The sequence below is a fragment of the Escherichia sp. E4736 genome (genome assembly GCF_005781225.1).
Classification (GTDB): Bacteria; Pseudomonadota; Gammaproteobacteria; order Enterobacterales; family Enterobacteriaceae; genus Escherichia.
This window is the reverse complement of record NZ_VATT01000006.1, coordinates 57672-115342: the sequence shown is the minus strand read 5'-3', so window position 1 is coordinate 115342 and position 57671 is coordinate 57672. Positions and strand designations below refer to the sequence as shown.

The 57671-nt window shown below is 54.5% G+C and carries 53 protein-coding genes and 1 pseudogene (2 of these 54 cut by a window edge); 20 read left to right on the top strand and 34 right to left on the bottom strand.

Annotation, left to right across the window (positions count from 1 at the left end; all coding sequences use genetic code 11):
• On the top strand, positions 1-1146 hold the 3' portion of the coding sequence (locus FEK46_RS04640) for an EAL domain-containing protein (protein ID WP_135408649.1). It extends 441 nt beyond the left edge of the window; 1146 of the gene's 1587 nt are visible here — the last part of the coding sequence; its start codon lies off the left edge, out of view; it ends in the stop codon at positions 1144-1146.
• A 2-nt stretch (positions 1147-1148) separates the two neighbouring features.
• Here the strand turns inward: FEK46_RS04640 and soxS are convergent, their stop codons facing one another.
• Positions 1149-1472: a superoxide response transcriptional regulator SoxS gene (soxS, locus tag FEK46_RS04635; RefSeq protein ID WP_000019357.1), complete on the bottom strand. Its 324-nt coding sequence runs from the start codon at positions 1470-1472 to the stop codon at positions 1149-1151.
• 85 nt (positions 1473-1557) lie between these two features.
• Here soxS and soxR point away from each other — a divergent pair, with 85 nt between their 5' ends.
• The 3 genes from soxR to FEK46_RS04620 all read left to right on the top strand — a co-directional run bounded on the left by soxR (position 1558) and on the right by FEK46_RS04620 (position 5715).
• Positions 1558-2022: a redox-sensitive transcriptional activator SoxR gene (soxR, locus tag FEK46_RS04630; RefSeq protein ID WP_000412432.1), complete on the top strand. Its 465-nt coding sequence runs from the start codon at positions 1558-1560 to the stop codon at positions 2020-2022.
• 544 nt (positions 2023-2566) lie between these two features.
• Positions 2567-3916: a guanine/hypoxanthine transporter GhxP gene (gene ghxP, locus FEK46_RS04625; RefSeq protein WP_130205830.1), complete on the top strand. Its 1350-nt coding sequence runs from the start codon at positions 2567-2569 to the stop codon at positions 3914-3916.
• A gap of 149 nt (positions 3917-4065) precedes the next feature.
• Positions 4066-5715, top strand: coding sequence for a Na+/H+ antiporter (locus FEK46_RS04620; RefSeq protein ID WP_130205832.1), 1650 nt, complete (start codon positions 4066-4068; stop codon positions 5713-5715).
• 82 nt (positions 5716-5797) lie between these two features.
• Here FEK46_RS04620 and actP read toward each other — a convergent pair whose 3' ends face one another.
• The 3 genes from actP to acs all read right to left on the bottom strand — a co-directional run bounded on the left by actP (position 5798) and on the right by acs (position 10099).
• Positions 5798-7447, bottom strand: coding sequence for a cation/acetate symporter ActP (actP, locus tag FEK46_RS04615; protein ID WP_000832550.1), 1650 nt, complete (start codon positions 7445-7447; stop codon positions 5798-5800).
• Positions 7444-7758, bottom strand: coding sequence for a DUF485 domain-containing protein (locus FEK46_RS04610; protein WP_001337746.1), 315 nt, complete (start codon positions 7756-7758; stop codon positions 7444-7446). The genes actP and FEK46_RS04610 overlap by 4 nt, the downstream gene beginning before the upstream one ends.
• A 382-nt stretch (positions 7759-8140) precedes the next feature.
• Entirely contained in the window at positions 8141-10099 is a 1959-nt protein-coding gene (gene acs, locus FEK46_RS04605; RefSeq protein WP_130205834.1) for an acetate--CoA ligase, read from the bottom strand.
• A 393-nt stretch (positions 10100-10492) separates the two neighbouring features.
• Here acs and nrfA point away from each other — a divergent pair, with 393 nt between their 5' ends.
• The 8 genes from nrfA (at position 10493) to gltP (ending at position 18523) form a co-directional block, all read left to right on the top strand.
• Entirely contained in the window at positions 10493-11929 is a 1437-nt protein-coding gene (nrfA, locus tag FEK46_RS04595) for an ammonia-forming nitrite reductase cytochrome c552 subunit (protein WP_135560228.1), read from the top strand.
• A 45-nt stretch (positions 11930-11974) separates the two neighbouring features.
• A complete protein-coding gene (nrfB, locus tag FEK46_RS04590) occupies positions 11975-12541 on the top strand; it encodes a cytochrome c nitrite reductase pentaheme subunit (RefSeq protein WP_135560227.1) in 567 nt (188 codons plus the stop codon).
• Positions 12538-13209, top strand: a complete 672-nt coding sequence (gene nrfC / locus FEK46_RS04585; RefSeq protein ID WP_000220281.1) for a cytochrome c nitrite reductase Fe-S protein — start codon at positions 12538-12540, stop codon at positions 13207-13209. The genes nrfB and nrfC overlap by 4 nt, the downstream gene beginning before the upstream one ends.
• Positions 13206-14162 (top strand): cytochrome c nitrite reductase subunit NrfD, encoded by a 957-nt coding sequence (nrfD, locus tag FEK46_RS04580; RefSeq protein ID WP_135560226.1) that lies wholly within the window; start codon positions 13206-13208, stop codon positions 14160-14162. The genes nrfC and nrfD overlap by 4 nt, the downstream gene beginning before the upstream one ends.
• 19 nt (positions 14163-14181) lie before the next feature.
• On the top strand, positions 14182-15900 hold the full coding sequence (locus FEK46_RS04575; RefSeq protein ID WP_135560225.1) for a heme lyase CcmF/NrfE family subunit: 1719 nt from the start codon (positions 14182-14184) through the stop codon (positions 15898-15900).
• Positions 15893-16276 (top strand): heme lyase NrfEFG subunit NrfF, encoded by a 384-nt coding sequence (gene nrfF, locus FEK46_RS04570; RefSeq protein WP_135560224.1) that lies wholly within the window; start codon positions 15893-15895, stop codon positions 16274-16276. The genes FEK46_RS04575 and nrfF overlap by 8 nt, the downstream gene beginning before the upstream one ends.
• Positions 16273-16869, top strand: coding sequence for a heme lyase NrfEFG subunit NrfG (gene nrfG / locus FEK46_RS04565; protein WP_131161373.1), 597 nt, complete (start codon positions 16273-16275; stop codon positions 16867-16869). The genes nrfF and nrfG overlap by 4 nt, the downstream gene beginning before the upstream one ends.
• Positions 16870-17209: 340 nt before the next feature.
• Positions 17210-18523 (top strand): glutamate/aspartate:proton symporter GltP, encoded by a 1314-nt coding sequence (gene gltP, locus FEK46_RS04560; RefSeq protein ID WP_130205847.1) that lies wholly within the window; start codon positions 17210-17212, stop codon positions 18521-18523.
• 191 nt (positions 18524-18714) lie between these two features.
• On the opposite strand, the gene yjcO is transcribed toward gltP, so the two are convergent.
• The 7 genes and pseudogenes from yjcO to yjcS all read right to left on the bottom strand — a co-directional run bounded on the left by yjcO (position 18715) and on the right by yjcS (position 28876).
• Positions 18715-19404 (bottom strand): Sel1 family TPR-like repeat protein YjcO, encoded by a 690-nt coding sequence (gene yjcO / locus FEK46_RS04555; RefSeq protein ID WP_064525643.1) that lies wholly within the window; start codon positions 19402-19404, stop codon positions 18715-18717.
• Positions 19405-19497: 93 nt separating this feature from the next.
• A complete protein-coding gene (fdhF, locus tag FEK46_RS04550) occupies positions 19498-21645 on the bottom strand; it encodes a formate dehydrogenase subunit alpha (protein WP_077629246.1) in 2148 nt (715 codons plus the stop codon).
• A gap of 197 nt (positions 21646-21842) precedes the next feature.
• Positions 21843-23309 (bottom strand): multidrug efflux transporter outer membrane subunit MdtP, encoded by a 1467-nt coding sequence (mdtP, locus tag FEK46_RS04545; RefSeq protein WP_135560223.1) that lies wholly within the window; start codon positions 23307-23309, stop codon positions 21843-21845.
• Positions 23306-25357: a multidrug efflux transporter permease subunit MdtO gene (gene mdtO, locus FEK46_RS04540; RefSeq protein ID WP_135560222.1), complete on the bottom strand. Its 2052-nt coding sequence runs from the start codon at positions 25355-25357 to the stop codon at positions 23306-23308. Before mdtO ends, mdtP begins: the two co-directional genes overlap by 4 nt.
• Positions 25357-26388: pseudogene (mdtN, locus tag FEK46_RS04535) on the bottom strand (multidrug efflux transporter periplasmic adaptor subunit MdtN). Before mdtN ends, mdtO begins: the two are co-directional and overlap by 1 nt.
• Before the next feature lie 18 nt (positions 26389-26406).
• Positions 26407-26682, bottom strand: a complete 276-nt coding sequence (locus FEK46_RS04530) for a YtcA family lipoprotein (protein ID WP_001308208.1) — start codon at positions 26680-26682, stop codon at positions 26407-26409.
• Between the two features lie 208 nt (positions 26683-26890).
• A complete protein-coding gene (gene yjcS / locus FEK46_RS04525; RefSeq protein WP_135560221.1) occupies positions 26891-28876 on the bottom strand; it encodes an alkyl sulfatase YjcS in 1986 nt (661 codons plus the stop codon).
• 290 nt (positions 28877-29166) lie between these two features.
• Here yjcS and FEK46_RS04520 point away from each other — a divergent pair, with 290 nt between their 5' ends.
• The gene (locus tag FEK46_RS04520) at positions 29167-29874 is read left to right on the top strand and encodes a response regulator transcription factor (protein WP_130205859.1); all 708 of its coding nucleotides are present in this window, start codon (positions 29167-29169) and stop codon (positions 29872-29874) included.
• Here FEK46_RS04520 and FEK46_RS04515 read toward each other — a convergent pair.
• Genes FEK46_RS04515 through FEK46_RS04490 form a run of 6 tightly spaced genes read right to left on the bottom strand, consistent with a single transcriptional unit; the run spans position 29871 to position 35945 of the window.
• Positions 29871-30872, bottom strand: a complete 1002-nt coding sequence (locus FEK46_RS04515) for a carbohydrate kinase family protein (RefSeq protein WP_130205861.1) — start codon at positions 30870-30872, stop codon at positions 29871-29873. The genes FEK46_RS04520 and FEK46_RS04515 overlap by 4 nt on opposite strands.
• Positions 30869-31729, bottom strand: coding sequence for a ketose 1,6-bisphosphate aldolase (locus FEK46_RS04510; RefSeq protein ID WP_130215626.1), 861 nt, complete (start codon positions 31727-31729; stop codon positions 30869-30871). Before FEK46_RS04510 ends, FEK46_RS04515 begins: the two co-directional genes overlap by 4 nt.
• Positions 31730-31743: 14 nt before the next feature.
• Entirely contained in the window at positions 31744-32427 is a 684-nt protein-coding gene (locus FEK46_RS04505; protein WP_135560220.1) for a D-lyxose/D-mannose family sugar isomerase, read from the bottom strand.
• A 54-nt stretch (positions 32428-32481) separates the two neighbouring features.
• A complete protein-coding gene (locus FEK46_RS04500; protein WP_130205867.1) occupies positions 32482-33423 on the bottom strand; it encodes an ABC transporter substrate-binding protein in 942 nt (313 codons plus the stop codon).
• A gap of 30 nt (positions 33424-33453) precedes the next feature.
• Entirely contained in the window at positions 33454-34428 is a 975-nt protein-coding gene (locus tag FEK46_RS04495) for a ribose ABC transporter permease (protein ID WP_135560219.1), read from the bottom strand.
• Entirely contained in the window at positions 34425-35945 is a 1521-nt protein-coding gene (locus tag FEK46_RS04490; protein ID WP_130205869.1) for a sugar ABC transporter ATP-binding protein, read from the bottom strand. Before FEK46_RS04490 ends, FEK46_RS04495 begins: the two co-directional genes overlap by 4 nt.
• A gap of 113 nt (positions 35946-36058) precedes the next feature.
• Here FEK46_RS04490 and FEK46_RS04480 point away from each other — a divergent pair, with 113 nt between their 5' ends.
• The 3 genes from FEK46_RS04480 to yjdP all read left to right on the top strand — a co-directional run bounded on the left by FEK46_RS04480 (position 36059) and on the right by yjdP (position 39474).
• Complete coding sequence (locus FEK46_RS04480) at positions 36059-38323, top strand: hybrid sensor histidine kinase/response regulator (protein ID WP_135560218.1); 2265 nt, start codon at positions 36059-36061, stop codon at positions 38321-38323.
• 112 nt (positions 38324-38435) lie between these two features.
• The gene (locus tag FEK46_RS04475; RefSeq protein ID WP_130206094.1) at positions 38436-39068 is read left to right on the top strand and encodes a GNAT family N-acetyltransferase; all 633 of its coding nucleotides are present in this window, start codon (positions 38436-38438) and stop codon (positions 39066-39068) included.
• Between the two features lie 76 nt (positions 39069-39144).
• Complete coding sequence (yjdP, locus tag FEK46_RS04470) at positions 39145-39474, top strand: DDRRRQL repeat protein YjdP (protein ID WP_130205873.1); 330 nt, start codon at positions 39145-39147, stop codon at positions 39472-39474.
• Positions 39475-39500: 26 nt separating this feature from the next.
• Here yjdP and phnP read toward each other — a convergent pair whose 3' ends face one another.
• The 16 genes from phnP to FEK46_RS04390 form a co-directional block, all read right to left on the bottom strand.
• Positions 39501-40259 (bottom strand): phosphonate metabolism protein PhnP, encoded by a 759-nt coding sequence (phnP, locus tag FEK46_RS04465; RefSeq protein ID WP_135560217.1) that lies wholly within the window; start codon positions 40257-40259, stop codon positions 39501-39503.
• A gap of 1 nt (position 40260) precedes the next feature.
• Entirely contained in the window at positions 40261-40695 is a 435-nt protein-coding gene (gene phnO, locus FEK46_RS04460) for an aminoalkylphosphonate N-acetyltransferase (RefSeq protein WP_001110491.1), read from the bottom strand.
• The gene (gene phnN, locus FEK46_RS04455) at positions 40682-41239 is read right to left on the bottom strand and encodes a ribose 1,5-bisphosphokinase (RefSeq protein ID WP_135560216.1); all 558 of its coding nucleotides are present in this window, start codon (positions 41237-41239) and stop codon (positions 40682-40684) included. Before phnN ends, phnO begins: the two co-directional genes overlap by 14 nt.
• Entirely contained in the window at positions 41239-42375 is a 1137-nt protein-coding gene (gene phnM / locus FEK46_RS04450; protein ID WP_135560215.1) for an alpha-D-ribose 1-methylphosphonate 5-triphosphate diphosphatase, read from the bottom strand. Before phnM ends, phnN begins: the two co-directional genes overlap by 1 nt.
• A complete protein-coding gene (gene phnL / locus FEK46_RS04445; protein WP_000611425.1) occupies positions 42372-43052 on the bottom strand; it encodes a phosphonate C-P lyase system protein PhnL in 681 nt (226 codons plus the stop codon). The genes phnM and phnL overlap by 4 nt, the downstream gene beginning before the upstream one ends.
• A gap of 110 nt (positions 43053-43162) precedes the next feature.
• Positions 43163-43921: a phosphonate C-P lyase system protein PhnK gene (phnK, locus tag FEK46_RS04440; RefSeq protein WP_135560214.1), complete on the bottom strand. Its 759-nt coding sequence runs from the start codon at positions 43919-43921 to the stop codon at positions 43163-43165.
• On the bottom strand, positions 43918-44763 hold the full coding sequence (phnJ, locus tag FEK46_RS04435; RefSeq protein ID WP_135560213.1) for an alpha-D-ribose 1-methylphosphonate 5-phosphate C-P-lyase PhnJ: 846 nt from the start codon (positions 44761-44763) through the stop codon (positions 43918-43920). The genes phnK and phnJ overlap by 4 nt, the downstream gene beginning before the upstream one ends.
• Entirely contained in the window at positions 44756-45820 is a 1065-nt protein-coding gene (gene phnI / locus FEK46_RS04430; RefSeq protein ID WP_135560212.1) for an alpha-D-ribose 1-methylphosphonate 5-triphosphate synthase subunit PhnI, read from the bottom strand. Before phnI ends, phnJ begins: the two co-directional genes overlap by 8 nt.
• Positions 45820-46404, bottom strand: a complete 585-nt coding sequence (gene phnH / locus FEK46_RS04425; RefSeq protein ID WP_135560211.1) for a phosphonate C-P lyase system protein PhnH — start codon at positions 46402-46404, stop codon at positions 45820-45822. Before phnH ends, phnI begins: the two co-directional genes overlap by 1 nt.
• Complete coding sequence (gene phnG, locus FEK46_RS04420; RefSeq protein WP_135410847.1) at positions 46401-46853, bottom strand: phosphonate C-P lyase system protein PhnG; 453 nt, start codon at positions 46851-46853, stop codon at positions 46401-46403. The genes phnH and phnG overlap by 4 nt, the downstream gene beginning before the upstream one ends.
• Positions 46854-47579, bottom strand: a complete 726-nt coding sequence (gene phnF, locus FEK46_RS04415) for a phosphonate metabolism transcriptional regulator PhnF (protein WP_135560210.1) — start codon at positions 47577-47579, stop codon at positions 46854-46856.
• A gap of 20 nt (positions 47580-47599) precedes the next feature.
• A complete protein-coding gene (phnE, locus tag FEK46_RS04410) occupies positions 47600-48379 on the bottom strand; it encodes a phosphonate ABC transporter, permease protein PhnE (RefSeq protein WP_135410848.1) in 780 nt (259 codons plus the stop codon).
• 60 nt (positions 48380-48439) lie between these two features.
• Positions 48440-49456, bottom strand: a complete 1017-nt coding sequence (phnD, locus tag FEK46_RS04405; protein ID WP_000991997.1) for a phosphonate ABC transporter substrate-binding protein — start codon at positions 49454-49456, stop codon at positions 48440-48442.
• 24 nt (positions 49457-49480) lie between these two features.
• The gene (gene phnC / locus FEK46_RS04400; RefSeq protein WP_001193408.1) at positions 49481-50269 is read right to left on the bottom strand and encodes a phosphonate ABC transporter ATP-binding protein; all 789 of its coding nucleotides are present in this window, start codon (positions 50267-50269) and stop codon (positions 49481-49483) included.
• A 132-nt stretch (positions 50270-50401) separates the two neighbouring features.
• Complete coding sequence (gene yjdN, locus FEK46_RS04395; RefSeq protein ID WP_130205897.1) at positions 50402-50845, bottom strand: VOC family metalloprotein YjdN; 444 nt, start codon at positions 50843-50845, stop codon at positions 50402-50404.
• Positions 50846-51121: 276 nt separating this feature from the next.
• On the bottom strand, positions 51122-51457 hold the full coding sequence (locus FEK46_RS04390) for a zinc ribbon domain-containing protein YjdM (RefSeq protein WP_001300891.1): 336 nt from the start codon (positions 51455-51457) through the stop codon (positions 51122-51124).
• A gap of 397 nt (positions 51458-51854) precedes the next feature.
• Here FEK46_RS04390 and crfC point away from each other — a divergent pair, with 397 nt between their 5' ends.
• From crfC to pmrR, 4 genes are all read left to right on the top strand, one after another.
• Positions 51855-54083 carry a clamp-binding protein CrfC gene (gene crfC / locus FEK46_RS04385; protein ID WP_135560209.1) on the top strand — a complete coding sequence of 743 codons (2229 nt, stop codon included), beginning with the start codon at positions 51855-51857 and terminating at the stop codon, positions 54081-54083.
• Complete coding sequence (locus FEK46_RS04380; RefSeq protein ID WP_135560208.1) at positions 54080-54958, top strand: diguanylate cyclase regulator RdcB family protein; 879 nt, start codon at positions 54080-54082, stop codon at positions 54956-54958. Before crfC ends, FEK46_RS04380 begins: the two co-directional genes overlap by 4 nt.
• A gap of 262 nt (positions 54959-55220) precedes the next feature.
• On the top strand, positions 55221-56723 hold the full coding sequence (gene proP, locus FEK46_RS04375) for a glycine betaine/L-proline transporter ProP (RefSeq protein WP_130205905.1): 1503 nt from the start codon (positions 55221-55223) through the stop codon (positions 56721-56723).
• A gap of 114 nt (positions 56724-56837) precedes the next feature.
• A complete protein-coding gene (pmrR, locus tag FEK46_RS04370) occupies positions 56838-56927 on the top strand; it encodes an LpxT activity modulator PmrR (protein WP_074399408.1) in 90 nt (29 codons plus the stop codon).
• On the opposite strand, the gene pmrB is transcribed toward pmrR, so the two are convergent.
• Positions 56903-57671, bottom strand: partial view of a two-component system sensor histidine kinase PmrB gene (pmrB, locus tag FEK46_RS04365; protein WP_165383162.1) — the 3' portion only. Its footprint extends 332 nt past the window's final position; only the last 769 of its 1101 coding nucleotides appear in the window; its start codon lies beyond the right edge, outside the window; its stop codon occupies positions 56903-56905. The genes pmrR and pmrB overlap by 25 nt on opposite strands.

Sequence of the window (57671 nt, the reverse complement as noted above, 5' to 3'; positions counted from 1 at the left end):
ATGCAGCGGGGTAATTATGTGGCGGTCATCAATCCTTTATTCTGGAGTGAGGTGATATCTGACGATCCGACGCTACAATGGGGCGTGTATGATACGGTGACGAAAACCTTTTTTTCGTTAAGCAACCAGGCCTCGGCTGAAACGTTTACTCCGTTAATTCATCTGAATGATTTAACGGTGCAACGAAATGGTCATTTGTATGCAATGGTACATTCGACAAAACGCCCAATAGCGGCCATTGTTGCCACTTCAAATAAACGTCTTATCGCTCATTTTTATAATCATCTTATTTTTGCTTTGCCCGCAGGTATTTTTTGCAGTCTGGTACTCCTGTTACTCTGGTTGCGGATTAGCCAGGAGTACCAGTCACCCAAACGCAAATTGCAACGCGCCCTTGAAAAAAGACAGCTTTGTCTTTATTACCAGCCAATTATCGATATCAAAACAGAAAAATGTATTGGCGCTGAAGCGTTGCTACGTTGGCCAGGTGGTCAGGGGCAAGTAATGAGTCCGGCAGAGTTTATCCCATTGGCGGAAAAAGAGGGGATGATTGAGTTAGTCACTGATTATGTTATTGATAATGTATTCAGCGATCTGGGGGCGTATCTGGCAACACATGCCGATCGCTATGTTTCTATTAACCTGTCGGCCTCCGACTTTCATACATCGCGTTTAATTGCGCGAACCAATCAGAAAATAGAGCAATACGCGGTGCGTCCGCAGCAAATTAAATTTGAAGTTACTGAACATGCGTTTCTTGATGTCACCAAAATGACGCCGATTATTCATGCTTTCCGTCAGGCCGGTTATGAAGTTGCGATTGATGACTTCGGTATTGGCTACTCCAACTTACACAACCTTAATTCATTGAATATCGATATTTTGAAAATCGATAAATCGTTTGTTGAGACGCTGACCACGCACAAAACCAGCCATTTGATTGCGGAACACATCATTGAACTGGCGCACAGTCTGGGGCTAAAAACGATAGCGGAAGGGGTAGAAACGTCAGAACAGGTTAATTGGCTGCGCAAACGCGGCGTGCGTTATTGTCAGGGCTGGTATTTTGCAAAGGCGATGCCGCCGCAAATGTTTATGGAATGGACAGGGAAATTACCCGCACATGAGTTAATGTGCGGGCAATAATTCTAGATACGGTGGCGATAATCGCTGGGAGTGCGATCAAACTGCCGACGGAAAACGCGGGAAAAGGTCTGCTGCGAGACATACCCAAGATCCATTGCGATATCAAAAATAGGGCGCTCGGTGGTGCGCAACTCAACGGCAGCCAGTAACAGGCGGCGTTGACGAATGTAATCACCAAGTGTCTGATGCGTTACCGTGCGGAACATCCGCTGTAAGTACCACTTTGAATAACCTGATTTTTTTGCGACGACATCAATGTTCAGTGGCTGGTCAATATGCTCGTCAATCCATGCGATAAGATCCTGAATAATTTTCTGATGGGACATAAATCTGCCTCTTTTCAGTGTTCAGTTCGTTAATTCATCTGTTGGGGAGTATAATTCCTCAAGTTAACTTGAGGTAAAGCGATTTATGGAAAAGAAATTACCCCGCATTAAAGCCTTGCTCACCCCAGGCGAAGTGGCGAAACGCAGTGGGGTAGCGGTATCTGCACTGCATTTCTATGAGAGCAAAGGGCTGATTACCAGTATTCGAAATAGCGGCAATCAGCGACGATATAAGCGTGATGTGCTGCGATATGTGGCGATTATCAAGATTGCTCAACGTATTGGCATTCCATTGGCGACTATTAGTGAAGCATTTGGTGTGTTGCCTGAAGGGCATACATTAAGCGCCAAAGAGTGGAAGCAGCTTTCTTCGCAATGGCGAGAAGAATTAGATCGGCGCATTCATACCTTAGTGGCTCTGCGAGATGAACTGGACGGTTGTATTGGCTGCGGCTGCCTTTCGCGTAGCGACTGCCCGTTGCGTAACCCGGGCGACCGCTTAGGGGAAGAAGGTACTGGCGCGCGTTTGCTGGAAGACGAGCAAAACTAAAGCGCCACAAGGGCGCTTTAGTTTGTTTCCGGTCTTTGTCTTTCACTCTATCCCGCTGGTACACAGGAGGGTTTCCCCCGACGTCAACACACCTCATTCGAGCACGTGGTGGAGGTTCCGGTTGGTGTTGATACTTTAATTGTATGCCGCCTCCGTATCTTCGCCAGTGCAAAAAGACGCTTTTTAGACGCAATGTTTTTGCCATCTTGCACGATTTTTTACTGCAACCCTTCGCTACAAGCTACCTACAAATGCCGTAATTTTGCGCATCGACGATAACGTTTGCGCATCAATTGCCTGGTTTTTCATCGTCAATACAAGAAAAGGGAAAAAAGCAGCAAACTTCGGTTGAAAAAGCCGCTATGATCGCCGGATAATCGTTTGCTTTTTTTTACCACCCGTTTTGTATGCGCGGAGCTAAACGTTTGCTTTTTTGCGACGCCCCACATTGTCGCAAACCTGAAGCAGGAAGATAACGTTTCGCTGGCAGGGGATTGTCCGCCACGCATCTTGACGAAAAATAAACTCTCAGGGGATGTTTTCTATGTCTACGCCATCAGCGCGTACCGGCGGTTCACTCGACGCCTGGTTTAAAATTTCACAACGTGGAAGCACTGTCCGTCAGGAAGTGGTTGCCGGGTTAACAACGTTTCTGGCGATGGTCTACTCGGTCATCGTCGTTCCGGGCATGCTGGGTAAAGCAGGCTTCCCACCAGCAGCCGTTTTTGTTGCGACCTGTCTGGTTGCCGGGATTGGTTCTATCGCGATGGGGCTGTGGGCCAATTTGCCGCTGGCTATCGGTTGCGCTATCTCCCTGACCGCGTTTACTGCATTCAGTCTGGTGCTGGGGCAGCATATTAGCGTTCCGGTCGCGCTGGGCGCCGTGTTCCTGATGGGGGTGCTGTTTACAGTCATTTCTGCAACGGGTATCCGTAGCTGGATTTTGCGCAACTTGCCACACGGTGTGGCGCACGGTACGGGGATTGGTATCGGCCTGTTCCTGCTGCTGATTGCTGCGAATGGTGTTGGCCTGGTCATTAAAAATCCGCTCGACGGTCTGCCGGTTGCGCTGGGTGATTTCGCCACCTTCCCGGTCATTATGTCGCTGGTAGGTCTGGCGGTGATCGTCGGTCTGGAAAAACTGAAAGTGCCGGGCGGCATTCTGCTGACCATTATCGGTATCTCGATTGTGGGCCTGATCTTCGATCCTAACGTTCATTTCTCCGGCGTTTTCGCTATGCCGTCACTGAGCGATGAAAATGGTAACTCGCTGATTGGTAGCCTGGATATTATGGGCGCGCTGAATCCGGTGGTACTGCCGAGCGTACTGGCGCTGGTGATGACGGCGGTCTTTGATGCGACCGGAACCATCCGTGCAGTCGCCGGTCAGGCGAACCTGCTGGATAAAGACGGGCAGATCATTGATGGCGGCAAAGCGCTGACCACCGACTCCCTGAGCAGCGTTTTCTCAGGCCTGGTGGGGGCGGCTCCGGCCGCGGTATACATCGAGTCTGCGGCGGGTACGGCAGCGGGTGGTAAAACCGGTCTGACGGCAATCACCGTTGGCGTGCTGTTCCTGCTGATTCTGTTCCTCTCTCCGCTTTCTTACCTTGTTCCAGGTTACGCAACGGCTCCTGCGTTGATGTATGTTGGCCTGCTGATGTTGAGTAACGTGGCGAAAATCGACTTTGCTGATTTTGTCGATGCGATGGCGGGGCTGGTGACGGCGGTATTCATTGTACTGACTTGTAACATCGTGACCGGCATTATGATCGGTTTCGCGACCCTGGTTATTGGCCGTCTGGTTTCTGGCGAATGGCGTAAGCTGAACATTGGTACCGTTGTTATCGCCGCGGCACTGGTGACCTTCTACGCGGGTGGCTGGGCTATCTAATCTTTAATAAGATTCTGAAAACGGGTGGCAATGGCTGCCCGTTTTTATTTTCTCCGTACATTGTGTGAGCTTTTGCGATATTCTGAAAAAACTGAGAATTCAGGCATAACGCCTTTCTCAAACCATAAAACATCGCAAACAGGGAACGCATGGAAATCTTCTTTACCATACTGATAATGACCCTCGTGGTTTCGCTGTCCGGGGTGGTCACTCGTGTCATGCCCTTTCAGATTCCGCTTCCGCTTATGCAAATCGCCATTGGTGCGCTACTGGCGTGGCCGACGTTTGGTTTGCATGTGGAGTTTGATCCTGAACTCTTTTTAGTTTTGTTTATTCCGCCGCTGCTCTTTGCTGATGGCTGGAAAACGCCGACCCGTGAATTTCTCGAACATGGTCGGGAGATCTTCGGTCTTGCGCTGGCGCTGGTGGTAGTCACCGTAGTCGGCATTGGCTTCCTCATTTACTGGGTGGTGCCAGGCATTCCGCTAATTCCGGCCTTTGCGCTGGCGGCGGTGCTCTCTCCGACCGATGCCGTGGCGCTCTCCGGGATTGTTGGCGAAGGGCGAATACCGAAAAAAATCATGGGCATTTTGCAGGGCGAAGCGTTGATGAATGACGCCTCCGGCCTGGTGTCGCTGAAGTTTGCCGTGGCAGTCGCGATGGGAACGATGATCTTCACTGTTGGCGGTGCGACGGTCGAATTTATGAAAGTCGCGATCGGCGGTATTCTCGCGGGGTTTGTGGTGAGCTGGCTATATGGTCGCTCGCTGCGCTTCCTGAGCCGCTGGGGCGGCGATGAACCTGCGACACAGATAGTCCTGCTGTTCCTGCTGCCGTTCGCCTCTTATCTGATTGCCGAACATATTGGCGTTTCCGGTATCCTTGCGGCAGTTGCTGCCGGGATGACCATTACCCGTTCAGGCGTGATGCGCCGTGCGCCGCTGGCGATGCGTCTGCGTGCGAACAGCACCTGGGCGATGCTGGAGTTTGTCTTTAACGGCATGGTGTTCTTGCTGTTGGGCCTGCAACTGCCGGGCATTCTGGAGACGTCGCTGATGGCGGCAGAGATCGACCCGAACGTCGAAATCTGGATGCTGTTTACCGACATCATCTTGATTTACGCAGCGCTCATGCTGGTCCGTTTCGGCTGGCTGTGGACGATGAAAAAGTTCAGTAACCGCTTCCTGAAGAAGAAACCGATGGAGTTTGGTTCGTGGACCACACGAGAAATTCTTATCGCGTCTTTTGCCGGGGTTCGCGGGGCTATCACCCTGGCTGGTGTGCTCTCTATTCCGCTGCTGTTGCCGGATGGCAACGTCTTCCCGGCGCGTTATGAGCTGGTGTTCCTGGCGGCTGGCGTCATTCTCTTCTCGCTGTTTGTTGGCGTGGTGATGCTGCCTGTTCTGCTGCAACACATTGAAGTCGCAGATCATTCTCAGCAGCTGAAAGAGGAACGCATTGCGCGCGCGGCAACGGCAGAAGTGGCGATTGTGGCGATCCAGAAAATGGAAGAGCGACTGGCGGCGGACACTGAAGAGAATATCGACAACCAGCTGCTTACCGAAGTCAGCTCTCGCGTCATCGGTAACCTGCGTCGTCGCGCCGACGGCCGAAACGACGTTGAAAGTTCTGTCCAGGAAGAGAACCTGGAACGTCGCTTCCGTCTGGCGGCGTTGCGTTCTGAACGTGCGGAACTTTATCACCTGCGCGCCACGCGGGAGATCAGCAACGAAACGCTGCAAAAGTTGCTACACGATCTTGATTTGCTGGAAGCGTTGTTAATAGAAGAGAACCAATAACGCTTTGGCGGTGTAATCGGTAAAAAGGTGCAGTACATCGCACCTTTTTACCGTTGGTCAGGTGACCAGAGGCTAGTGGAGATTAATGCGCGCGGCCCTGCTCAACGCCAAAGCCGGTCTGGGAACGGATAAATTGCGCACGGAACAGTTCACGCTCGCGCGCCCCTTCCGCTGAATTATCGGTTGCCGAGAAGAACCAGATGCCGAGGAATGCCACGGAGATGGAGAACAGCGCCGGGTATTCGTACGGGAAGATGGCTTTTTCGTGACCGAGGATCTGTACCCAAATCGTTGGGCCGAGGATCATCAGTACTACCGCAGTAATCAGCCCTAACCAACCGCCCATCATTGCGCCACGAGTAGTCAACTTCGACCAGTACATGGAAAGCAGAATGATTGGGAAGTTGCAGCTCGCGGCGATGGCAAACGCCAGGCCCACCATGAACGCGATGTTCTGATTCTCAAACAGCACGCCGAGGATAATGGCAATCACGCCGAGGATCAGCACGGTGATTTTCGAGACTCGCAGCTCTTCACGTTCGGTTGCGCCTTTTTTGAAGACGTTAGCGTACAGGTCATGCGAAACCGCGGAAGCGCCCGCCAGCGTCAGACCCGCAACTACCGCGAGGATAGTGGCGAAAGCAACCGCTGAAATAAAGCCGAGGAACAGGTTGCCGCCCACCGCATTGGCCAGGTGAACTGCCGCCATGTTGTTACCACCAATCAGATGGCCCGCCGCGTCTTTATATTCCGGATTCGCACCGACCAGCATGATCGCGCCGAAGCCGATAATAAAGGTCAGGATGTAGAAGTAGCCCATAAATCCGGTGGCGTAGAACACGCTCTTACGCGCTTCGCGTGCATCGCTGACCGTAAAGAAGCGCATCAGAATATGCGGCAAGCCAGCCGTACCAAACATCAGTCCAAGCCCCAGAGAGAGCGCGGAGATCGGATCTTTCACCAGTCCGCCCGGTTTCATGATGTCGACACCTTTTGGGTGTACCGCCATCGCTTCGCTGAACAGATTGTTGAAGCTAAAGCCGACGTGTTTCATCACCATAAAGGCCATAAAGCTGGCACCGAACAGCAACAGAACGGCTTTGATAATCTGCACCCAGGTGGTCGCCAGCATGCCGCCGAACAGGACGTACATCATCATCAGCACGCCAACCAGCACCACCGCAATGTGATAGTTAAGGCCGAACAGCAGTTCAATCAATTTACCTGCGCCGACCATCTGGGCGATAAGGTAAAGTGCTACCACCACCAGAGAACCACAAGCCGAAAGAATACGAATCGGCCCTTGTTTCAGGCGGTAAGAAGCCACATCCGCAAAGGTATAGCGGCCTAGGTTACGCAGACGTTCAGCAATCAGGAACAGAATGATTGGCCAGCCCACCAGGAAGCCCAGCGAGTAGATCAGCCCGTCATAGCCGGAAGTAAACACCAGCGCGGAGATCCCCAAAAATGAGGCGGCAGACATATAGTCCCCGGCAATCGCCAGCCCGTTCTGGAAGCCAGTGATATTGCCGCCTGCGGTGTAGTAGTCATTACGAGAACGTACGCGTTTTGACGCCCAGTAGGTAATGCCGAGCGTGAACACGACGAAAATCAGGAACATAATAATCGCCTGCCAGTTTGTTGGCTGGCGCTCAACGGCCCCGCTAATAGCATCCGCGGCGTTAGCTGCGAAAGGGAGTGTGGCGGCAAGCGCCGTCAGAACTCTTTTCATGATGCTTGTACCTCATGCAGGACTTCATTATTTAGACGGTCGAATTCGCCGTTCGCCCGCCAGATGTAGATACCAGTGAGAACAAAGGAGATAACAATGACCCCAACGCCAACGGGAATACCGCGTGTGACGCTGGTGTTCGGATTCAGCGGGGTGCCCAGCCAGCCGGGCGCGAAGGCGATCAGTAAAATAAAGCTGATATAAACTGCCAGCATAATAATCGACAGGATGGTGGCAAACCGTTGCCGTTTTTCGACTAACTCCCTGAAATGCGCATTGTCTTCTATCCGCTGATAAATAGTACCATTCATCACAGATTCTCCAGAGGTAATGTAGGGATTGTTTTAATTCCCGCTCCCTTATGGGAGAAGGTTAACGCTCGGGTAACCCTTGCCGAATGTAGGCCGGATAAGGCGTTCACGCCGCATCCGGCAACCAGTGCCTGATGCGCCGCTGTCGCGTCTTATCAGGCCTACAAACCGTTACCGAATGTAGGCCGGATAAGGCGTTTACGCCGCATCCGGCAATCAACGCCTGATGCGTCGCTGTCGCGTCTTATCAGGCCTACAGCCGTTGCCGAATGTAGGCCGGATAAGGCGTTTACGCCGCATCCGGCAACCAGCGCCTGATGCGCCGCTGTCGCGTCTTATCAGGCCTACAAACCGTTACCGACTCACATCGGGCAATTGTGGGTTACGATGGCATCGCGATAGCCTGCTTCTCTTCAAGCAGCTTCTCGACCACGCCAGGATCGGCAAGCGTCGAGGTATCGCCCAGGTTGCTGGTATCGCCCGCCGCAATTTTGCGCAGAATACGGCGCATAATTTTGCCGGAGCGGGTTTTAGGCAGGGAGTCGGTCCAGTGCAGCACGTCTGGCGTCGCCAGCGGGCCAATCTCTTTACGCACCCAGTTGCGGACTTCTGCGTATAGTTCTGGTGACGGTTCCTCCCCGTGATTAAGCGTGACGTAGGCGTAGATCGCCTGACCTTTAATATTGTGCGGAATACCCACCACGGCGGCTTCGGCAATCTTCGGATGCGCCACCAACGCCGACTCAATCTCCGCCGTCCCCAGACGGTGACCAGAGACGTTCAGCACGTCGTCCACGCGCCCGGTGATCCAGTAATAGCCATCTTCATCGCGACGCGCGCCGTCGCCGCTGAAATACATATTTTTGAAGGTGGAGAAGTAGGTCTGTTCAAAACGTTCGTGATCGCCAAACAGCGTACGCGCCTGACCCGGCCAGGAATCGGTGATCACCAGACTGCCTTCAGCGGCACCTTCTTGTGGATTACCTTCGTTATCCACCAGCGCCGGTTGTACGCCGAAGAACGGACGCGTTGCAGAACCGGCTTTCAGTTCGGTCGCCCCAGGCAGCGGCGTAATCATGAAACCGCCAGTTTCGGTCTGCCACCAGGTGTCGACCACTGGGCATTTCTCGTTGCCGATCTTCTTCCAGTACCACTCCCACGCTTCCGGATTGATTGGCTCGCCCACGGAACCGAGAATGCGTAGCGACGAACGGTCGGTGCCTTCAATCGCTTTATCGCCTTCCGCCATCAGCGCGCGAATCGCCGTTGGCGCGGTGTAAAGAATATTGACCTGATGCTTATCCACCACCTGCGCCATACGGGCAGGCGTCGGCCAGTTCGGTACACCTTCAAACATCAGCGTGGTCGCGCCGCAGGCCAGCGGGCCGTACAGCAAATAACTGTGTCCGGTAACCCAGCCCACATCAGCGGTACACCAGTAGATATCGCCCGGATGATAATCAAAGACATATTTAAAGGTCAGCGCCGCGTACACCAGATAACCGCCGGTAGTGTGCAGCACGCCTTTCGGCTTACCGGTAGAACCGGAGGTGTAGAGAATAAACAGAGGATCTTCGGCGTTTATCTCTTCCGCCTGATGCTGATCGCTGGCTTGCTCAACCAGGTCGTGCCACCACAGGTCGCGCCCTTCCTGCCAGTCGATTTTTCCGCCAGTACGCTTCAGTACCACCACATGTTCAATGCTGGTGACGTTCGGGTTTTTCAGCGCGTCATCAACGTTTTTCTTCAGCGGAATACTACGCCCGGCGCGCACACCTTCATCGGAAGTGATCACCAACCGTGAGTTAGAATCGATAATGCGTCCGGCAACGGCTTCCGGCGAGAAGCCGCCGAAAATTACCGAATGCACCGCGCCAATGCGGGCGCAGGCCAGCATCGCGACCGCAGCTTCCGGTACCATCGGCATATAAATCGCCACCACATCACCTTTTTTAATGCCCAGCTCGAGCAGGGTATTGGCGAAGCGGCAGACGTCGCGGTGCAGCTCTTTATAACTAATATGTTTGCTCTGACTGGCGTCATCGCCTTCCCAGATAATAGCGGTACGATCGCCGTTTTCTTGCAGATGGCGGTCAAGGCAGTTTGCCGCCAGATTCAGCGTGCCGTCCTCGTACCATTTAATGGACACATTACCGGGGGCAAAGGAGGTGTTTTTCACCTTCTGGTACGGTTTGATCCAGTCGAGAATTTTTCCCTGTTCGCCCCAAAAGGTATCTGGTGCGTTAATTGATTGTTGGTACATCGCTTCGTACTGCTGAGGGTTTATCAGGCAATGGTCTGCGATGTTGGCAGGAATGGTGTGTTTGTGTATTTGGCTCATGCTTTTGTTCTCCTTGTAGGATGTTAATAATATGTGTCATAAGCGTTAAATGTAGGGGTATTGGCAGTTTTGTTTAGTATTTGGGCGGCAGATCACGCAAAAGTAGAATTGTGCAAATAAACGACAGGATTATTTTTGAAGGACACCAACAAAAGTTGGCATTTTCTTTCTGGAACATGCAGTTATGCATGTGTTTGAAATGGAGGAAATTATCAACTAACTCTAAAGTGGTATTTTACATGCACTTACAATTGATTAAAGACAACATTCCGCATGTGGTTATTTGTTACACATAGGGGCGAGCAATGTCATGACAGTGTATGTGCGGTTACTGTCATGAAAAAACAATAAAAACTGCCATTGCCTCAATGGCAAAATTTGGATAAAGCCCCTATGACAAGGATAAAAATAAACGCACGCCGTATCTTCAGCTTGTTGATTCCTTTTTTCTTTTTCACTTCTGTTCACGCTGAACAAACGGCTGCTCCCGCAACACCTGTAACTGTGGAAGCGAAGAATGAAACCTTTGCCCCGCAGCATCCCGATCAATATCTCTCCTGGAAAGCTACCTCGGAACAGTCAGAGCGTGTTGACGCCCTGGCGGAAGATCCACGGCTGGTGATCCTGTGGGCGGGGTATCCCTTCTCGCGCGATTACAACAAGCCGCGTGGACATGCCTTTGCTGTGACCGATGTGCGTGAAACTCTGCGTACCGGTGCGCCGAAAAACGCCGAAGATGGTCCGCTACCGATGGCATGCTGGAGTTGTAAAAGCCCGGATGTGGCGCGCCTGATCCAGAAAGACGGCGAAGATGGCTACTTCCACGGTAAATGGGCGCGCGGCGGCCCGGAAATCGTCAACAACTTAGGTTGTGCCGACTGCCATAACACCGCCTCACCAGAGTTCGCCAAAGGTAAGCCGGAGTTAACCCTTTCCCGTCCATATGCGGCGCGTGCAATGGAAGCCATTGGCAAACCTTTTGAGAAAGCTGGACGTTTCGACCAGCAATCGATGGTTTGCGGTCAGTGCCATGTGGAGTATTACTTCGACGGCAAAAACAAAGCGGTTAAATTCCCGTGGGATGACGGCATGAAAGTCGAAAATATGGAGCAGTATTACGACAAAATTGCCTTCTCTGACTGGACTAACTCCCTGTCAAAAACGCCAATGCTGAAAGCGCAGCACCCGGAATATGAAACCTGGACAGCGGGCATTCACGGCAAAAACAACGTGACCTGTATCGACTGCCATATGCCAAAAGTGCAGAACGCCGAAGGCAAACTCTACACCGACCATAAAATTGGTAATCCGTTTGATAACTTCGCCCAGACTTGTGCGAACTGCCATACCCAGGACAAAGCCGCCTTGCAAAAAGTGGTCGCGGAACGTAAGCAGTCGATTAACGACCTGAAAATCAAGGTTGAAGATCAACTGGTTCACGCTCACTTCGAAGCGAAAGCGGCACTGGACGCAGGCGCGACGGAAGCCGAAATGAAGCCGATTCAGGACGATATCCGTCATGCCCAGTGGCGTTGGGATCTGGCGATCGCTTCCCACGGTATTCATATGCACGCACCGGAAGAAGGTCTGCGGATGCTCGGTACTGCGATGGATAAAGCGGCGGATGCGCGCACCAAACTGGCGCGCCTGCTGGCGACCAAAGGCATCACCCATGAAATCCAGATCCCGGATATCTCGACCAAAGAGAAAGCCCAGCAGGCAATTGGCCTGAACATGGAGCAAATCAAAGCCGAGAAACAGGATTTCATCAAAACGGTGATCCCGCAGTGGGAAGATCAGGCACGTAAAAACGGTCTGTTAAGCCAATAATCCCCGTTCCGCCTCGCAAGGGGCGGAAAACAAAATGGAGTGAATATGAGCGTATTACGTTCGTTATTAACTGCTGGGGTGCTGGCGTCGGGCCTGTTGTGGAGCCTGAACGGAATTACCGCTACCCCTGCGGCGCAGGCATCTGGCGATCGCTACGAAGTTACCCAGCAGCGTAACCCGGATGCCGCCTGTCTGGACTGTCATAAGCCAGATACCGAAGGTATGCATGGCAAACATGCTTCCGTTATCAACCCGAATAACAAACTGCCGGTCACCTGCGCCAACTGTCACGGCCAGCCATCACCGCAACACCGCGAAGGGGTGAAAGATGTGATGCGCTTTAACGAGCCGATGTACAAGGTTGGAGAGCAGAACAGCGTCTGTATGTCCTGCCATCTACCGGAACAGTTGCAAAAAGCGTTCTGGCCGCACGATGTTCACGTAACCAAAGTGGCGTGCGCCAGCTGCCATTCCCTGCATCCACAGCAAGATACGATGCAGACGTTAAGTGACAAAGGACGGATCAAGATTTGCGTCGATTGCCACAGCGATCAGCGCACCAATCCGAACTTTAACCCGGCGTCTGTTCCGTTGCTTAAGGAGCAGCCATGACCTGGTCACGTCGCCAGTTTCTCACCGGCGTCGGTGTGCTGGCAGCCGTTAGCGGCACCGCGGGGCGCGTGGTGGCGAAAACGTTGAATATCAATGGGGTGCGTTACGGCATGGTGCATGACGAGTCGTTATGCATCGGCTGTACCGCCTGTATGGATGCTTGTCGAGAAGTGAACAAGGTGCCGGAAGGTGTGTCGCGCCTGACGATTATTCGTAGCGAGCCGCAGGGCGAATTTCCTGATGTGAAATATCGCTTCTTCCGTAAGTCTTGCCAGCACTGCGATCATGCGCCGTGCGTTGACGTCTGCCCAACGGGTGCGTCTTTTCGCGATGCCGCCAGTGGGATTGTCGATGTTAATCCGGATCTCTGCGTCGGTTGTCAGTACTGCATCGCCGCCTGTCCGTACCGCGTGCGCTTTATCCATCCGGTCACGAAGACAGCGGACAAATGCGATTTCTGCCGCAAGACTAATTTGCAGGCCGGTAAGTTACCCGCGTGCGTTGAAGCTTGCCCGACGAAGGCGCTGACGTTTGGCAATCTGGACGATCCCAACAGTGAGATTTCACAACTGCTGCGCCAGAAGCCCACTTACCGCTACAAGCTGGCGCTGGGAACCAAACCGAAGCTGTACCGCGTGCCGTTTAAATACGGGGAGGTGAGCCAATGACTCAGGCTTCCGCATTTCATTTTGAATCGCTGGTGTGGGACTGGCCGATTGCCATCTATCTGTTTTTGGTGGGGATCTCTGCCGGACTGGTGACGCTGGCGGTGTTGCTGCGTCGCTTCTACCCGCAGGCGGGTGGTGCAGACAGTACGTTGCTGCGCACCACGCTGATTGTCGGGCCTGGCGCAGTGATCCTCGGCCTGCTGATCCTCGTCTTTCATCTGACGCGTCCGTGGACCTTCTGGAAGCTGATGTTCCACTACAGTTTTACCTCGGTGATGTCGATGGGGGTGATGCTGTTTCAGCTCTACATGGTGGTGCTGGTGCTGTGGCTGGCGAAAATCTTTGAACACGATTTGCTTGCCCTGCAACAACGCTGGTTGCCGAAGTTGGGGAGCGTGCAAAAGGTCATGAGCCTGCTGACGCCCGTTCATCGCGGACTGGAAACGTTGATGCTGGTGCTGGCGGTGCTGCTGGGGGCTTATACCGGCTTTCTGCTGTCGGCGCTGAAATCGTATCCGTTCCTCAATAACCCGATCCTGCCTGTGCTGTTCCTCTTCTCCGGCATCTCGTCCGGTGCGGCGGTGGCGCTGATCGCCATGGCGATACGCCAACGCAGTAACCCGCATTCCACGGAAGCGCACTTTGTTCACCGGATGGAAATCCCTGTGGTATGGGGCGAAATCTTCCTGCTGGTGGCGTTTTTTGTCGGTCTGGCGTTGGGCGATGACGGTAAAGTGCGTGCGCTGGTGGCGGCATTGGGCGGCGGTTTCTGGACGTGGTGGTTCTGGCTTGGTATCGCTGGGCTGGGGCTGATTGTGCCAATGTTGCTCAAACCGTGGGCCAATCGCAGTTCCGGCATTCCTGCCGTGCTGGCGGCGTGTGGGGCCAGCCTGGTCGGCGTGTTGATGCTGCGCTTTTTCATTCTCTACGCCGGACAGTTGACGGTGGCGTAAGCCAGAAAAGAGGTGGTTTCTGGACGTATTCCTTCCTGAAGTCGGTTTTCTGGCGTTGTTGTTAAGTCTCGGGGTCAATGTTTTGACCCCGTTGATGAGCGTCGTGGGAGTGCGGTTGCGCTGGCCTGCCATGATGCGGCTCATCAGCATTGGCATTCTGGCGCAGTTCACACTCCTGCTGCTCGCCTTTGGCGTACTGACGTATTGTTTTCTCATCAGCGATTTCTCGGTCATTTATGTCGCACAACATAGCTACAGCCTGCTGTCGTGGGAACTCAAACTGGCGGCGGTGTGGGGTGGTCATGAAGGTTCGTTGCTACTTTGGGTGCTGTTGCTTTCCGCCTGGAGCGCGCTGTTTGCCTGGCATTATCGGCAGCAAACCGATCCGCTATTTCCGCTGACGCTAGCCGTTTTATCTCTCATGATCGCCGCACTGCTACTGTTTGTGGTGCTGTGGTCCGATCCCTTCGTGCGGATATTCCCCCCAGCAATCGAAGGCCGCGATCTCAATCCGATGCTGCAACATCCCGGTCTTATCTTTCATCCACCGCTGCTTTACCTTGGCTATGGCGGTTTGATGGTAGCGGCGAGCGTGGCGCTGGCGAGTCTACTGCGCGGCGAGTTTGATGCGGCCAGCGCCCGAATTTGCTGGCGCTGGGCGTTACCTGGCTGGAGCGCATTAACGGCGGGGATCATCCTCGGTTCCTGGTGGGCCTATTGCGAACTGGGCTGGGGCGGCTGGTGGTTCTGGGATCCGGTGGAAAACGCCTCTTTATTACCCTGGCTTTCTGCCACTGCGCTACTGCACAGTTTATCCCTGACACGCCAGCGGGGGATTTTCCGCCACTGGTCGCTGCTGCTGGCGATCGTTACTCTGATGCTGTCGCTGCTGGGGACGTTGATTGTCCGTTCTGGCATTCTGGTTTCGGTTCATGCGTTCGCGCTGGATAACGTCCGCGCCGTGCCGTTGTTCAGCCTGTTTGCGCTGATTAGCCTTGCGTCTCTGGCTCTGTATGGCTGGCGAGCGCGGGACGGTGGCCCGGCGGTGAGTTTTTCAGGGTTATCGCGAGAAATGTTAATCCTCGCTACGCTGTTGCTGTTTTGCGCGGTGCTACTGATCGTGCTGGTGGGAACGCTTTATCCGATGATTTACGGCTTGCTGGGCTGGGGACGCCTCTCCGTTGGCGCACCGTATTTTAACCGCGCGACGTTACCGTTTGGTCTGTTGATGCTGGTGGTGATTGTGCTGGCGACGTTTGTCTCTGGCAAACGCGCGCAGCTTTCGGCGCTGCTGGCGCATGCGGGCGTGCTGTTATTTGCCGCGGGGATCGTGGTTTCCAGCGTCAGCCGTCAGGAGATCAGCCTGAATTTACAGCCGGGGCAGCAGGTAAAACTGGCAGGATACACCTTCCGGTTTGAGCGCCTCGATCTGCAAGCCAAAGGCAATTACACCAGCGAAAAAGCGATAGTGGCACTGTTTGACCATCAGCAACGTATTGGTGAATTAACGCCGGAGCGGCGTTTCTATGAAGCACGCCGTCAGCAAATGATGGAGCCGTCAATTCGCTGGAACGGCATCCATGACTGGTATGTGGTCATGGGCGAGAAAACCGGAGCGGATCGTTACGCTTTTCGTTTGTATGTACAAAGCGGTGTGCGCTGGATCTGGGGGGGAGGATTGTTGATGATTGCAGGCGCATTGTTAAGCGGATGGCGGGGGAGGAAGCGCGATGAATAAAGGGCTTCTCATTTTGCTGCTGCTATTTACCTGTTTTGCGCGCGCTCAGGTTGTAGACACCTGGCAATTCGCCAATCCACAACAACAGGAACAAGCGTTAAATATTGCCAGCCAGTTACGCTGCCCGCAGTGCCAGAATCAGAACTTACTGGAATCCAACGCGCCAGTGGCGGTCAGTATGCGCCATCAGGTTTACAGCATGGTGGCGGAGGGGAAAAGTGAAGTCGAAATCATCGGCTGGATGACTGAACGCTACGGAGATTTTGTTCGCTATAACCCACCGTTAACTGGTCAGACGCTGGTGTTGTGGGCGCTGCCAGTGGTGTTGTTACTGCTGATGGCACTGATCCTCTGGCGAGTGAGGGCGAAGCGATGAAACAGCCTCAAATACCGGTGAACATGCTGACAACACTCACGATTTTGATGGTATTTCTCTGTGTCGGCAGTTATCTGTTAAGTCCAAAATGGCAGGCGGTGCGTGCGGAGTATCAGCGTCAGCGCGATCCGCTACATCAGTTTGCCAGCCAGCAAACCCCGGAAGCGCAGCTTCAGGCATTGCAGGATAAAATCCGCGCCAATCCACAAAACAGTGAACAGTGGGCGTTGCTGGGCGAGTACTATCTGTGGCAAAACGATTACAGCAATTCGCTGCTGGCGTACCGTCAGGCGTTGCAACTACGTGGTGAGAACGCTGAACTGTATGCGGCGCTGGCGACGGTGCTTTATTACCAGGCCAGCCAGCATATGACCGCCCAGACTCGCGCAATGATCGACAAAGCCCTCGCGCTGGACAGTAATGAAATCACCGCCCTGATGCTGCTGGCTTCAGATGCGTTTATGCAGGCGAATTACGCGCAAGCCATCGAACTATGGCAAAAAGTGATGGATCTAAACTCACCACGAGTTAACCGAACACAGCTGGTTGAGTCGATTAATATGGCAAAACTGCTGCAGCGGCGAGCGGATTAATCATTCAGTGTTGAAGATTATGTTATTGAGATGTGTAAAAAATAATCGAATGAACACATGCAAAAAATAATCACCAATCAGTATTATTGCAAATTAAACAAATAAAAATCTTTTCATAACAAATAGTTATTCATTAATTTTGCCATAAAGTCGCGTTATTATGCATTAATGCAGCGAAAAGCTCTGTTGTTAAAGGGTTGCGCGATATACCGCGCAAATGATACTGATCATAAGCGTTAAAAAAATCCACAAACCAACGCAACACAATCCATACCCTGCAGTTTATAACGTTCTTGCGTTTTTGAACGGGGAACGGCGTTCCACTGAGGAAGTCAATCGTATGAAAAATATAAAAATCAGCCTTGCCTGGCAGATACTCATTGCTATGGTGCTGGGCATTCTCCTGGGAAGTTACCTGCATTATCACAGCGACAGCCGTGACTGGTTAGTCGTTAATTTTCTCTCCCCGGCAGGTGATATCTTTATCCACCTGATTAAAATGATCGTTGTGCCGATCGTGATTTCCACGCTGGTGGTCGGTATCGCGGGCGTCGGCGATGCCAAACAGCTTGGGCGAATTGGCGCGAAAACCATTATCTACTTCGAGGCGATCACCACTGTCGCCATCATCCTGGGGATCACCCTGGCGAACGTCTTCCAGCCTGGAGCAGGGGTCGATATGTCACAGCTGGCGACTGTCGATATCTCGAAATATCAGAGCACCACGGAAGCGGTACAAAGCAGTTCTCACGGTATTATGGGGACGATTTTGTCGCTGGTGCCGACGAACATTGTGGCATCGATGGCGAAAGGCGAAATGCTGCCAATCATCTTCTTCTCGGTGCTGTTTGGTCTGGGGCTTTCCTCCCTGCCCGCGGCGCATCGCGAACCGCTGGTGACCGTGTTCCGCTCCATCTCTGAAACCATGTTTAAAGTGACGCACATGGTGATGCGCTATGCCCCAGTGGGGGTGTTCGCGCTGATTGCGGTGACGGTGGCTAACTTTGGTTTCTCTTCTCTGTGGCCACTGGCGAAACTGGTGCTGCTGGTACATTTCGCCATTCTGTTCTTCGCGCTGGCGGTGTTGGGAATTGTGGCGCGCCTGTGCGGGTTAAGTGTCTGGATCTTGATTCGTATTCTGAAAGATGAGTTGATTCTGGCGTACTCCACTGCCAGCTCAGAAAGCGTACTGCCGCGAATTATTGAGAAGATGGAAGCCTACGGCGCCCCGGCATCGATCACCAGTTTCGTGGTGCCGACCGGTTACTCTTTTAACCTCGATGGTTCGACGCTGTATCAAAGTATTGCGGCTATCTTCATCGCGCAGTTGTATGGCATTGACCTGTCCATCTGGCAGGAAATTATTCTGGTGCTGACGCTGATGGTGACCTCGAAAGGGATTGCTGGCGTGCCGGGCGTGTCGTTTGTGGTGCTGCTGGCGACGCTGGGCAGCGTAGGTATTCCGCTGGAAGGTCTGGCGTTTATTGCTGGTGTTGACCGTATCCTCGACATGGCACGTACCGCGCTGAACGTAGTGGGTAATGCGCTGGCGGTGTTGGTGATTGCCAAGTGGGAACACAAATTTGACCACAAAAAAGCGATGGCCTACGAGCGTGAAGTGCTGGGCAAATTTGATAAGACTGCGGATCAGTAATTGAAGATTGCCGGGGACATCCTCCCGGCAATGTGTGGATGCCTGATGCGACGCTTACCGCGTCTTATCAGGCCTATGCCAGACAGCGTAATATCCTGATTTAGCGTGATTTTGTAGGTCGGATAAGGCGTTTACGCCGCATCCGACATCAACGCCTGATGCGACGCTTACCGCGTCTTATCAGGGCTACCTTAACCATTGGTTAATTTTTCAAACTCTTCACACCCGGTATCAAACCCTTCCATACAGCTCAGGTTCAACCAGTGCAGCGCCTTCTGTTTGTTCTTCTCGATAAAACCTTCTTCACCGTTTAAGAACATCATTCCTGCCCAGTACTCGGAATAACCGGTACGGGAAATCGCAGAGCTACGCTTGAAATACCAGGTCGCTTTCTCATCATCGGCCTTAATGCCTATGCCGTTGGCGTAAATCAAACCAAGCAGCATCTGGGCATCGACGGCGGAGTCGTTCTCCAGATCTTCCGAGGCGTTTTCTAACAGCGAAATCGCCTTCGGATAATCCGGTTTACCTGCCTGAGTATTCACCAGAATATGTGCCAGCGTCACTTCACCTTCTTTACTGCCCGCTTGCGCTGCTTTTTCGGCGAGAATTTTTGCTTGTGGATAGTCCAGACTGACCGGATTGGTGATTTTAATCTGCGCCAACAGCGCGCAGGCATCGGCATCACCACTGTCGGCGGCTTTCTGTGCCCAATATTCGGCTTTGCTCAAATCGCCGGAGCTAAACCAGCTGTCGGCAAGAAAATATTGTGCGCGTCTGTCTCCGGCCTCTGCCGCCTTTACATACTGGCTGCCAGGCTCAGAGTCATTCGCGTGGGCAAAGAATGTCAAAAACAACATCAATGCGATAATTTTTTTCATTTTGATAATACGATTGGGTAGGGTGTATCCAGTATAAAGAGTTCGAATGGATAAAAAAACAGCCTCCCAGAGGAGGCTGTAGAAGGGACTTATTTACGCCAGTGCCGCTTCGCGCAGGCGAGTTTTCAACTTGTTGTACTCGTCAATCACGTACTGCTCGGCGGCGCGCTGATCGGCGATCGGCTCGACGCGCACGGCGCAGTATTTGTACTCCGGCGTTTTGGTAATTGGGCTTAAGTTTTCGGTAACCAGCTCGTTACAGGCGCCAATCCACCACTGGTAGGTCATGTAAATCGCCCCTTTGTTAGGACGATCGCTGACCTGCGCACGGGTGATAATTTTGCCTTTACGCGAGTGCACCCAAACCAATGCCTCATCTTCAATACCCAGACGTTTGGCGTCTTCGGTATTGATTTGTGCGTAGCCAGGTTCATCAGCCAGCGCCGCCAGTGCCGCACAGTTACCGGTCATCGAACGGCAAGAGTAGTGGCCAACTTCACGCACCGTTGACAGTACCATCGGGTACTCGTCGGTGAGTTTGTCGATTGGCGCTACCCAGTCGCAGGTGAAGAACTGCGCCAGACCGTTCGGGGTATCAAACTTCTCTTTAAACAGATAAGAAGTCCCCTGATCGGCATCTGACGTATCGCGGCAAGGCCACTGGATGAAGCCCAGTTCGCCCATTTTCTCGTAAGTTGCACCGTAGAAATCCGGGCACAGATGACGCAACTCGTCCCAGATCTCCTGGGTGTTGTTGTAGTGCATCGGATAACCCATACGGGTGGCGATTTCACTGATAATCTGCCAGTCCGTTTTCAGATCCCACTTCGGTTCAACCGCCTTGAAGAAACGCTGGAAGCCACGGTCAGCCGCAGTATAGACACCTTCATGCTCGCCCCACGACGTTGACGGTAAAATGACATCCGCCGCCGACGCGGTTTTGGTCATAAAGATGTCCTGAACGATGACCAGTTCCAGATCTTCAAAGGCTTTACGGACTGCCGACAGTTCCGCATCCGTTTGCAGCGGATCTTCGCCCATAATGTACGCGGCACGCACTTCGCCATGCGCTGCGCGGTGCGGCAGCTCGCTGATGCGATAGCCGGTATGAGCAGGCAGGCTTTCTACGCCCCAGGCTTTGGCGAATTTCTCGCGGTTAGCCGGATCTTTCACGTACTGGTATCCCGGATACGTATCCGGCAGCGCGCCCATATCACAGGCGCCCTGCACGTTGTTCTGACCACGAACCGGGTTAACACCCGCATGCGGCTTACCGAGGTTACCGGTCAGCATCGCGAGGCTGGTCAGAGAACGGACGGTTTCCACGCCCTGATAGAACTGGGTCACACCCATGCCCCACAGAATAGATGCGCTTTCCGCCTGGGCATACATCCGCGCCGCCTGACGTATCTCACTGGCGCTAACGCCGGTGATATCTTCAACCGACTCCGGCGTGTAGCCTTCAACGATTTTACGATACTCTTCAAAGCCCTCTGTGCGAGAAGCGACAAACGCTTTGTCGTACAGATTTTCTTCAATAATGACATGGCCCATCGCATTCAACAGCGCGATGTTCGAGCCGTTTTTCAGTGCGATGTGCATGTCAGCAATGCGCGCGGTTTCAATTTTGCGCGGATCGCAGACGATAATTTTCGCCCCGTTACGTTTAGCGTTAATCACGTGATTCGCCACGATAGGGTGGGAATCCGCCGGGTTGTACCCGAAAACGAACACTAAATCGGTATTATCAATTTCGTTAATGGCATTGCTCATTGCGCCGTTACCGACCGATTGGTGCAGACCTGCAACCGATGGGCCGTGTCAGACGCGAGCGCAGCAGTCAACGTTATTGGTACCAATAACGGCGCGCGCAAATTTTTGCATTACATAGTTGGTTTCGTTACCCGTACCACGCGAGGAGCCTGTCGTCTGGATGGCATCCGGACCGTACTTCTCTTTGATGGCGCTCAGGCGCTCGGCAACGTAATTCAGTGCCTCATCCCAGGAAACAGGTTCGAGTTTGCCGCCACGCTGGCGACGGATCATGGGGGTTTTCAGGCGCGGGGTCAGGATCTGGGTATCGTTAATAAAATCCCAGCCATAATAACCCTTCAGACACAGAGTACCCTGGTTGGTTTTCCCCTGTGCTGCCTCCGCCCGGACGATTTTGCCGTTATCGACGACCAGGTTGATTTTGCAACCTGATGCGCAATATGGGCAAACCGTGACGACTTTTTTCATCAGTCTCGCTCCAGTTAATCAAATCACGCATACGCGCTCTCGACCACAGTATGCATCTTTTATGCCACATTTTATTTGAGGCTATTCCCTGATATTACGGGCACTATTTATTCAAAACTCTGACGAAAAACAGGCTGTCGTCAGTTTTGACGTGACGAAACGAAATACCGCGTGACAGCCATCACGCGGCAGACATTTTATTTTTTCTCAACGACGGGAGCCGCCTGATACCCGCCGCCCAGCGATTTCATCAACTGAATACTTTGAATCACACGGCGGCTGTCCAGCATCAGTAATGACATCTCTTCGGAAAGAACCGGCAACTGAGCTTCGGTGGCCAGTAAGCGGCTGGTTAGACCGCGTTGGTAGGCGGCGTCGGCGGCACGCTGGGTGAAGCGGGTTGCTTCTACGCGTTCTGCCTGCATCTCCCGCTCGTCGTTGAGCGTTTGCAGACGTGTGCCATTGACTGCAACGTCGCGCACCGCGTTCAGTACTGACTGGTTGTAACGTTCAATCATCATGTTGCTGGCGGCGCGAGTGCCTTCGAGATTGGCATTCAACCGTCCACCGTCAAACAGCGGCAATTTCAGACCTGGGATGAAGTTGAACTGGCGACTGTTTTTTTTGAATAAGGTATCCAGGTGGATGGAGTCCAGACCGAAAAACGCTTTGATATCAAAGCTCGGATAGAACAACGCCCGCGCGGAATCTACCTGATCTAATGACGCCTGAACATACCAACGCATGGCTTGCAGATCCGGGCGCCTGGCGAGCAACTCATAAGAGAGTGTCGCCGGAATACCGGTCTGTACTTGCGGTAATGCCACCGACTTGATCTCCGGCATATCGCTGGCTCCCGCGCCAATCAATGCACGCAGAGATTCTCGCGTTTCGGTGATTTGCCCTTTGACGGCAGCAATTTGTTTATCGACGGCCAGAATCTGCGCCCGCGCGCCGTGGAAAGGCACTTGCGCTTCCAGACCGTGCGCCACTTTGCTCTGGTGCGCTCTCACCGCGTAATCAATCACATCGCGAGTTTGCTCTAACAGATCAAGCATCTGGTAGCTGGCCTGCATGCTGTAATAAAGCTGCGCTACGCCAGTGGTCAGCGATAGCTCTACTGCTGCGGTTTCTGCCAGCGCGGCATTATGCGCGCCAATGGCGGCGGCAACCGCCGAGCGATGCACACCCCACAAATCAAGATCCAGTCCGGCAAACAAACCTACTGTGGCTTCCGTATAGTACGGCCCGTCCATACCCAGTGCTGGCGCATCCATTGAATAAGGGCTTAAAAAACCGTTCGCCGAGACGCGTTGGCGGTTGAGCATCCCTATCGCCGCCACCTGCAATTGTGAACCGGCATCTAACAGGTCGGCCTGTGATTGCGCTTTTTCTTCCCGCAGTTTCGCTTCGGCAAGCGTGTGTGAACCTTGCAACGTGTGCTGGATCAGGGCATCCAGTTGCGGGTCGTTAAATTGTTTCCACCACTGCGCCTGCGGCCAGCCGGAACTGGCCAGATGAATATCATCGGCAAGTTTGATTTGTTCCGGTTTGAGCTGTTGATGAGGCGCAGAATCCTTGCGTACCAGGGCACAGCCGGAAATCAGCGTCGTGCTGCCGAGAATGCTGCACAACAGCAGACGTGAAAGTTGACGATTGATCATTGTGTGGCTCCTTGTGCCTGTTCCGTGGCGGGCGTTAATGCCGGGGCTGTCCAGTCTGGCAAGCGGGCGAAAAGCTGGCAGACGTGTTGCTCCTGTTTTAATAAGGTGGGCAGGATGGCCTGCGAGGCGGGTGTTTCTTCAAGCGTTATTTGAGGAGAACGGCTGAGTGCAGTTGCCAGACCGGCGGCGTATTTCTCCAGTGCGTCGGCAAACTGGCCTGCTCTGTCCGGCTGTAGTGCGTTATCCAGCGCCTGCGCCGAGTTCCAGGTCGCATCCCAGGCGTGAAGAATGTCGCGTCCCTGACGAATAACCGTTTGCGAACGTTCAATCAGTAATGCGCGTTCTTCGCTGTCCAGTTGACGCTCCAGCGCCACGCGTTGGCACATCTCTTCACAGGCATTAAACGCCGCATGCAGACCTATGCGAATTTGCAGATAAGTGCGCAGAGCCGTGGCTTCCTGCTGGCGTGGGATCCGCATTACCTTACTTAACATACCCAGCGCACCAGCCAGTTTTTGCGGCAGCGTGCGCGCTTCACTTTCGGGCCAGACAAAGGTGTAAATCACCGCGGACACCACGGTACCAATGATGATACCCAAGGCGCGATCGCGAATTTCCACCAGGTCGTACACCGGGCCAAAAACGTTTTCGAGCGTGGCGAGCGCGAAGGTGACCACCATCTGTGTGCCGATATAAGAAGAACGTTCGGAGCTGGTGGCAATCCATGCGCCCAACAGGAAAATCGGTGCCAGCACAAACAGCAATTCGACAATATTGTCCAGCCAGGGCATGACCAGTAGTGTAAATAACAGCGCCAGAATCGCGCCGCAAAAAGCCCCGCCAAAACGCAGCACCATCTTCTGGTACGACGAACCGACATTTGGATTAGCGACGATCACGCAGGTCAGCATACAGGTGTGAATGCCTTCCCAGTCCACGCCGCTGTAGAAGGTGTAACAGATCAAACAGGCGAGCAGCGTTTTTACCGCGTAGCGCATATAGTCCGGATTGGTAAAAGCATCGGCGACCATTGACGGCGGTTTGGCTGCGGGCGTTGGCGGCGTATTCGGGTCCATCTGACCCAGTTGCAATAACGTCTGGCAGATATTCTCCAGGTTACATTCCCGTGCCGCCATCGCTTCATCTTCACTAAGTCGCCAGTCGCTTTGCCAGCACTGATCTTTGGCAATGGCATGTCGCAGCTTGTTGATTTCTGAGGCTAATTTTTGCCGAAATTCAATGATTGCCTGAGAATCAGCAAAAGAGGTGGGATCGTAGCGATTCAGCGTCGAGTAAATGTAGGTTACCGTTGCCACGCAGCTTTGCCACCATGCGCTTTGAGTTCGCCAGTTGGCATCGTCCGCGAGACAAAAGACATTGAGTTTTTGCAGCGCCAGCGCCTCTCTTTCAATCCGCGTTTCGGGTAGCGGTGCGAGGCTGTCTGTCAGGTGACCAATGGCATCATCAAGCCGATCATTAAGCGCCTGATGCATTTGTGTAATGGCACGACTGGGAAACCACAGCACGCCGATTAACGTCATCAGCAAGGTTGGATAGAGGCCAACAACGATACACCACAGCGTTAAGCGCACGACCACTTCCGGATAGTCGAGCATGGCGGGGAAGGTTTGCCCGTAAATAGCGACAATGGCGACGGCGAAAAAGACCAGCCCCAGCCGATGGGTGCGCATCAAAAACATGCAGCCCATCAGGATCGGTCCGGCGATGATCAATCGGATCAACGGTTCGCCGTATGACCATTTGTAGATCAAAAACAGGCTGGCGATCTCCAGCACCGTGGCGACCACAAACAAGATCGCCACAAATTTGGTGTAAAACGCGTTCGACTGAATACCGTAAAACAGCACTGCCAGCGATAACGCCACAAAAGGGATCTCAAAGGTCATCGAGATCAGAATCACCAGCAGGCAGCCTACCCAGAGTTGCACGGTCTGCGGCACGCGGCCTGGTCGCCGCTCGCTTAACTCTTCATGAAAGAACGCCAGCAGCCTGACCACCGGTAATGGCAGGGAGTTGAGCGCGCTCATTATTGCGGCTCAAGATTAGCGACTGCCGAAGCACCGATGCGGAACATTTCCGGATCAGGTTTATCAACCATGATTTTGACCGGAAAACGCTGGGCGACGCGGACCTAGTTAATAGACCGTGACACTTTCGGCAGGCCGCCCAGCACCAGGCCGCCGTCATCCGGTAGCACGCCGTAGCCAATCGAATCCACTTTACCCTCGAAGGTTTTGCCGCTGTCGCTCATCAGGCGAATCGTTGCGGGTGTACCGGCATGAATGTTTTTCAAATCGGTTTCGCGGAAGTTGGCGATAACGTACCAGTGACGAGTGTCGATTAGGGTGAAAATAGGGCGCATGGCAGAAGCAAATTGCCCGACGGAGGTTTTGAGGGAAATGACCCGGCCATCAAACGGCGCGCGAACGGTTGCCATTTCCAGATGCAGTTTCGTCAGCGCGATATCCGCTTCGACTGCCGCACGCTGGGCAACTAATGCATCGACGCCGCTGACGGCGCTGGCGGCTGACTGCGCCTGCAACAATACGGCATTAAGATCCGCTTCTGCGGCGCGCTGCGCCGTTCTTGCACGGTCAACGTCTTCCGCTGAGACAAAACCTTCTTTCAGTAATGGCTCGGTGCGGCGTAATGTATCGCTGGCCTGTTTTGCAGCGGCACGGGCTTTTTCTACCGTGGCATTAACCGAGTCGGCACCAAACTGTTGCGCGTCAACGCTACGCTGGGTGAGCATAATTTGCTTATCCAGCGCCGCGAGGGAGGCTTCAGCTTTCGCCAGATTGGCTTCGTACGGGCGCGGGTCGATGCGGAACAGCAAATCGCCCTGTTTCACCGCCTGGTTGTCGGTGACCGCCAGTTCTACAATGCGACCGCTGACTTCCGGCACCACATCAATGGTATCTGCTGACGCGTAAGCGTCATTAGTTGATGGCGCACTGTCTACGCGCCAGATAACGAAAACAAGGGCAACCAGCGCCAGCGCAACCACTAACAGAGCAGGGAATTTACTGCGAGGAGCTTTTTTCGGCGTACTTTCCATGAGCGCGTCTCAAATAGATTAGAAAAATGCCAGCCAGAACAGCATGGCGTAGAGAGCAAAAAGGGCGGTATAAATAATTCCGACAAATGCCAGATTGATATTTGTCCGCTGAATAATTCGCCTCGTGATGAGCGTCAAAATAAGGCTGGCAATAGCGCAGAAAAACCAGCTGGGATAATAAGCGCCGATCACCGGGATTGCCGGAGATAATGAACATCCCGAAACCATGAAGACGGGAATTATCCAGGCTGTTTTTTTGAGTTGCATCGCCATGCGAGAGAGAACTGTTGGCATATTAAATACATCCTGTCTGCTGCGAACAATATCTGTAGTGAATATCAATATCCATTGAAGGCGTCAGTATGGCTATTTTTTCGATGAATAAAAATAGTTTTATTCAGCCACCGCATTCATAACTTATATATTTTATGTATTAATTGGTTGTATGTATTTTTAAAATAAATACTTTTGGGGGCTTAAGCGCCCCCAAAAGCGAGTGGCATTAATTCGGGGTTACGATATTCACCCACAAATCGAAATTATCCAGACAGGCAATAATTTCTTCCAGTTTCGCGCCATTGCCAATAATTTTGGCTTTCTTCGCTTTTACCAGATCCGCCATTTTGGCTTGCCCGGTCAGCACGGCGTGAAGATCTTCACGGCTGATGTAGAAAGAGGCGTTGGCTTGCGGTTGCAGTGTTTTACGGTAGTTAAGCACGCTATCGTTCAGCGTCAGGTTGAGGTTATCGCCGTTGCTCATATTGAAGTTCAGGCTGATATTTTTACCCGCGGCTTTCGCGCTATCGAGGCGAACGGCCATAAAGTCGAACAGCATTTCGACCGACATTCCGCGAATGGTGTCCGGGGAACCGGTGGTGCCGTGGCTGAACTTATGTACCCCTTCGCGCAGTTCTTTCGCGCCGGTCAGGTAGAAACCGCGCCAGGTAGCGGACTCGGCCTGATAGCCCAGCTGTTCAAAGTTATTCGCTTGCAGATTCTTCGCCACCTGGTCACCCGGGTTGGCGGCGATCACCTGTTTCAGCAACTCTGCGGACCAGCGATAATCACCTTGCTTGTTCGCTTCTTTCGCCAGGTTGATGACACGGGCAGAACCGCCCAGCGCCTGCACATAACGTTTACCCATCTCCACCTGACCATACGGATGCAGGTTAGCCGGGTTACCGTCGTAATAGCCAAGATAGAAGTTATACACCGCGCGGGCGTTGTGGCTGACAGAACCGTAATAGCCGCGGCTGGCCCAGTTATTGGCAAGCGCAGGCGGCAGCTTAATCATGTCGCCGATTTCATTCATGGTGTAGCCCTGGTTTGCCAGGTGCAGGGTCTGGTCGTGAATGTACTTGATAGTATCGCGATATTTACCAATATAATCATTGATATGCTTGTTGCCCCAGACCGGCCAGGTGTGCGGCATAAACAGTACTTCCGCTTCGTTACCCCACATATCCAGCGTTTCGTTCAGATACTCGGTCCACTTGCTGGTGTCGCGGGTTTTCGCGCCGCGCAGAGTGTAGAAGTTGTGCAGGGTATGCGTGGCGTTTTCGGCGGTACACAGGGCTTTCAGGGCCGGAATATAGAAGTGCATTTCGGCTGGCGCTTCGCTGCCTGGGGTCATCAGGAAGTCAAACTCCAGGCCGTCGATAATCATCTTCTCGCCAGTTCTGACGATAGTTTTAGTCGGTGCAATAATGCTCGGGTCGCCCGTTGCCAGCGTCACACCGAGGCCGTTGCCCACGTTGCCTTGCGCGTTGTGCGGCAGTAACAGACCGTAAGAGTAGAGCGCACGGCGGCTCATGATGTTCCCCGCCAGCACGTTTTCGCTGATGGCTTCGTCCATAAAACCAGTTGGGGCAATCACCTGAACTTTGCCGGATTTCACATCGGCTTCAGAGATAATACCTTTCACGCCACCATAGTGGTCGGCGTGGCTGTGAGTGTAGATAACGGCAACAATCGGTTTTTGCGGACGATGCTGGAAGTAAAGGTCAAGTGCGGCTTTTGCGGCAGGCGGCGTCACCAGCGGGTCGATAACAATAATGCCTTTCTCGCCCTCAACGAACGTAATGTTAGAGATATCCTGGCCGCGCACCTGATACATTTTATCGGTGACTTTGAACAGGCCAGAAATACCGTTGATTTGCGACTGACGCCACAGGCTGGGGTTTACGGTTTCCGGCGCAGCGGCATTAATATCAAATTTGTAATCGTCCGCGCGGTAGTAAACTTTACCGTTCTCATCACGCAGAATACCTTCATCCAGCAGCGGGGCGATAAATCCACGCTGGGCATCGTCAAAATCCTGACGATCGCTAAACGGTAATGATTTGGCGTAATTCTGATTAACCTGCTGGGTATATTGAGTGGCGCCTTTCGCTTCATCTGTGGCGTAAGCGGTATTTATCATCATGCCGCTGACGGCGGTTAAGGCAATAACAATCCTGCTCAAACGGAATAACCGAGAGTTATTCATATAAATCTCCATTTATCATTTATGTCGTAAATATGTAATCCATGCAAAATACGTCATTTAAAGCTGGCGTTATCATAATTGGGAATTTGCGACTTTAATAAGTGGAAGTGTGAGCGGAACGAGCCATTTTATTAGGCATTTGTGCTGAAGAGGGAAAATTACGGCATATTTATTATTGTCATCAATAATGTGACCTAACTTATGTTTTTATTATATATATTGCTTTTCTCTTTCACTTCGGCAAGAAGTCCGCACAATGATTAATCAGGTGAATAATTCGGAGTATAACCATGAAACCTGTTGTGCTGGTGGTGGATGATGACACGGCTATCTGCGCACTGTTGCAGGACGTGTTAAGCGAACATGTCTTTACGGTTTCGGTCTGCCATACCGGGCAGGAGGCAATATCACGTGTTGAGGGCGATCCTGATATCGCGCTGGTAGTGCTGGATATGATGCTACCCGATACCAACGGCCTGAGGGTATTGCAACAATTACAGAAAATGCGTCCTGCACTGCCGGTGGTGATGCTGACCGGCCTGGGCAGCGAGTCTGATGTGGTGGTCGGGCTGGAAATGGGCGCAGATGATTACATCTGCAAGCCGTTTACCCCACGGGTCGTGGTCGCGCGACTAAAAGCGGTGCTACGGCGCGTTGGCGCGCTGGTGGTCAATGAGGAGAAAAACGCCGGACTGTCATTCAATGGCTGGTATCTCGATACCACGCGCTGCCAGTTGCACAATCCGCTACAACAACATGTCGAGCTGACCCAGGGCGAATATGGCTTGTTACTGGCCCTGGCGCAAAACGCTCGTCGGGTATTGAGCCGCGAGCAGTTGCTGGAGTTCACCCACAGCGACAGCGTGGAGGTGTTTGATCGCACCATCGACGTATTAATCATGCGCTTACGCCGCAAAATCGAACTAAACCCTCATCAGCCGATGTTGATTAAAACTCTGCGCGGTCTGGGGTATGTCTTCGCTGCCGACGTGCACTAATCCGACAATTCTGTTTGTAGTTCTTCCAGCGTTTTTGCCCCGTCGATAGCATTGGCACATAACAGGCTTGCCCGCGCGCAGGCGTGTGCCAGTTTGATGCTCTCGGTAAGCGTCCAGCGTTCATGGCAGCCATATAAAAATCCGGCACAAAATGCATCGCCCGCGCCGACGCTGCCGATAATTTCCCGTTGTTCTAACTTTTGCGAAGGGATCCACACGCCGCCCTGTTCCGGTGTCTCTCCCCAGGCACCTTCCGGGCAGTGGATCACCACTCGCTGGCGTACGCCCGCATCTAACAGTTCACGCGCGGCGGCAGCAATATGCACGATATGCGGTTCGCCGTTGGGTAAGCGAATTTCCAGCCCGCTAAACTCCCCGGCCTCCAGTTCGTTAATTATCAGATAATCCAGATGGCGCAACGCGGGCAGCACCATCGGCTGATAACGCGGATCGCCCTTGCGGGAGACAAGGTCGAGCGAGGTTTCAAAGCCATTATCACGCATTTGCGCCAGCAGACGCGCGCTACGAGTACCGTAAACATCGTCCGGCATATCCAGGCTATCGAGCAACAGTAAATAGCCGAGATGGAAAATCTTCATGCTGTTATCAAGCTGATCGAACGCCGGAAGATCAAGCAGTCGGTTAGCGCCCGGCGAATGGAAAAAGGTGCGCTGCCCGCCGGGGTCGGTCATCACCTGCGACATCGACGTCGGGGCAAAGGTGGTGCGCTGCACATGCTGGCGATTGACGTGATATTGCTCAAGCATCGCCATGATGTAATCGCCGTCGCTGTCCTGACCGATTAGCCCGACCGCCTGTAACGGCAACCCGGTGCGCATTTTCGCCAGCGTCAGCAGGACGTTAAGCGGCGCGCCTCCGGTTGAGCGTTCGCTGTGGGTGATCTCCGCCAGCCAGCCGCGCTCTGGCCACTGGATAATCTGATGGACGTGGTCAACCAGCATATTGCCTGCGGCGATAATCCCTTTACGTTCCATCATGCTTGCCCCGCACTGCCGAAAATACGCATCTGTTGTGCAACCGTATCGCTGATGGCGGCTTCCACTGCCAGCAGTAACTCGGCGAACTCGTCATACATCGGCTGACGGCGCGCCATTCGGGCCTCAACGGCTGCCAGCGCCGCTTGCGACATACCCGTGTAGAAATTGATTTTGTGGATACCCCGTTCGATGGCGCGGCGGAAATCGGCATCGCTAATCCCTGAGCCGCCGTGTAACACCAGCGGGATAGCCGCCTGCTGGCGGATAGCGTCGAGGCGCGGGAAATCGAGTTTCGGTTCGCCGCGATATTTGCCGTGTGCATTGCCAATCGCCACGGCCAGCGCGTCAATGCCGGTACGGTCGACAAAATCACGCGCCAGTTGCGGATCGGTAAACAGAGATTCATCGGCATGACCGTAAAGCGCACCGCCTTCGTCGCCACCTACCGCGCCCAGTTCAGCTTCTACCGATACGCCAACGGCATGGCACATTTTCACCACTTCCCGCGTCTGGCGGACATTTTCTTCATACTCCAGCGTGGAGCCGTCAAACATTACCGAGCTGAATCCCAGCCGCAACGCTTGCACCACCGATTCAAAATGCAGCCCGTGATCGAGATTTAACACCACCGGAATGGCATGGCGCGCCGCTTCAAATTTCACGGCTTCGACCAGGGAATCCAGCGAGATATATTTAAAATGTACTTCGGCAATGTTGATAATAAACGGCGAGCGTTCCTGTCTGGCCGCAGCGAATAGCGCGCGTAAAAAGTGTGAGTCCAGCACATTAAACGCGCCTAACGCATAGTGATGTTCGCGGGCATGAGCCAGCCCTTCAGCGAGAGAAATCAACGGCATAACGTTCTCCTTATTCAGCGGAACTGGCGGTATTCGTTACACAACACCAACTGGGCCGGTTCGTCTTCGTCAATCAGGTTGTAGCGGTCCAGCGGCTGTAAAAAGTGGTTATCGTGGTCGTCGTCATTAACAGAAGAGACTTCGCCAACCAGCACATCGCCAAAACCGGCTTCTGCCCAAAAGCTGTGATAAAGGCCAGGCAGCAGGCAGATACTTTCGCCGGGAGACAGGCGCAACTGACTGCCTGCGGTATGTTTCTGGCGGCAGCCGTCGATCACCACCGTAACGTCGCTATCAACCGTTTGCTCGTTGCTATCGGCATTCCACAGTTCAACAATCAAATTGCCGCCGCCGCGATTGATAATGTCCTCACGCTTACGCCAGTGAAAATGCATTGGCGTTACCTGCGCATCGCGCACATGCATGATCTTCTCGGCGTAACATTTCACATACGGCATTCCTTTTGGTGAGCCGTTACGCAGGGTAAACAGCGTCAGCCCCTGTGCAGCAAAGTCGTTGCCACCAAAAGCGGTAACATCCCAGCCGAGTTTGAGCTCAAAAACTTCCTCCCACGCGGTGGTGTCGAGTTGTTGCCATTGGGCAGGCGTGAAACTGGCAAAGGGCGGAAGATGCACGTCATGTTGCGAAAAGAATTGCCGTGTATGGCCGAGAATGTCGTTTATAGCGGAGCGTTTCATCGAAAGCGTTCTCCTTAGCGGTGGCCGGGCAGCTGCGCCGCCCGGCGTGTGGACTTATTTCACCGTCCAGCCTTTGTAATTGCCGACGTTGTTTTTGTCGATCATCGTCACCGGGATCAGCACCGGCTCTTTCGGCGCGGGTTTGCCCTGCAAAATGTCGTAGCCAATTTCCACCGCTTTCGCTGCCATCACCTGGGGATCTTGCGCAGGGGTGGCGACAAACAACGAGTTCTCACGTTTCAGCGCCTCTTCGGCGTCCGGGCTTCCGTCAACGCCGACAATAAAGAACTCGCTACGTTGTGCCTGTTTGGCTGCCAGATCGGCACCGATCGCGGTGGGATCGTTAATGGCAAATACGCCGTCGATCTTCGGATTTGCCGCCAGCAGTCCGGTCATTACCTCCAGCCCGCCTTCACGACTGCCTTTGGCGTTCTGGTTGTCAGAGAGCACCTTGATGTCAGGATGGCGTTTAAATTCAGTCTGGCAGCCTTCAACGCGGTTTTGCACGGCGGACACCGGAGGCCCGTTGATGATCACCACGTTGCCTTTGCCTTTCAGGCGATCGGTGATGTACTTACAGGCCATTTCGCCTGCCTGGGTGTTATCGGAAGTGATGGTGGCATCGGCGCCTTCTGCCGCTACGTCAACTGCGACGACCACGATCCCGGCATCTTTCGCCCGTTTCACCGCCGGGCCGATCCCTTTTGAATCGGCAGCGTTGAGGATGATCATATCGACGTTAGCGGCGATAAAGTTGTCGATCTGCGACACCTGCTGGCCCAGATCGTAGCCGCTGGAAACCAGCGTCACTTTGACGTTATCGCCTGCCAGTTTGCGCGCTTCCAGCTCCGCGCCTTTGGTGATCTGCACGAAGAATGGGTTTGCCAGATCGCCTACCGTCACGCCTATCGATTTCAATTCTTTTGCCTGGGCGAACGGTGCTGCGGCCAGCAGCGCGCCTGCACAGAGCGCGGTCACTAAGGGCTTCAATCTCATGCTGTATTCCTCATGTGTAGGGTATTGTTGTTATGCGCTTTGATGATGTCGGGTACGGTATTTATCGATCAGCACCGCAATGATGATCACCGCCCCTTTGATCACCAGTTGCCAGAAGTAAGAGACGCCCATTAGGGTCATGCCGTTGTTTAGCGTGGCGATAATCAGCGCCCCAACCAGCGTGCCGGTGATGGTGCCGATACCACCGACAAAACTGGTGCCGCCGAGGATCACCGCCGCAATGGCATCCAGTTCGTACCCCATGCCTAAGTTGCCGTTGGCGCTGTACAGCCGCGAGGCGCTCATAATCCCGCCAAGCCCTGAAAGCAGGCCGCTCATGCCATAAACAAACAGCAGCACCAGCCAGACCTTAATGCCGGTAAGACGCGCTGCCTGCATATTGCCGCCGACGGCGTAGATATGAACGCCAAGCGTGGTGCGGCGCAGAATAAACCAGCACAGCACAATCACTGCGAGGGCAATCACCACCAGCCACGGGACAGGCCCAAGATAGTTATTACCTATCCACTCGAAATTAATGTTGGAGTTGATGACCGTGGTGCCGTCCGCCAGCAGATACGCCGCCCCGCGTAGCGCCGTATAGGTGCCGAGCGTGACGATAAACGGTGGCAATCCGGCAAAGGCCACCAGCGCGCCGTTGAACAACCCCAGCAGCAGGCCGAGCATCAGCGCCGCTGGAATCGACAGCATGGCGAACTCCGGGCTAAGGGAGACGACCATCGCCGCTACCGCCGTGGTGCCGAGAATTGAACCTACAGAAAGGTCGATCCCGCCAGTCAAAATGATGAAGGTCATCCCCGCCGCCAGCACAATGTTGATCGATGCCTGGCGGGTAATATTTAGCAGGTTGCTTTCGGTAAAAAAGTTTGGCGCGATAAAGCCAAATACCGCCACGATCAGAATTAAAATGGGCAAAATGCCGACCGTTTGCATCAGATCGCTCATCAGCATTTTTTTGGCAGAGGTCTTTACAGAGGTCGTCATGAGGGCACCGCCTGGGAATGGGCGTCGTTGACGCCAGTCGCTAAGGTCATAATGTTTTCCTGGGTGATGTTTTTGCCGTTTAACTCACCGGCAATGCTGCCTTCGCGCATCACATAAACGCGATCGCTCATGCCGACTATCTCCGGCAGTTCGCTGGAGATCATCAGTATCGCCACGCCTTTGCGCGCCATCTCGTTCATGATCCGGTAGATCTCGCTTTTTGCGCCGACATCCACACCACGCGTGGGTTCATCGAGCAGTAAAATGCGCGGGCCAATCGCCACCCAGCGGGAGATCAACAGCTTTTGCTGATTGCCGCCCGAAAGCCCGCCCGCTCGCACCTGGGCATGAGGCACGCGGATGTTGAGCAACTTGATGGCGTCATCGGAGATGGTTTGTGCTTTTTTGCGATTGAGCATTCCCCAGCTGGCATCGCGCTCCAGGGTTGCCATGGTGATGTTTTCGGCTGCCGCCATTTCAAGGAACAAGCCTTGTTCTTTGCGATTTTCGGTGAGAAAACCAATGCCAAGATCGATGGCCTCACGCGGGGAGTGGATCACCACCGGTTCGCCATCGACTTCAATCATTCCGCCCGTCGCTTTACGTACGCCGAAGATCAACTGCGCCAGCTCTGAACGTCCGGCTCCTACCAGCCCGGCGAGGCCGACAATTTCGCCGGAACGCACCAGCAGGCTACTCGGCTGGACTTTGCCACCGTCGGTCAGGTGGTGAACATTCAGGCGGGCTTTGCCGAGCGGGATATCGCGCTCTTTATTGAACAGATCGCTCAGTGGCCTGCCGACCATCATCCGTACCAGTTCAGCGGCGTTGAGGTTATCGCGGGTCAGGCTGCCAACGTATTGCCCGTCGCGCAGCACGCTGACGCGATCGGAAAGCTCATACACTTCTGCCATGCGGTGGCTGATATAGATAATCGCCATCCCTTCATCGCGCAGCCGCATAATCAATTCAAACAGGCGGTGAGTTTCACGCGAGGAGAGGGCGGCGGTGGGTTCGTCCATCACCAGAATGCGGCTGTTGCGATGCAGCGCGCGGGCGATTTCGACCTGTTGTTGCTCGGCAATGGTCAGCGTCATGACTTTATCGCTGGCGTTAAACTGCGCGCCGAGGCGGTCGATCACTTTTTGCGCCTGCACCAGCATCTCTTTGCGCTGCACCAGCCCGCCGTGGGAAAGCTCGCTGCCGAGGAAAATATTTTCTGCCACCGTCAGATTCGGTGCCAGCTGCATCTCCTGATAAATCAGCGTAATACCGGCGCTTAAGGCATCTTTTGGTGTGCGAATGTGAAAGGGCTTGCCGTCAATCAGGATCTCGCCGCTGGTGGCGGTATAAGCCCCCGCCAGCACCTTCATCAGCGTGCTTTTTCCCGCGCCGTTTTCCCCCATCAGAGCATGGATCTCGCCTGGGTAGACCGTCAAATCCACCCCTTTGAGCGCATAAAATTTGCCAAAAGCTTTGGCAATATTGCGCATCTCCAGAACCGGCGTGCTGTTCATGGTGGACTCCTGCGAGGTTGTCGATATCAGCACTCCATCACAGGAAAGTAAATGCAAAATGTCAGAAGCCGTTCATATTTGTCATATTGCGATTTTTCTTTACGGAGCGTGATATGGCGCACCCCGGACGTCACTTTTTTGCCAGCGCGCGCGGGCGATTGCTGCTTTTAAATTTGCTGGTGGTGGCGGTGACGCTGATGGTCAGCGGCGTGGCGGTAATGGGTTTTCGTCATGCCAGCCAGATGCAGGAGCAGGTGCAGCAGCAAACGGTGGATGATATGACCGGCAGCCTGAATCTGGCGCGCGACACGGCAAACGTGGCGACGGCGGCGGTGCGATTGTCACAGGTGGTGGGGGCGCTGGAATATAAAGGTGAAGCCGAGCGATTGCAGGAGACACAGCGGGCGTTAAAAATCTCGCTTGAGCAACTGGCGGACGCGCCTTTAGCGCAGCAGGACGCCGGGCTGGTGACGCGAATCATCACGCGTAGTAACGAACTGCAAACCAGCGTCGGCGGAATGCTGGAGCGCGGGCAAAGGCGGCATCTGGAGCGTAACGCGCTGTTAAGTTCGCTATATCAAAACTTAAGTTATCTGCGACATTTGCAAAAAGTCACTCACGCGGAAGATGACATTTTGCTTAACGAGATGAACCGACTGATTGTTGCCGCTATTGCCACGTCCGCGCCGCAGGCGATTATTCATCAACTGGTCGGGGTGATGTCTGCATTACCGACCCACAGCGATACGCCATTGGTTAATACGCTACTCACTGATTTCAATGATGAACTGCGCAAGCTGGCGCCGCTTTCTGCCGCTCTCGAGCAAAGCGATCTGGCGATTAGCTGGTATATGTTCCACATCAAAGCGCTGGTGGCGATCCTCAATAGTGACATTAACCGTTACGCCGAACAGGTGGCGACGCTCTCCGGTCAGCGGGTGGCGCAAAGTTACCAGGATCTGCGCTCTGGCGAGAGGGTGATCATGATTTTCGCCCTGTTAGCGGTGGTGATCACCGCGTTTGCAGGCTGGTATATCTATCGCAATCTCGGCTCTAACCTGACGGCGATTTCCCGCGCCATGAGCCGCCTGGCGCACGGCGAAGCGGACGTCACTTTTCCGGCGTTACAGCGGCGCGATGAGTTGGGTGAACTGGCGCGTGCCTTTAACGTCTTCGCCCGCAATACCGCATCACTCGAACGAACCTCACGGTTGTTGAAAGAGAAAACCACGCAGATGGAGATTGCCCAAACCGAGCGGCAGGGGCTGGAAGAGGCGCTATTGCACAGCCAGAAGTTGAAAGCGGTCGGGCAACTGACGGGCGGGCTGGCGCATGATTTTAATAATCTACTTGCAGTGATTATCGGCAGCCTGGAGCTGGTGAACACGGACTCGCCCGACGCGCCGCGAATACAGCGGGCGCTGCAAGCCGCCGAACGTGGGGCGCTACTGACCCAGCGGCTACTGGCGTTTTCTCGCAAGCAGTCCTTACATCCGCAAGCCGTTGAACTAAAAACTCTGCTGGAAGAGTTAAGCGAATTAATGCGCCACTCCTTACCGGCAACCCTGGCGCTGGAGATTGAAGCGCAGTCTCCGGCGTGGCCCGCGTGGATTGACGTCAGCCAGCTGGAAAACGCCATCATCAATCTGGTAGTGAACGCCCGCGATGCGATGGAAGGGCAGACGGGAATCATCAAAATTCGCACCTGGAATCAGCGTGTCACCCGCAGCAGTGGGCAGCGACAGGACATGGTGGCGCTGGAGGTCATCGATCATGGCAGCGGCATGTCGCAGGCGGTGAAAAGCCAGGTGTTCGAGCCGTTCTTTACCACCAAACAGACGGGCAGTGGCAGCGGGCTGGGCTTGTCGATGGTCTATGGGTTCGTGCGCCAGTCCGGCGGGCGCGTGGAAATTGAAAGCGCGCCGGGGCAAGGAACAACGGTCAGATTACAGCTTCCCCGCGCGCTGACGGCGGCGAAAAACCTATCGCCAGCGGTGGTAGAGCAGACAGCCGTCAGCGGCGATAAACTGGTGTTAGTGCTGGAAGATGAAGCCGCGGTGCGCCAGACCATCTGCGAGCAGTTGCACCTGCTGGGCTATTTGACGCTGGAAGCGAGCAGCGGCGAACAGGCGCTGGACCTGCTGGCGGCATCAGCAGAAATCGATATTTTTATCAGTGACTTAATGCTCCCCGGCGGCATGAGCGGCGCAGAAGTGGTCAATGCGGCCCGCAAACTTTACCCGCACCTGACGCTGCTACTCATCAGTGGTCAGGATTTACGCCCCAGCCATAACCCCGCGCTGCCCGATGTGGCACTACTGCGCAAACCTTTTACCCGCGCGCAGCTGGCACAGGCGCTGGGGCAAATTGAGGGATGATTTTCAGAATTTATCAAGAGGCCTGAAGCAAACGTGCTGCTATTGTGAGCAATTCTGTTCTGAATGGGATATAAAAGGAATTATGCCAGTACTGACAAGAGGCGATTCACATATGATCGTGATGCCAACCACCTATAGCCCTATGACGGTTGCTCGTTCTTTTCGCGTGGTGGAAGAGATCGAGCTTTCTGGACGTCTGTTACAGGTAATTTATGACAAGCAGACGCCAAGAGCGGCCATCATTGAAGCGGACATTGAAGTTTTTGCAGGCGTGCCGCGTCATCGGGTACTTGCCGCTCTCGATCTGCAGCGTAAAAAAGAGTTCGGCAGCGATATCATTGCCGTTGAACGCTGGTGGGAAGACTCGGATCTGGTACAGGTGGAAGGTATTTGTGTCTCTCCTGGTGAGCGCGATAAGGGGCTGGCAACTCGGCTGTATGAAGCGCTAATTCTGCAATGCGGTATCACGCTAATCAGCGATTTTGATCAATATGATGGCGGGAAGATGCTCTGGCAGAAGATCGCGCGCGAGTCCGATCAGATTTCCGTGTTTGTATTAGACACTGAACAAGGGGCATTTTGGCCTTACGATGGCACGAAAGTGATCTACGATGGCGGTTGCATTCCGGAAGAGCGTATCTGGAGTATTTCACCGGATCAAAAATGTCATGGCATTGTGCTGGTGGCGGAAAATAAACAGCGAGCTAACCAGCTAATGGAAGAGTCTGCGCCTTACCGAATTTGAGATTACTCCGCTACTCCGCTACTCCGCTCATTCACACTCAACTAACGTTAAGCCAGTCCATTGCAGAGACTGGCTTATGAAACCTTACTCCACGCTCTTTCTTTTCACCCTGCTCACGCTGTCCACCGTTCCGGCCCAGGCCGATATTATCGACGACACCATTGGCAATATTCAGCAGGCGATTAACGACGCTTATAACCCTGACCGTGGGCGAGACTATGAAGATTCGCGCGACGACGGCTGGCAGCGTCAAGTGAGCGACGATCGGCGCAGACAATATGACGACCGCCACCGCCAGTTTGAAGATCGCCGCAGGCAGCTGGACGATCGCCAGCGCCAGCTTGATCGGGAGCGTCGGCAACTGGAAGATGAAGAGCGGAGAATGGAAGATGAGTATGGGCGGTGAGGGGGCCAGTGCGCACATTCTCCCCATCACGCTACCCCAATCTCCATCCCATCAAACCCCGCCTCAAATCCCGACGGCAGCGCGTTCTCCATCAGCCACGCATCAAACTGGTGGCTGATGTGCGTCAGAATCACGCGCGGCGAGCGGATAACTTCATTCAGCGCCAGCACGGTGTTTAAATCGCAGTGATTACGCGGCGCATCCTCGCGCGGCGGGTGGCTGCAATCAATCACCATCACTTGCGGCTGGTTATTGCGTAAAAATTTCAGCGTTTTTTCCGGCAGGCCAGCGGTGTCAGACAGCCACGCCACCCGGCTATGTGCCGTTTCCAGTAAATAGCCGAAAGTGAGTTTTGAGTGGTTGAGCGGCAGGGGCGTGACCTGCACCCCCTGCAAATCAAACACTACAAACGGTTCCACCGTGTGGCTGAAATCAAGCAGGCCCGGATGTTTAAACAGATCGTCGCAACCCTGTCCATCCGGCGGGCCGTAAACCGGGATCGGATCGCCAACGCCCCAGCGCAGCGGAAACAGCCCCTGCACGTGATCCATATGATAATGCGTCAGCAAAAACTGCTGGAACGATCCGGGTGACCAGCGATCGGCGAGATCGTGCCGCCCGGCGTCGATCAGGGTGACAGCCTCGTTAAACTTCACCACGCCGCTGCATGGCTGGCGGCGATACTGCGGTGAGCGCCGGGCTCTGACGCAGGCCGCGCACTCACAGCCCCATGCCGGAACGCCCTGTGCGCCGCCAGTGCCGGTGAGCGTGAGAGTCAGGCTCATGTTACAGCACCTTCGTGAAGCGGAAATGGCTCTGCTCGTAGCCTTCGCGCAGATAGAAACGGTGCGCGTCGTGGCGCTTCACGTTGGTGGAAAGCTCGGTCATTTCGGCCCCGGCCTGGCGGGCTTCTTCTTCTGCCCATGCCAGCAACTTGCTACCCACGTTCAAACCGCGCGCCTGCGGCATCACCACCAGTTCCTGAATTTCGCCGATCCAGTTGACATGATGCAGATGAAACTGCAAATGCAGGCCGATCATGCCGACAACTTCGCCATCCAGCAGCGCCAGATGGTAGCGCATATTCGGGTCGCGCAGGTTGGCGTTAAAGCCCACGCGAAACGCGTGATGGTCAAACTCCGCCTGTTTTAGCTCACAAATCAGCGCGTAAACCGCGTCGGTATCGTACTGCGTGGCCGGGCGAAGCTCACAAGCAGGCATGGTGTTTCTCCTTCTGATGGATCAGCGTCAGCAGCGTGTCGACCGACTGGCGCAGGCTGCCGTCATTGTTGAGCGTATGGCAATCCTGCGGAGTATAGCGGGCGGCGCGCGCCAGCCGGGCGTTAATTTCACTGGGGTTTTCACGCCCACGGTTTTCCAGGCGCTGGCGGAGGATCTCCGGCGAAACCTGTAAACAAATGGGCAGCAGCGCCGATTGATAGCGCGCCCGCGCCTGCGGCAAATGCGCGCGTGAGCCGTTGACTACCACGTCGAATCCAGCGTGCAGCCAGAGGTCAATCTCGATGCCGACGCCATAATACAGACCGTTAGCGTGCCAGCTTAAGGCCAACAGATTTTGCCCCGCGCGGGTAAAAAACTCCTGCTCGCTCAGGGCGATATGGTTTTCGCTTCCGGCACAGGCATCGCGCGTGATGTAGCGATGTGCCACCAGTAACTGCACCTGTTCCCGCTGGCGCAGCGCCGCCAGCAGGCTGTCTTTCCCGGAGCCGGAAGGCCCCATCAACCAGATTAGCTTTCCCATCATCAGAACACCCTTTTACCCTGACGCCAGACGTGGTCGATATGAATATGATTGCCCTTGCGATGCGCCAGCACCAGGTCGGCGCGTTTGCCCTCGCCAATCACCCCGCGATCCTGAAGATTCAGCGCCTGGGCCGGATTTTTGGTCACCAGCTTCACCGCCTGCGGCAGCGTAAAGCGGTTGCTCTGGTCATCGGCGACGCGAAATGCCGCATCCAGCAGGCTGGCGGGGTAGTAGTCGGAAGAGAGGATATCCAGCAGGTCAAGCTGCGCCAGTTCACTTGCCGCCACGTTGCCGGAGTGCGAGCCGCCACGCACGATATTCGGCGCGCCCATCAGCACGTTCATGCCATGCTTACGCGAGGCTTCCGCTGCTTCAAACGTGGTGGGAAATTCGGCGATCACGCTGCCAAGCTGGTGGGATTCGGCAACGTGGGCGTGCGTGGCGTCATCGTGGCTGGCAAGCGCAATCTGGCGTGTGCGGCAGATCGCGGCAATGGTTTCGCGATTCGGCTGCGACCAGCGTGCGGCGAGCGCCAGTTGTTCCTCTTCGTACTGTTGCATCTGCGCATCGGTGAGCGAGTATTTGCCCTGATAATATTCGCGATACTTCTCGCGGTTGGCGAACTGGCGCTGGCCGGGTGAGTGGTCCATCAACGACACCAGCGTGACTGGCTCGCGCTGCACCAGTTTTTCAAACAGCGGCAGCGTGGTGTGATGCGGCAGTTCGCAGCGCAGGTGCAGACGGTGCTCGGCGCGGTTGACGCCGCGTTTCTGCGTCTCTTCGATGGCGTTGATCATCTTCTCCAGATTCTCCAGCCGATCGCCGCCGTCGCGCACATCACCAATCGCCACGGCGTCCAGCACGGTGGTGATGCCGCTCGCCACCATCAGCGCGTCGTGGCTGCTCATCGCCGAGTGGGCAGGCCAGTCAACTTTCGGGCGCGGGGTGAAGAATTTATCGAGGTTATCGGTATGCAGCTCAATCAGCCCCGGCAGCAGCCAGCCGCCTTCGCCGTCCATCGCGTCCGGCAGGCGGCTCTGGCTTTCGGCAAAGGCGCGGATTTCGCCGTCCTGCATCTCCAGCGAACCGTGCACCACTTCGTTTTCCAGCACCAGTTTGACGTTATTGATAATCATGCAGAGGCTCCCATTGGGTGCAGGCGGTCGGCGACGTCATTGCGTACGGCTTCATCATGGAAGATGCCGACGATGGCCGCGCCACGGGCTTTGGCTTCGCGAATCAGCTCGACTACGGCGGCGCTGTTTTTGGCGTCCAGCGAGGCGGTGGGTTCGTCGAGCAGCAGAATGGGGTAGTCGACGATAAAGCCACGGGCAATGTTGACGCGCTGCTGTTCGCCGCCGGAGAAGGTTGATGGCGCAAGGTGCCACAGGCGTTCCGGTACGTTCAGGCGCGTGAGCAGACGCGCGGCTTTAGCGGCGCAGGCTTCACGCGGAACGCCAGTATCGAGCAGCGGCTGCATCACCACTTCCAGCGCCGAAATACGCGGGATGACGCGCAGAAACTGGCTCACCCAGCCGACGGTGGTTTTGCGGATTTCCACCACTTTGCGCGCTGGTGCAGTGACCAGGTCTACCCATTCGTCACCGTGTTTGATCTGGATTTGCCCTTCGTCGGGCAGATAGTTGGCGTACAGCGAGCGCAGCAGGGTTGATTTGCCGCTGCCGGAGTGGCCGTGGAGCACCACGCATTCGCCCGCGTTGACGGTGAGCGAGGCGCGTTGTAAGACGGGCAGGCGCACGCCGTTTTGCTGGTGCAGGATGAAGGTTTTACTGACGTTTTGTACGTTAATCATTTTTCGCCTCGTGGTTCGGGTGTCGGATGCGACGCTGATGCGTCTTATCCGACCTACGGGGAGCGCATTTGTAGGCCAGATAAGGCGTTTACGCCGCATCCGGCACCGGCTCAATTCTGCAAAACCGATGACACCAGCAGTTGGGTATACGGGTGATGCGGGTCGTCGAGCACACGGTCGGTTAACCCACTCTCCACCACTTGCCCCTGCTTCATCACCAGCAAACGGTCCGCCAGCAGGCGGGCGACGCCCAGATCGTGGGTGACAATTACCACTGCCAGATTCAGCTCCACCACCAGGCTGCGCAGCAGATCGAGCAGGCGTGCCTGTACCGACACATCCAGCCCGCCGGTCGGTTCATCCATAAACACCAGCTTCGGATGCGTCACCAGGTTACGGGCGATCTGCAAACGTTGCTGCATGCCGCCGGAAAAGGTGGTCGGCAGGTCGTCGATCCGGTTAGCGGGAATCTCCACCTCTTCCAGCCATTTCTGCGCGGTGGCGCGAATGTCGCCGTAATGACGCGCCCCGGTCGCCATCAGCCGCTCGCCGATATTGCCGCCTGCCGACACCTGGCGGCGCAGGCCGTCGAGCGGATGCTGATGCACCACGCCCCATTCGGTGCGCAGCAGGCGACGGCGGTCGGCTTCGCTCATGCCATAGAGGGAACGGTTCTCGTTGTAAATCTCCCCCTGCTGCGGCGTCAGACGGGCGGAGATTGATTTCAGCAGCGTGGTCTTCCCGGAGCCGGATTCCCCGACAATGCCCAGCACCTCCCCCGGCCATAAATCAAAAGAGACATCGCTGAAGCCTTTGCCCGGCGCGTAAAGATGAGTCAGGTTATTGACCGAAAGTAACGGTTGATTCATTGGCTTTTCGCCTCGCTCTGTTGGCGGCAATAATCGGTATCGGAGCAGACAAACATGCGGTTTCCGGCGTCATCCAGCACCACTTCATCAAGATAGCTGTGGGTCGATCCGCAGATGGCGCACGGCTCATCCCACTGCTGGACGGTGAACGGGTGATCGTCGAAATCGAGGCTTTCCACGCGGGTAAACGGCGGCACCGCATAGATGCGCTTTTCGCGCCCCGCGCCGAACAGTTGCAGGGCGGGCATCATGTCCATTTTTGGGTTATCGAATTTCGGGATCGGCGACGGGTCCATCACGTAGCGTCCGTTCACTTTCACCGGATAGGCATAGGTGGTGGCGATATGACCGAAGCGGGCGATATCTTCATACAGCTTCACCTGCATCACGCCGTACTCCTCCAGCGCGTGCATGGTGCGGGTCTCCGTTTCGCGCGGCTCGATAAAGCGCAGCGGTTCCGGGATCGGCACCTGGAAGATAACTATCTGATCTTCGGTAAGCGGCGTCTCGGGGATGCGGTGACGCGTCTGGATGACCGTGGCATCGTCCGTGCGTTCGGTGGTGTTCACCCCGGTCACGCGCTTAAAGAAGTTGCGGATCGACACGGCGTTGGTGGTGTCGTCTGCGCCCTGGTCAATCACCTTCAACACGTCGCTTTCGCCAATCACGCTGGCGGTGAGCTGTATGCCGCCGGTTCCCCAGCCGTATGGCATTGGCATCTCGCGCCCGCCAAACGGCACCTGATAGCCGGGGATCGCCACCGCTTTTAAGATGGCGCGGCGGATCATGCGTTTGGTCTGCTCGTCGAGGTACGCAAAGTTGTAGCCGCTCAGATTAGCCATGGTTCTGCTCCTGTTGCAGACGTTTGAGTAGCTCCAGTTCGGCCTGGAAATCGACGTAGTGCGGGAGTTTGAGGTGCGAGACAAAGCCTGCGGCTTCGACGTTGTCGGCATGCGCCAGCACGAACTCTTCATCCTGCGCCGGGCCTGTCGCGTGCTCGCCGTATTCCGGGGCTTGCAGAGCGCGGTCAATCAGCGCCATCGCCATCGCTTTGCGCTCGCTCATGCCGAACACCAGCCCGTAGCCGCGCGTGAAGTGCGGCGGCTCATCCGGCGGGTCGATAAAACCGTTGACCATTTCGCATTCAGTCATCAGCAGTTCGCCGACGTTCACCGCAAATCCCAGCTCTTCCGGCACAATCGACACGTCGATGTAACCACTGCGGATTTCACCCGCGAACGGGTGATTGCGCCCGTAACCGCGTTGGGTGGAGTAGGCCAGCGCCAGCAAATAGCCTTCGTCGCCGCGCATCAACTGCTGCAAACGGGAAGAACGTGAGCAGGGGTAAACCGGCGGCGTGCGGGTGATGTCATCCGGCTGTGCGCCGCTATCCTCTTCAAACTTCGCCAGCCCCTGACGCGCCAGCAGGCTGAAAACGTGCGGCGACGGCTGTTGTTCGCTGTCGGCGGTGGTCAGCGTTGGCGCTTCGCCGTTTGCCAGCAGGGTGAAATCGAGCAGGCGATGGGTGTAGTCGTAGGTTGGGCCAAGCAACTGGCCGCCGGGAATATCTTTATAAACCGCTGAAATACGCCGTTCGAGACGCATCTCGGTGGTGTCGAGCGGCTCGCTTACCGCGAGCTTCGCCAGCGTGGTGCGGTAGGCGCGCAGCAGGAAAATTGCTTCGACGTTATCGCCGCTGGCCTGTTTCAGCGCCAGCGCCGCCAGTTCGCGGTCGGCAATGCCGCCTTCGGTCATCACGCGATCCACCGCGAGGTTAAGCTGCTGTTCAATCTGGGCGACGCTCAGTTCAGGCAAATCGGTATCGCCCCGGCGTCGGCTTTCTTGCAGGGCGTGGGCGGCGTCGATCGCCTTTTCGCCCCCTTTCACGGCAACGTACATCAGCACACCTCCACATGAGTGGTTCGCGGGATAGCCAGCAGGCGCTCGCCGCAGGTCAGGATCAGGTCGATGCCGAGCGGGAACGGGTGCGGGCGCTCGGTGAGTTCGTGCAGAATGCACTCCGGTAGCTGCGGGGCGATCATTCGTTCTTCGGCAATACCCGCGCCGGTTAGACGCAACATGCGCCCGCCGCTCAGGCTGGCGACCTGTAAAATCAGCGTCGCGCCCGCTTCTGGTGCAACGGCGGTGCCGGTGGAAAGGGCGTTGAGCTGTTCGCTGGAAATCGCCTCATCCGTCACCGCGAAGGTCGCCTGTTCCGGCTGATTGACCAGCGGCGCGTTGGTATGAAAACGCAGGCTCTGGCTGACGATATCGTTACTTAATGGCTGGGAAAGCCACACCGGCGTGTCGTTATCGGCCAGCGTCAGCAGCACGCTGGTGGTGGCGATATTCAGCGGTTGCCAGCCGCGTTTGAGCTGATGCAGGGCGACAATCACGCCCGGCTCGCTCATGGCCTTTAACAGGCGACGAAAACTGTGCTGGGCATCCTGCACGGGAAGCATAAAAGCGGTTTCCAGGGTCATGCGTTGTCTCCGCGAACCATCGTAAAGAAGTCGACCCGGCTGGCGTTCACTTCGGCCTGACGTGCGGCAATGCGTGCCATACGGTCAGCGTCCAGCGGGGCAATAAGGGTTTCTGATAAGTTTTGAAAATGGCGGGTTTGCTGCATCAGTGCGTCAATCAGCGCACAGCGTTCGGCGTGCTGTTTGTCGCGCCCCAGCACCCAGCTGTAGCCGAGCGTGCCGTCAGTCAGGCGTACGGCGGCGCGGGTGAGCGTGGCGTCGCCAGCAAAAAAGCGTTCGCCGGTGCCGCCCATCCGCGCCTGAATCTGCACCAGACCGGTTTCAGCGGTGCGAATCACTTCATAGTCGGCGGTGATGTTCAGCGCTTTCAGGCGGGCTGCCAGTTCAGCCGGTTGGCTGTGCGCCAGCACGGACATCCAGTGCTGGCGGGTCGCGGTATCTGCGTGCATTCAGTGCTCCATAGTGAATTCAATCATGTCGGCGCGCGTCAGGCTGACGGAGTACTCCGCCGGGCTGCTTTCACCGTCACGGTGGTTAAGGGTGCGCACGCACAGCAGCGGCGACATATTCGGGATTTCAAGACGCTGGCACTCTTTGGCTTGGGCGCGGCGGGCGCTGATCCGCGTCTGGCTGCGGCGCAGCGCAATCCCCGTTTGCTCGCGCAGAAAATCGTGCAGCGAGCCGCTGTCGAAGCGTTGCAGCGTCGACCAGAGGGTGAGGTCCGCGAAGTAGTGGTCGATCAAACAGAGCGCGACGCCGTTGACCCGACGCAGGGTGCGCAGGTGGATGACGTTCTCCCCCTCGGTTATCCCCAGCGCGTCAGCGACGTGACCGGAGGCGGGGCGCAGCACCGACAGCAGTTTTTCGCTGGTGGGGTGGCTGCCCTGGTCCAGCAGGTTCTGGCTAAAACGCGCCTGGGCGTTGAGCGGGTAATCGAACGGGCGCATCAGCACCAGCACGCCGACGCCCTGACGGCGCTGTACCCAGCCTTTCTCCACCAGTTGGTCGATGGCGCGGCGCAAGGTGTGGCGGTTCACCTCAAAGCGTGCCGCCAGTTGATGCTCCGCGGGGAGATAGTCACCGCAGCGGTAGTGTTGACGAAGCTCCTGCTCAAGTTTTGCGGCTATCTCCTGATAGCGTGTCGGGTAGCTGGTCGGATGTGTAGACAAGTGCATAGATATCAATGCCTCGCTAATCAGATAAAGTGCTTACGCAACCGTTGAGAGAGGAAATCCAGCAGGCTGACCGTGACGATAATCAGCACCATCAGGGCGCAGGTTTGCTGGAACTGGAAACCGCGAATCGCTTCCCACAGCGTGACGCCGATCCCGCCCGCGCCGACCATGCCGACGACGGTCGCCGAGCGGACGTTGGATTCGAAGCGATAGAGGGAGTAGGAAATCAGCAGTGGCATCACCTGTGGCAGTACGCCGTAGAGGATCTCTTCGAGCTTGTTGGCGCCAGTGGCGCGAATGCCTTCCACCGGGCCGGGTTCAATCGCTTCCACTGCTTCGGAAAGCAGTTTGGAGAGCACGCCGGTGGTGTGGATAAACAGCGCCAGCACGCCAGCGAACGGACCGAGGCCGACGGCGACCACGAACAGCATGGCGAAGACCATTTCGTTAATGGCGCGGCAGGCGTCCATCAGGCGGCGCGTGGGCTGGTAAACCCACCAGGGCACCAGATTTTCGGCGCTCATCAGACCGAAGGGAATGGAGAGAATGATGGCCAGCGCAGTTCCCCAGACGGCGATTTGCAGCGTGACGGCCATTTCGGTGAGGTAATCCTGCCACTGGCTGAAATCGGGCGGGAAGAAGTCGGCGGCGAAAGTCGCCATGTTGCCGCCATCTTTAATCAGCGTGAGCGGGGCCATTTCCGCGCCCTGCCACGAGACGACCAGCACGGCGAGAACAACGGCCCAGCTCAGAAGCGAGAACCAGCTGCGCTTGGGTGGGGCGATGGTGATGGTTTGCATGTTTGGCTCCGTTTAATGTTTTCTCCCTCTCCCTGTGGGAGAGGGGACCGATCGAGCACATTACTGCACCGCTTTACTCACCGAACTCATCGCGCTTAACGCGTTGTTCAGGCGGTCCAGGTCATCCAGCTGTGCCTGAATCTCGGTGGTTTTCGCCAGCTTGTCCTGCTCATTCAGTCCTTTATTGCCTTTTACGCCCTGCATCTCTTTAAACAGCGCGAGCTGGCGAATGGGTACCAGTTGCAGGTCGCTGGAGGCGCGGAACGGCGCCCAGCCCAGACGCTCCAGCACCGCTTTCTCTTCCGGCGTTTTGCCGTAGTTCATAAAGAAGTCGTAGATCTTGTCTTTGGTGGTTTCGGACAGATTTTTGCGCCAGACGATCGGATCGCCTGGGATCAGAGGCGACTTCCAGATCACTTTCAGTTCTTTCAGCTTCTCTGGTGCGGAGGTTTTCAGCTTGTCGAGGTTTTCAGTGTTGTTGGTGGCAACATCCACCTGTTTGTTGGCGACGGCGAGGGCGTTGGTTTCATGCCCGGCGTTGACCGTGCGCTTAAAGTCGCTGGCGGAGATATTGTTTTTGGCAAAGACGTAGTAACCGGGGACGAGGAAGCCAGAGGTGGAGTTAGGATCGCCATTGCCGAAGGTGAGATCTTTCCGCTTTGCCAACAGATCGTTCAGGTTGTTGATCGGGCTGTCTTTGTTGACGATCAATACGCTCCAGTAACCCGGCGATCCATCCGCCGCAACCGTCTGGGCGAAGACCTGGCCGTTGGCGCGATCCACCGCTTCCATCGCCGACAGGTTGCCGTACCAGGCGATATCCACTTTGTTGAAGCGCATTCCCTGGATAATGCCCGCGTAGTCCGGGGCAAAGAAGGCGTTGACCTTCACGCCCAGCTTCTTTTCCATATCCTGTAAGAACGGCGTCCATTGCGGTTTCAGGTTTTGCTGTGATTCCGTTGAAATAATGCCGAAATTCAGCGCCTTTTCCTGCTCTTCGGCGTGTGCCGGGCTTAACAGGGTGCTGAGGCTGAACATGCTGGTGAAGGCCAGCGAGGCAATTATCTTAGCGTTCATTCGTTTTCCTCAATGATGGGGATGTCAGGCAGCTTTCGCGTTCTCTTCGATGCGATTAATGCTGCGGTAGAGATGGTCAAAACGTTCGTTATCAAACTGTTGGCTGCTGCCGTCGTAGAAGACGTGCCCCTGGCGCAGGGCGACGATGCGTTCGCAGTAGCGCAGGGCGTAATCCACCTGATGCAGCGTGACGACCACGGTGATGCCGTCGTTCTGGTTGATGTCGCGCAGGGTGTCCATCACGATGCGCGCTGATTCCGGGTCCAGCGAGGCGATCGGTTCGTCCGCCAGAATTACCTTCGCCTGCTGCATCAGCGCACGGGCAATCGCCACACGTTGCTGCTGGCCGCCGGAGAGGGTGGAAACGCGCTGATGAGCAAAGTGCACCATGCCAACGCGGGTCAGCGCCTGTAACGCGCGCTGTTTCTGCTCGCCGGTGAACCAGCTAAAACAGGTGCGCCAGAACGGCGTGCTGCCGAGCGCGCCAATCAGCACGTTCTCCAGTACGCTCAGGCGATTCACCAGGTTGAATTGTTGGAAGATGTAGCCGGTATGGGCGCGGCTTTTGCGGATATCGCGCGCCAGACGGCCTTCGCGCTGGACAGTGCGGCCCAGCAGCTCGATATGGCTACCGACAGATTTATCGCCGGTAATCAAACCGCTTAAGTGACGTAAAAGGGTGGATTTGCCGGAACCCGACGGCCCAAGCAGAGCCACCATTTCACCATGATGAATGTTCAGATCAACCGCGTGCAGCGCCTGATGCTGATTGAAGGTTTTGGCGAGCTTCTCGACACGGATAATCGTTTGCATGATGCAGCCTCCCTAAAAAAGTGGCTCCATCGTGGCGGATTATTGTGACGATTTGGTTAATTAAAAGTGACTAACAGATGAAGAGTTAACGGGAATTCGATGACAGTGCGGGAGGGCGGGCCTCCCGGCGGGTTATTGCGTTGGTTGTTGTTTGACGACATTAATCATCCACGGTACGCCAAATTTATCGGTGACTTTGCCGAAGCCATGCGCCCAGAAGGTTTCCTGCCAGTCCATTTCGATTTTTCCGTTAGCTGCAAGGTTATCAAACCAGCGTTTTCCTTCTTCGACCTGTTGCGAATCGAGCACCAGCGTAAAGCCGGAGTAGCTGGCTTTTCCTGACGGCATGGCATCGCTCATCATGATATCGCTTCCGGCAATACGCACGTTAGCATGGGCGATGGCGGTATCGGGAAATTGCAACCCGGAAGGGCAGCCTTCGGCGCTGTCCTGCGCTGATTTCGGCATTTCGCCGAAGCTGATTTTATAGAGCAGTTCCGCGCCCAATGTGCGTTGATAATAAGCAATTGCGTCGGCACAGTTACCGGCAAAAGAGAGGTAGGGACTTAACGGCATGATGGTGACCTCAGTTAAGAGAAGCCAGTTAAGTGTAGTTCGAAATTTGTACAGATGAGAGGCGGCCTGATAAGACGCGCGAGCGTCGCATCAGGCAGTCGCACTGTTGCCGGATGCGGCGTGAACGCCTTATCCGGCCTACGGATGGTGCGAGAATTTGTAGGCCTGATAAGACGCGCAAGCGTCGCATCAGGCAGTCGGCACCGTTGCCGGATGCGGCGCGAGCGCTTTATCCGGCCTACCGATCATGTGCCAACATTACATTGAGCAATACAATCAGTTCTTTTTCACGAACTCAGATTTCAGTTTCATCGGACCAAAACCGTCGATTTTGCAATCGATGTTATGGTCGCCTTCAACCAGGCGGATGTTTTTCACTTTGGTGCCGATCTTCAGCATCGAAGAGCTACCTTTCACCTTCAGATCTTTAATGATGGTAACGCTGTCGCCGTCAGCCAGCAGGTTGCCGTTAGCATCTTTAACGATCAGCTCGTCACTTTCCTGCGCAGGTTCTGCGTCGTTCCATTCGTAGGCGCATTCCGGGCAGATGTACATGCCGTTATCTTCGTAAGTGTATTCGGAGTTGCATTTTGGGCAGTGTGGTAATGACATGTGGATTTCCTCAAAAGTCAGCGGGGCAAAAGCGCCAAAAAACGGCAGATTGCCGAAAAAGGCCGCAATTATACACAAAATCCCTGAGTTTGTCGGGGGTACTGCTGATTTTAGACGACGATCGTTTTCATTTGAAAGAGAAGGCAAAAAGAAAATAATCTTTTTGCCTCAGTTTATTATTTGAGATAAGGTTAACTTTATTCTTGTTCTTTTTTTTATTTAATTGTTTTTTATCTTTCTGACTTTTAAACGTGTCGGAAGAGACGTCGTCATTCTAATAAAAACAACAAATTAAATATAAATTATTTCCCGCAGTAATTATAAAAGCCGAAAACAGAACTAAAAAACGATCTGGCTAAATAAAAGTAATAAAATTTGCTTTAAGGAAGAACTTTCCATGTGCACACAGACAATATATGAGTTAAGTCAGGAGGCGGAACGTCTGTTACTGCTTTCCCGACAACAGTTGCAGTTACTGGAAAAAATGCCTCTCACTGTACCTGGAGAAGTGGCGCCGCCTCTGACTTTACCCTGGAGTCAGCATAATATCGTCGAGCGCCACGCGATGCTGAATAATGAGCTGCGTAAAATTTCCCGTCTGGAAATGGTGCTGGCGATTGTCGGCACAATGAAAGCAGGGAAATCAACCACCATTAATGCCATTGTTGGCACTGAAGTTCTTCCTAATCGCAATCGCCCTATGACTGCGCTGCCAACGCTTATTCGCCATACACCGGGGCAAAAAGAACCCGTGCTGCATTTTTCACATGTCGCGCCAATTGACCGTTTAATCCAACAATTACAACAACGCCTGCGTGATTACGATATTAATCATCTGACCGATCTGCTGGAAATAGATAAAGATATGCGTGCACTTATGCAGCGGATCGAAAATGGCGTCGCTTTCGAAAAATATTACCTGGGCGCCCAGCCTATTTTTCATTGTCTGAAAAGTTTGAATGATTTGGTGCGCATGGCGAAAGCGCTGGACGTTGATTTTCCTTTTTCTGCTTACGCCGCCATCGAACATATCCCAGTGATTGAAGTGGAGTTCGTCCATCTGGCGGGACTGGAAAGTTATCCGGGGCAGTTAACATTACTGGATACTCCCGGGCCAAACGAAGCCGGACAACCACATCTGCAACAAATGCTTAATGAGCAGCTGGCGCACGCTTCTGCGGTGCTGGCGGTGATGGATTATACGCAACTGAAATCGATCTCCGATGAAGAGGTGCGCGCGGCGGTTATGGCCGTCGGCAAGTCAGTACCGCTGTATGTATTGGTCAATAAATTCGATCAGCAGGATCGTAACAGCGACGATGCCGAACAGGTGCGGGCGCTGATTTCCGGGACGTTGATGAAAGGCTGTGTTACGCCAGGGCAGATATTTCCGGTATCGTCGATGTGGGGCTATCTGGCGAATCGGGCGCGCCATGAGTTAGCCAGCAGCGGCAGATTGCCCGATCCTCAACAGCAACGCTGGGTGGAGGATTTTGCTCATGCGGCGCTCGGCAGGCGCTGGTGTAACGCGGATCTGGAGGATATCGACCATATTCGCCATGCAGTTGAGCAATTGTGGGAAGACTCGTTATTTGAACAGCCGGTGCAGGCGTTGCTTCATGCCGCGTATGCCAACGCGTCGTTGTACGCTCTGCGTTCTGCCTCGCATAAATTGTTGAATTACGCCCAGCAGGCGCGGGAGTACCTTGATTTTCGCGCCCACGGCCTGACTGTCGCCTGCGAGCTATTGCGGCAAAATATCCACCAACTCGAAGAAAATTTGCAGCTATTGCAACTCAATCAGACGCAGGTGAGCGGTGAGATTCAACATGAAATAGAGCTGGCCCTGACATCAGCCAACGACTTTTTGCGTCAGCAGCAAGAGCAGGTGAATGCCCAGTTAGCCGTGCTGTTTCAACATGATTCGTGGCCATTAAGCGAGATTCGTACTCGCTGCGAGACACTGTTACAGACGGCACAGACCCAAATCAGCCGGGATTTCACGCTGCGTTTTGCTGAACTGGAATCAACCCTTTGCCGGGTACTAACCGATGTTATTCGTCCCATTGAACAACAGGTTAAAGTGGCATTGAGTGAGTCTGGGTTTCGCCCTGGATTTGAGTTTCCTGTTTTTCGCAGCGTGGTTCCCCACTTCAATACTCGCCAGCTATTCAGCGATGCAATATCACTCCAGGAAATACCGGATGAGCAGGTCACCCGTTTAGGTGTTGTACGTGAGACTTTCTCGCGCTGGTTGAATCAACCAGACTGGGGACGGAGTAGTGAGAAATCCCCGACGAAGACCGTTGATTACAGTGTGCTACAACGTACGTTAACCGAAGAAATTGACCTCTATTGCCAACAAATGGCTAAAGTTTTAGCGGTTCAGGTCGATGATTCTGTCACGGCAGGAATGAGCACATTTTTCGCTGATTTCGCTGTATGTTTGACGGAATTACACACGCGTTTACGCGAAAGTCTGGCTTTGCGACAGCAAAATGAATCCGTGGTGAAAATTATGCAGCAGCAATTGCAGCAGACTGCAACAACGCACGGCTGGATTTATACGGACTCTCAGTTGTTACGCGATGATATTCAAACTCTTTTCACGGCAGAACAGTATTGACAAAGACGTTACTGGACGGCCCCGGTCGTGTGCTGGAGTCGATTCATCCCCGCTTTTTAGTGGATCTGGCGCTGGGCGATGATACCCGCCATCCGCAAGCCCATCAGCAGCAGTTTCGTGAACGACTGATGCAGGAGATCCTTGCTCGCACACAGCTTCAGACGTGGGCGAATGCCGGAATGTTAAATGCGCCGCTTAGTCTACGCCTGGCATTGGTGGAAAAACTGGCGGCCATGCTTGACCCCGGTCATCTGGCGTTGACACAGATCGCACAATATCTGGCGTTACTGCAAAAAAGGGATCTCCGCCCACAATCCGCTTTCCCGGAACTCCAGCAGCAAATTACTGCTTTATATGAGTGGTTTTCAGCCCGTTGTCACTGGAAGGAAAAAGCCTTAACGCAACGAGGGTTGCTGGTGCAGGCGGGCGAACAGAGCGAGCAAATTTTTACTCGCTGGCGTGCCGGTGCGTATGACAGTTGGTCGCTGCCTGGACGTGGTTTCATCGTTCTGGAAGAACTGCGTTGGGGGGCGTTTGGCGATGCCTGCCGTCTGGGAAGTCCGCAAGCGGCAGCGTTGTTGCTTGATGATTTGCGCGTGAAAGCGACGCAATATCTGGCTGAAAGTATCAACGCGGCACCGACTACTCGTCATTATTACCACCAATGGTTCACATCACCCACAGCTCTAAGCGGTGGGGAGCATGCTGACTTTTTAGGTTGGTTGGGTAAGTGGTCCGATGCAGATAAACAGCCCGTTTGCTGGTCGGTGACCCAACGTTGGCAAACTGTCGCGGTAGGGATGCCACGGCTCTGTTCAGCACAACGTCTGGTGGAGGCCATGGTCGAGGAAATCTTCTCTGTAAATTGCGTGTAAATAATCAGTTACATTGGTGAGTGTTTAACGAAATCCATATGTGAAGTTGATCACAAATTTAAACGCTGGTAGGGTAAAAAGGTCATTAACTGCCCAATTCAGGCGTCAACTGGTTTGGTTGTACAATTCTTAATCGGAACGTGTAAGTAAACCCGCTACGCTTGTTACAGAGATTGCACCCTGCAATTCCCGCTTCCCTTTTGCGGGCGCCACGTTATTTGCCTGACGTGTGCGGAAATGGGCTTACTCTGCGAGGAAAGCTATGCTGAAAAGGAAAAAAGTAAAACCGATTACCCTTCGTGACGTCACTATTATTGATGACGGTAAACTGCGCAAAGCCATTACCGCAGCATCGCTGGGTAATGCAATGGAATGGTTCGATTTTGGTGTTTATGGTTTTGTTGCCTACGCATTAGGTAAGGTCTTTTTCCCGGGGGCTGACCCCAGCGTGCAGATGGTTGCTGCACTTGCCACCTTCTCCGTTCCCTTTCTGATTCGACCGCTTGGCGGGCTCTTCTTCGGTATGTTGGGCGATAAATATGGTCGCCAGAAGATCCTTGCGATCACCATTGTGATTATGTCGATCAGTACGTTCTGTATTGGCTTAATACCGTCCTACGCCTCTATTGGTATTTGGGCACCGATTCTGTTGTTGATCTGTAAGATGGCGCAAGGATTCTCGGTGGGGGGCGAATATACCGGGGCGTCGATATTTGTTGCGGAATACTCCCCTGACCGTAAACGCGGCTTTATGGGCAGTTGGCTGGATTTCGGTTCTATTGCCGGGTTTGTGCTGGGTGCGGGCGTGGTGGTGTTAATTTCGACCATCGTCGGTGAAGAAAACTTCCTCGACTGGGGCTGGCGTATTCCGTTCTTTATCGCTCTGCCTTTAGGGATTATCGGGCTTTACTTGCGCCATGCGCTGGAAGAGACGCCAGCTTTCCAGCAACATGTTGAGAAACTGGAGCAGGGCGACCGGGAAGGTTTGCAGGATGGTCCGAAAGTCTCGTTTAAAGAGATTGCCACCAAACACTGGCGCAGTTTGTTGACGTGTATTGGCCTGGTGATTGCCACCAACGTCACTTACTACATGCTGCTGACCTATATGCCGAGTTATTTGTCGCATAACCTGCACTACTCCGAAGACCACGGAGTGCTGATTATTATCGCCATTATGATTGGTATGCTGTTTGTGCAACCGGTGATGGGGCTGCTTAGTGACCGTTTTGGCCGTCGTCCGTTTGTGATCCTCGGCAGTGTTGCGCTGTTTGCGCTGGCGATCCCGGCGTTCATCCTGATTAACAGTAATATCATCGGCCTGATTTTCGCCGGGTTGTTGATGCTGGCAGTGATCCTTAACTGCTTTACGGGTGTTATGGCCTCAACGCTGCCAGCGATGTTCCCGACGCATATCCGTTACAGTGCACTGGCGGCGGCATTTAATATTTCGGTGCTGATTGCTGGTCTGACGCCAACACTGGCGGCCTGGCTGGTCGAAAGCTCGCAGAATCTGATGATGCCTGCCTATTACCTGATGGTCGTGGCGGTGGTTGGTTTAATCACCGGCGTAACCATGAAAGAGACGGCGAATCAGCCATTGAAAGGTGCGACGCCAGCGGCGTCAGATTTACAGGAAGCGAAGGAAATTCTCGTCGAGCATTACGATAATATTGAGCAAAAAATCGAGGATATTGACCACGAGATTGCCGATTTGCAGGCGAAACGTTCTCGCCTGGTGCAGCAACATCCGCGTATTGATGAGTAATCTGAAATGGATGGCCTGATGCGACGCTGTCTTATCAGGCCTACAACCGAACTCTTAAGGTTCACTTAATCTCTGGCGCGCATACTCTCCTCCAGGTTAACGGAGGAGAGTGCAATGAAAAACCGTATTTATGAACGTTTAACTACCGTGTTCAGCGTGCTGGTAGTCAGCAGCTTTCTCTATATCTGGTTTGCCACGTACTGATCTTTCTTCAGCCGTACCCAGGCACGCGTGCCGGAGGTTTCTTCCCGGTTTTGCAGGAAAAACTGCCCGTGATGCAACTGCGTGATGCGGCTGACAATACTTAATCCCAGACCAATTCCGCCATAACGGCTGTCCATTCGTACAAACGCTTTGCTTAACTCCCCGCATTTACTCTCATCAATACCTGGCCCTTCATCTTCAACCGCCATTACCGCACCGCCATCTTCTTGCAGCTTAATCATAATGTTGCTGCCTTGTGGGCTGTAACGATGGGCGTTTTCTACCAGGTTTCGCAATAACATCCGCAGCAGGGTTGCATCACCCTGAACGGTGATGTCGGCGGCGCTCTCTGGCAACAGCAAGGTTTGCTGACGCTGGTCGAGCATGGTACTTAACTCGTCATACGAGGGCAGAATCACATCTTCCAGCAGTTTTACATGCTGATAATTACCGGATGAAAATGACTGACCCGCACGAGCCAGTTGTAACAACTGGGAGACGCTCTCCATCATCTGATCAAGCCGCGCCACTAACGGCGCTACATCAATGTGATGCGTTTTCGCCAGCAACTCCAGATGCAAACGTACCCCCGCCAGCGGCGTTCGCAGTTCGTGAGCGACGTCAGCGGTAAACAAGCGTTCGTTATCCAGCGTGCTGGTCAGGCGAGATACCAGATCGTTCAAAGCCGAAACCACCGATTCGATTTCGAGGGTGGCACTGTGAATGGCAATGGGCGTTAAGTTG

What these genes read in the sequence shown, in the direction of transcription:
- soxS (WP_000019357.1), bottom strand. Translation starts at nt 1,472, where the DNA reads ATGTCCCATCAGAAAATTATTCAGGATCTTATCGCATGGATTGACGAG.
- soxR (WP_000412432.1), top strand. Translation starts at nt 1,558, where the DNA reads ATGGAAAAGAAATTACCCCGCATTAAAGCCTTGCTCACCCCAGGCGAA.
- ghxP (WP_130205830.1), top strand. Translation starts at nt 2,567, where the DNA reads ATGTCTACGCCATCAGCGCGTACCGGCGGTTCACTCGACGCCTGGTTT.
- FEK46_RS04620 (WP_130205832.1), top strand. Translation starts at nt 4,066, where the DNA reads ATGGAAATCTTCTTTACCATACTGATAATGACCCTCGTGGTTTCGCTG.
- actP (WP_000832550.1), bottom strand. Translation starts at nt 7,447, where the DNA reads ATGAAAAGAGTTCTGACGGCGCTTGCCGCCACACTCCCTTTCGCAGCT.
- FEK46_RS04610 (WP_001337746.1), bottom strand. Translation starts at nt 7,758, where the DNA reads ATGAATGGTACTATTTATCAGCGGATAGAAGACAATGCGCATTTCAGG.
- acs (WP_130205834.1), bottom strand. Translation starts at nt 10,099, where the DNA reads ATGAGCCAAATACACAAACACACCATTCCTGCCAACATCGCAGACCAT.
- nrfA (WP_135560228.1), top strand. Translation starts at nt 10,493, where the DNA reads ATGACAAGGATAAAAATAAACGCACGCCGTATCTTCAGCTTGTTGATT.
- nrfB (WP_135560227.1), top strand. Translation starts at nt 11,975, where the DNA reads ATGAGCGTATTACGTTCGTTATTAACTGCTGGGGTGCTGGCGTCGGGC.
- nrfC (WP_000220281.1), top strand. Translation starts at nt 12,538, where the DNA reads ATGACCTGGTCACGTCGCCAGTTTCTCACCGGCGTCGGTGTGCTGGCA.
- nrfD (WP_135560226.1), top strand. Translation starts at nt 13,206, where the DNA reads ATGACTCAGGCTTCCGCATTTCATTTTGAATCGCTGGTGTGGGACTGG.
- nrfF (WP_135560224.1), top strand. Translation starts at nt 15,893, where the DNA reads ATGAATAAAGGGCTTCTCATTTTGCTGCTGCTATTTACCTGTTTTGCG.
- nrfG (WP_131161373.1), top strand. Translation starts at nt 16,273, where the DNA reads ATGAAACAGCCTCAAATACCGGTGAACATGCTGACAACACTCACGATT.
- gltP (WP_130205847.1), top strand. Translation starts at nt 17,210, where the DNA reads ATGAAAAATATAAAAATCAGCCTTGCCTGGCAGATACTCATTGCTATG.
- yjcO (WP_064525643.1), bottom strand. Translation starts at nt 19,404, where the DNA reads ATGAAAAAAATTATCGCATTGATGTTGTTTTTGACATTCTTTGCCCAC.
- mdtP (WP_135560223.1), bottom strand. Translation starts at nt 23,309, where the DNA reads ATGATCAATCGTCAACTTTCACGTCTGCTGTTGTGCAGCATTCTCGGC.
- mdtO (WP_135560222.1), bottom strand. Translation starts at nt 25,357, where the DNA reads ATGAGCGCGCTCAACTCCCTGCCATTACCGGTGGTCAGGCTGCTGGCG.
- FEK46_RS04530 (WP_001308208.1), bottom strand. Translation starts at nt 26,682, where the DNA reads ATGCCAACAGTTCTCTCTCGCATGGCGATGCAACTCAAAAAAACAGCC.
- yjcS (WP_135560221.1), bottom strand. Translation starts at nt 28,876, where the DNA reads ATGAATAACTCTCGGTTATTCCGTTTGAGCAGGATTGTTATTGCCTTA.
- FEK46_RS04520 (WP_130205859.1), top strand. Translation starts at nt 29,167, where the DNA reads ATGAAACCTGTTGTGCTGGTGGTGGATGATGACACGGCTATCTGCGCA.
- FEK46_RS04515 (WP_130205861.1), bottom strand. Translation starts at nt 30,872, where the DNA reads ATGATGGAACGTAAAGGGATTATCGCCGCAGGCAATATGCTGGTTGAC.
- FEK46_RS04510 (WP_130215626.1), bottom strand. Translation starts at nt 31,729, where the DNA reads ATGCCGTTGATTTCTCTCGCTGAAGGGCTGGCTCATGCCCGCGAACAT.
- FEK46_RS04505 (WP_135560220.1), bottom strand. Translation starts at nt 32,427, where the DNA reads ATGAAACGCTCCGCTATAAACGACATTCTCGGCCATACACGGCAATTC.
- FEK46_RS04500 (WP_130205867.1), bottom strand. Translation starts at nt 33,423, where the DNA reads ATGAGATTGAAGCCCTTAGTGACCGCGCTCTGTGCAGGCGCGCTGCTG.
- FEK46_RS04495 (WP_135560219.1), bottom strand. Translation starts at nt 34,428, where the DNA reads ATGACGACCTCTGTAAAGACCTCTGCCAAAAAAATGCTGATGAGCGAT.
- FEK46_RS04490 (WP_130205869.1), bottom strand. Translation starts at nt 35,945, where the DNA reads ATGAACAGCACGCCGGTTCTGGAGATGCGCAATATTGCCAAAGCTTTT.
- FEK46_RS04480 (WP_135560218.1), top strand. Translation starts at nt 36,059, where the DNA reads ATGGCGCACCCCGGACGTCACTTTTTTGCCAGCGCGCGCGGGCGATTG.
- FEK46_RS04475 (WP_130206094.1), top strand. Translation starts at nt 38,436, where the DNA reads ATGATCGTGATGCCAACCACCTATAGCCCTATGACGGTTGCTCGTTCT.
- yjdP (WP_130205873.1), top strand. Translation starts at nt 39,145, where the DNA reads ATGAAACCTTACTCCACGCTCTTTCTTTTCACCCTGCTCACGCTGTCC.
- phnP (WP_135560217.1), bottom strand. Translation starts at nt 40,259, where the DNA reads ATGAGCCTGACTCTCACGCTCACCGGCACTGGCGGCGCACAGGGCGTT.
- phnO (WP_001110491.1), bottom strand. Translation starts at nt 40,695, where the DNA reads ATGCCTGCTTGTGAGCTTCGCCCGGCCACGCAGTACGATACCGACGCG.
- phnN (WP_135560216.1), bottom strand. Translation starts at nt 41,239, where the DNA reads ATGATGGGAAAGCTAATCTGGTTGATGGGGCCTTCCGGCTCCGGGAAA.
- phnM (WP_135560215.1), bottom strand. Translation starts at nt 42,375, where the DNA reads ATGATTATCAATAACGTCAAACTGGTGCTGGAAAACGAAGTGGTGCAC.
- phnL (WP_000611425.1), bottom strand. Translation starts at nt 43,052, where the DNA reads ATGATTAACGTACAAAACGTCAGTAAAACCTTCATCCTGCACCAGCAA.
- phnK (WP_135560214.1), bottom strand. Translation starts at nt 43,921, where the DNA reads ATGAATCAACCGTTACTTTCGGTCAATAACCTGACTCATCTTTACGCG.
- phnJ (WP_135560213.1), bottom strand. Translation starts at nt 44,763, where the DNA reads ATGGCTAATCTGAGCGGCTACAACTTTGCGTACCTCGACGAGCAGACC.
- phnI (WP_135560212.1), bottom strand. Translation starts at nt 45,820, where the DNA reads ATGTACGTTGCCGTGAAAGGGGGCGAAAAGGCGATCGACGCCGCCCAC.
- phnH (WP_135560211.1), bottom strand. Translation starts at nt 46,404, where the DNA reads ATGACCCTGGAAACCGCTTTTATGCTTCCCGTGCAGGATGCCCAGCAC.
- phnG (WP_135410847.1), bottom strand. Translation starts at nt 46,853, where the DNA reads ATGCACGCAGATACCGCGACCCGCCAGCACTGGATGTCCGTGCTGGCG.
- phnF (WP_135560210.1), bottom strand. Translation starts at nt 47,579, where the DNA reads ATGCACTTGTCTACACATCCGACCAGCTACCCGACACGCTATCAGGAG.
- phnE (WP_135410848.1), bottom strand. Translation starts at nt 48,379, where the DNA reads ATGCAAACCATCACCATCGCCCCACCCAAGCGCAGCTGGTTCTCGCTT.
- phnD (WP_000991997.1), bottom strand. Translation starts at nt 49,456, where the DNA reads ATGAACGCTAAGATAATTGCCTCGCTGGCCTTCACCAGCATGTTCAGC.
- phnC (WP_001193408.1), bottom strand. Translation starts at nt 50,269, where the DNA reads ATGCAAACGATTATCCGTGTCGAGAAGCTCGCCAAAACCTTCAATCAG.
- yjdN (WP_130205897.1), bottom strand. Translation starts at nt 50,845, where the DNA reads ATGCCGTTAAGTCCCTACCTCTCTTTTGCCGGTAACTGTGCCGACGCA.
- FEK46_RS04390 (WP_001300891.1), bottom strand. Translation starts at nt 51,457, where the DNA reads ATGTCATTACCACACTGCCCAAAATGCAACTCCGAATACACTTACGAA.
- crfC (WP_135560209.1), top strand. Translation starts at nt 51,855, where the DNA reads ATGTGCACACAGACAATATATGAGTTAAGTCAGGAGGCGGAACGTCTG.
- proP (WP_130205905.1), top strand. Translation starts at nt 55,221, where the DNA reads ATGCTGAAAAGGAAAAAAGTAAAACCGATTACCCTTCGTGACGTCACT.
- pmrR (WP_074399408.1), top strand. Translation starts at nt 56,838, where the DNA reads ATGAAAAACCGTATTTATGAACGTTTAACTACCGTGTTCAGCGTGCTG.